Source organism: Cellulophaga algicola DSM 14237 (assembly GCF_000186265.1).
Lineage (GTDB): Bacteria > Bacteroidota > Bacteroidia > Flavobacteriales > Flavobacteriaceae > Cellulophaga > Cellulophaga algicola.
In genome coordinates, this window is the sequence record NC_014934.1 from 2,018,500 (window position 1) to 2,076,170 (window position 57,671).

Here is a 57,671-nt window from a genome sequence, read left to right on the forward strand (position 1 = left end):
CATTAGCAATACTAATTTTTAAATCTTTAGGGAATTCATTTTCAATAGCATCCTCAACAATTACTCTAATTTGCTCAACAGCAATAACCATGTTTTTACCAGCTCGTTTTTTAACGTCTAGCATAACAACAGGTTCGCCGTATTCACGAGCAAAAGTTGTTTTATCTTCTTCTTTAAATTTTACGGTTGCTACATCTTTTAAGTAAATTGCTTCCCCATCTTCAGATTTTACGACAAAGTTTTCTAGTTCAGATGGTTTGTCAATTTCACCAATGATGCGAATTGTACGTCTTTGACCGCTAGCAATTAAGTTACCAGCAGACATGGTAACATTACCATTGTTTATCGCACCAATGATATCATTAAAAGTAATTTGAGCGGCCATCATTTTGTAAATGTCTACAGCAACCTCAATTTCTTTTTCTTGGGCTCCTCGAATATCTACTTTTTTAATTTCAAGTAAATTCTCTATTTCGTCTTGAAGGTATTCGCCATATTCTTTTAATTTATCAATTGGATAATCTCCAGAAATATTAATATTTAAAATAGGCATTTCCTCAGATATACTGAGCTCAAAAACATCGGGTTTAACTTTAGCCCCATTAAAGTTAGGCCAATCTTCTCCCGCAGTTTCTGTATCAATTTCGTCTTTAACTTTTTGCTTAGCTTGATCTACTGTGATATTTTCATCAAACTCAATAACCAGCATTCCGTAATCTTCTTGAGAAGTAGAGGTGATTTCTACGACATTACTAACTGTTTTAAGCTGATCTTCTAATGGATCAATTATCAGTTTTTCTATGTCTTCAGCCGTATTCCCTGGAAAGATGGTACTTACATATATTTTAGTTTCATTTACCTCAGGAAAATTCTCTCGGGGCATACTAAAGAATGCAGCAATACCTAAATAGAAAATTACAGCAATAAGGACATACATGGTCGTCTTATTGGTTATGGCCCATGATGACCAAGCAAACTCCTTATCGACTTGCTTTTTATTTTTTTTATCAGTCATTAGTTGTTCGTTTTAAATTAAAGATTGATTACTTTAACTGTTTGTCCATCTTCTACAGTACGTGCACCTTCACTAATTATTTCCGCACCATTTTCTAAACCTTCTAATACCTCAATAACATCACCTTGAGTCTTACCTGTTTTAATGATGATTTTTTTAGCAATACCTTCTTCATTTGCCTTTTTATCACTAACCAAATAAACGTATTGTTCCCCATCTGCATTTTCAGAAATTATACTCTGAGGGATTAATACAGCACTTTCATTCGTATAATCATTGATCTTTAAACGAGCCGTTAAGTTTGGTTTTACACCTGATTCTTTTGACGGAATACCAACCTCTACTTTAAAAGTCCTATTTGTTGGGTTGATAAAATCTCCAGCCTGGCGAATTTTAGTGCTAATTGTTTTTCCGAGAATAGGAAACTCTACTTCTACGTTTTTACCTTTTGAAATATTGGTGATGTAATTTTCAGGAACATCAGTTTCAATGTACATATTGTCTAAGTTTACAATACGCATTATTTGAGATTGTCCTGCAGCTACAACACTACCTTGCTCTGTAATAACATCATCAATAGTACCAGAAAAAGGTGCTCTAATTACTGTTTTTGCAATCTGTTGTTGTAATTGTGCTACTGCTCTAGATTGTGCCTCGTAAGTAGATTTTGCTTGTAAAAATTGAATTTCACTCCCTATTTGCTGATCCCATAAACGTTTCTGACGCTCAAAAGTGGTTTTAGCTAATTCTGCTTGAATTTCTAATTGTGCAACTTGCTGACTTAATCCGCCATCATCAATCTTTCCTAAGATTTGACCTTTACTTACCTTCTGTCCTTCCTTAACATAGATATTGGTTAGAATACCGTTGTATTCAGGAGTAATTACCAAAAGACTCTTAGTAGTTACATTTCCTTGTAACTCTAAATAATGATTAAATAGTTCTTCTTTAGCTGTAATTGTAGTAATCAATGGAACTTTTTTAACCGTATCATATTGCGCTAAAGCTTCATCTAACTGTTTAATTTTATCATGAATTATTTCTTGGTCTCCAACCAATTCAGCACGTTTAGTTCTAATTTCTTCAGGGTTAGTAGATGCTATAACATCTTCTACTGATTTTTTTTTATCTCCACCACATGCTACAAGTAGGAAGGTGGCTGCGCTTGCAATTAATAATTTTTTCATTGTATATTTTTTCTAGTTGATTGTTAAGTATAATTGGCTTAGTTATTAAGAACTACCTCTAGTTCTGTCTTAGTATTTATAACATCTACCATAGATTGTAAATAGGTGTTTTGCGCATCATATAATTGTAGTTGTGCTTGTCTTAGCTCAAAACTACTAGCAATACCTTCAGAATATTTAATCTGATTTTTGTTTTCGATGCGTTCTGCTAGCGCTAAGTTTTCTTTGTAGGTAGCATATTGCTCAACAGCCAAAATATAATCACTTTGTGCTTTTTTAAGCTGAAGTTTTATTTGCTGTTCCGCCTCTGTTAACTGTGTTTTTGCTTTTTCTAGAGCAATTTTTGCACGTTGTGTACTTGCGCTTCTTTTTAGGGAGCTAAAAATAGGAATGTTTAGATCTACACCGAAAATGGAATAATCAAACCACTCTGTCTCGCTTTTAAAAAAATTAAATTGATCACTATAGGCAGAACTACCGAAGTTTATAAAGGCATTAAGCGTTGGTAATGCTTTGCTGCGTTGTAATTTTAATTCTAAAGCACGTTGCTCGTTTAGATTCAGTGCCATTTTATAATCCACATTGTTATTAAGATTAAATGCGGTATCTACAAAAGCTAAATCTGTTTCCTGTTGCGCCAAATCATCTAGATTGTCAGACAACAGCGTTGGGTTGTCTGTTGCAATACCTAAAGTCAAATTCAACATTTGAAGTGTAATTATTTTTAAACGCGCTGCATTCTTTAATTGATTTTCAACGGTAGATAGGGTGATCTGCAACTGCTCTACACTTTCCTCATCTCCTAATCCATTTTCATAAATCTTTTTTGTTTCAAAAAGATTCTTCTCCAAGGTGGCAATGTTGTTTTCTAAAATTTTAACACTCTCTTCTGCTAGTAATACATTGCCATAGGCTTGTACTACCGCTTTTTTAACATCTAAGGCCGTCTTTTCTTGATTGTTCTTGCTGTAATTTATAAACGTTTTAGTGGCTTGTACTCCCACAATGTAAGAGCCATCAAATATCTTTTGAGTTAAAGTTGCTGTGGCTGTCATAGACTGTGGCTCACTAAAAATTACGGGGGCAAAAGTACCTTCTTCTCCACCGAAAAATTCAGCTGGGATTAAGGATATGGGTTGCTTTAATTGATTTTGATAGCCTACCGTACCATTAATTTGTGGTAATCCATCCGCAATTGTTTCCCATTTTTGCTTTTGGGCATCTTCAATATCGCGACTAGCATTAATGGCACTATAATTGTTTTCTAGCGCAAAGCTTATGGCCTCATCTAGCGTAAAGCTATTTTTAGTTTCCTGAGCCACACCTATAGAAAAATATAGTAGCGCTAAGAAGGTTAAGAAATGATTTTTCATATTTTGATTGTTATATTAAGTTTTCTGCTGTTGTTTGTTTTATTCTTGATTTGAATTAATAAGTTCATTTAAAATTTTTCTGCCATCCGGGGTAATAATTCCTCTAAGGTGATACTCTAAATATTCATCTTGTAATTTGTTAATTGGAAACAAATCTGTAGGGAATAAACTAAAATCTTTTATACTAGTTACTCCTGTAAAATAGATTCTTGAAACAAATTCGATGTTTAGATTTGGCCTATAGATACCCAAAGCAATACCTTTTTTGATATTGTTAATAACACATCGCTGCATAGCGTCATATTGTTTTGATCTTAAGGAAGAATATATTTTCGGATAATATTTTTGTAATTGATATTGAGGAGAAGATTTTTCATCCTTTAAATGCAGCATCACAAACTTTTTAATTTCTAAAAGTTCTTCAATAGGGTTCTTTTGTAAGGTGCAAATTGCGTCAATACCCGTGGTTATGGAGCAAAATAATTGAAGCGTACATGCTTCTATAAGCTTTGTTTTATTTTCGTAATTGGCATAAATGGTTTTTTTAGAAATGCCCATTTCATGGGCTAAATCATCCATAGTAACACTTTTAAACCCTAAGGTTAAAAACATTTCAGTTGCTTTTTCTAAAACTTTCTCCTTCATATTGGCTGCAAATGTACTTCGGAAACTTTAAAAACCAAAAAAGTTTCCAAAGTATTTACGTTAATTTAACATTTGATTCTTAGCAAACTTGTTCTACAAACACTTTCATACTATTTGATAGGTTTAATGTATTTTTGAAAAAAAATTGCCACATGCAACGCATTGAAGATTACCGAGAAGAGTTTATAGCCTACTTAGAAGAAAAATCAAAACTTAAAGAGCCTATTAATTTATACGAACCTATTACATATATTTTGTCCTTAGGGGGTAAGCGTTTACGGCCTATTTTGACCTTAATGACCGCAGATATTTTCGGCGCAGATTATAAAAAAGCTTTAGATGCTGCTTTAGCTGTTGAAGTTTTTCATAATTTTTCATTGGTTCATGATGATATTATGGATGATGCGCCTTTACGTAGAGGAAAGGCAACAGTTCATGAAAAATGGGATATTAATACTGGAATTCTTTCAGGAGATGCCATGTTGATTACTGCCTATCAACTTTTTGAAAATTATGAAGGAGAGGTTTTTAGAAGTTTGGCTAAATTGTTTAGTAAAACGGCTATTGAGGTTTGTGAAGGCCAACAGTACGATGTAGATTTTGAAACTAGAGATGATGTTACTATTCCTGAGTATTTAAAAATGATTGAATACAAAACTGCAGTTTTAGTAGGAGCAGCTATGAAAATGGGTGCAATTATTGCGAATGCTTCTACAGAAGGTCAAGATAGTATCTATGAATTTGGTAGAAACTTGGGTATTGCTTTTCAATTGCAAGATGATTATTTAGATGCTTTTGGGGATCCTAAAACATTTGGTAAACAGGTAGGAGGAGACATTATAGAAAATAAAAAAACGTTTTTGTATTTGAAAGCATTAGCGCAATCTGCTCCTGAACAAGTAAGTGAGTTAGAACATTTGTTTTCTATTCAACCAGTAGATGCTACAGAAAAAATTGATACTGTAAAAAGTATTTTCTTGGAAAGTGGTGCTGCAGAACGTACACAAAAAGAAATAGTAATTTATACAGAAAAAGCTTTTGATGTATTGGCTAAATTAGAAATCTCCGAAGAGAAAAAATTAGTACTTAAGAATTTTGGAGAAAGCCTAATGCAACGAAAAGTTTAATTAAAATAAACGTCTAAATAAAGCCTTGATAAATGGCATAGGGGACAATGCACTGATAAATTTTATGTCTTCAAAAATACTTGTTTCCTCATCTAGAAACTTAAAAATTAATTGCGGATTTCTATTTTTAAATAAGGCTTCAAATATGGACTGTCCTAAATAATTTTTATGGTATAAGATGTCTAAAAGTAAAAGATCATAAAACCAAAATTTATCTCTTTTTCCAAAGTTCTGAAGTGATTTTTGGCTTTTTAGATGCTGAATTAACTTTATAGTTTTTTTTTCTGTGTTTTTAAATGTGTAGCCTGTACTTGCTTTTGTCCAGCCCCCGGCTGTACCAATATAAAGTAGGTTAGCCCTATTTTTTAGTGTAAAATTATAAGAAGTCATAGGAATGCTACCTCTTTCTTTCTCTATAATCTCATAACTATAAATACCTAGTTTTTGGGTCATGTACTCTTGAATAGCATCTTCATATTCGTGTTCTTTAAGTAGATGTTCCGAAAACAAGGTATATTCTAATAAAGCTTCGTTTTTTGCAGTAGGTAATACATACATAAAGCGTGTATTTCCTTTTTGAGGAATAGAAAAATCCATAAATGTTGCTGTTTCTGCATTAAAAACGGGATCTTTTGTTTTAATATACCAACCGATAAAGTGTTGCTGCAAAACAGGGTATTTTTTTTGTTGTAAGAGCGCTGTAGCATCAAGAATACTATTAAATACGGTCTTACCTATAAACGAATTGTTGGAAGTCTTAACACAATTTTCTGCTGGAGAATTTGTAACGGATACAACCTCTTCGTTTACAAATGTTATGTTTGGGTAATCTGCTAACTTTTTTAAAATAGAAGTATAAAAATCTATTCCTTTAATCATTTTATACTGATAAGGAGCTATAGCATACTTTTTATTGATCTCTTTACCCTCAAAATGGATGCTACTCCATTTTTTATAAAGTATAGTATCAAAATTACCTTGCCCTTTTTCCCAAAAGCACCAGGTTCTATCGTTATGTTGTTTTGCAGCTTTATCAATAAGTAAAATAGACTTCTTAGCAAAAAAAGAGTCCTTACCCATAGCTTCTGCTAATAATAAACCAGCAGCTCCGGCACCAATAATTATATAGTCAAAGGAAGCCATTACTCTTTCAGATAAGGAATTTGATAAGTTTTAATTATCGGAATATTAACGGTCTTTTTTATCTTTTCAGTTTTTTCCACTACAGCGATAATTTCAATGGCAATATGAATACCATATATGTTGTCAGGATTTCTTATTCCTAAATAACTTTTATCTGAAGATGACATTTTTACGATGCCAGACTTAAAGTTTTCACGTGTACCTTCTAGATTAGATTTAAAATCTTCTTTTTCTTTGAATAACTCTGCGTCTTGATCAGAATTTAGTACGTAAATATCGCAAATGTTTGCTCCCGGAGGGGGATTTAAATTACTCACCGCACCTTGTATCTCATCATCTTCTTTAATAAATTTGGTAAGTTGTGAAGCAAAATTAAAAGAGGATAGGGTGTTTTTTATATCATTTTCTTCTCTTGATGCTGTAAATACATAGTACCATTCTCTGGTGTTTTTCGGTAGATTTACGGGGACAATAATTCTATTTTTACCTCCTTTTAAAAAAGCATTTGAGGTACTGTTTAAATAAAATTTTTCATTTTGAATAGAAATAGATTCTAAGATTTTTTTGTCTACCAACTGCGCTGTCGGAAATCCGTACGTAGTGTCTTTTTTTACTTTATATCCTATTTGTGGTTTCTTTTTTCGAGTAGAAGTGGTTTCGTAGTTTAGTTGATAATCACTAGCTTTAGAATTAGTGTTCTTAATAACTAGTTTATAAATACCATCTTTAGAAATAGTGATAACTCTAGAAAATACTTTTTCATCTTCTATTTTAACGAGTAGCTTATTAGGGTATTGATAGAGCAGAAAACTATTCTTTTTTGCTTTTTTATTTTTAGGCGTTATGGTTATGGAAATAACATCATTTTCATAGGCAGGTATCAAAACCTCTTTTTCTTCATTGGATGCAATACTTAAGATTTCACTGTTAGACGTTTGGGCTTGGGTTGTAAAAACAATCAAAAAGATAATCAGGTAAAATGTAGGTTTCATTATCAGCTATTTTTTTCAAAGATACCAATTTTAAGCATCTGTAATAATTTCTATGAAACCCACATTGTTTTTAATCTAAACTATATCGTAGTCCTAAAAAACCTCTAATGCCTTGGTTTGGACCATAAACATAAGTTGGGTCAAAAGTTAAAGCATTTGGGTTGTTTGCGGTAGCTACCGCATTTCCGCTATTATCAAAAGTTACATTCTTGTCAAAAGGATCATTTGCTCTAGCTATAATAAATGGGTTTCCTTTATTTGGGGTCCAGTTTAATAAGTTTTTTACCCCACCATAAAATTCAAACTTATCAATTCCTTTATAGGTGAGTTGTATGTTTTGAATACTCCATGTTGGCGAGTATTCACTTCTAGGATCTAACGCTCCTAAAAGAGGCAAACGCATTGGACCATAAATGTTACCGGTATAATCAATGCTTACATCAATATTTTTAATATCGTACGAAATGTTCCAGGTTCCAGAGAATTTTTCAGTAAGTATCTGTTCTGTTTTAATTCCTTTTTCAGTAGTAGTAACTTCTTGTAATGTGGCTCCTATCAAAACTTTTAATCCATTAGGGAATACCATGTCTATATTTCCGCTGATCCCTTGTGCAACAGATTTTCCATCTAAATTATCATAAATAATTAGATTTGGATTCGTATCATAATCAGGAATGATGGCATTGCTAAAGTTCGTATAAAATACAGAGAGATCTAAACCAACAAACAAGCCGTTACTGCTATATATTTTTTTTAAATAGTTAAGGTTCACATTAAAAGATTGTTCGGGGTCTAGTTCTTCTGCAATGACAACATCTCTAGAACCTGTTAGTGCAGCATGTTCTTCTGTAAATATATTTACAACACGAAATCCTGTTCCTGCATTTAAGCGTAGAATATCATTATCGGTTATTTTCCAGCGATACGCTGCTCTTGGGGTTAATATAGAGCCATGGCGTTTGTCATAATCATAGCGTAAACCTAATAAAAGCGATTGTTTCTTAGAAAAAGCAATTTCATCCTGAGCAAAAACACTTGGTATCACAACTTCATCAGGTTTGTTTTTATCTAGTTCGGCCGTGGCTGTGGTATTATCATCATAATAATTATAGCGAACGGAAGTGCCTAGAAGTATATCATGTTTGTTTTTAGTAAGATCCCATGTTAATTGAGAAAAACCAATACGCTGTTTAGCTAAATACTTCACATCACCATAGACAGAATTTTGATCGTGATCTGTATATGAGAATGAAAGCATCATCTTTTCTTTTATAGGTAGTTGGTATTTACCTAATAACTCATACCTGCGGGTATAGATACTTTCGCCGTAAATTTCATCGCCACCACGGTACTCTGGAGTCCATTGTAGTTCTCCACCCCATCTGTCTTCATAAAAAAAACGTCCAGCTAAAGATAAAACGCGGTCTTCTTTACGCTGAAAATTCCATTTTTGAAATACAGAAATACGATGCTGTAAGGTTAAATCTGTAAAATTATCATCGTTATTGTCTATAGGGTTGCTATAATTAAAGTAATTAACACCTAATAAAGCAGTTGCTTTTTTACCTACATTTATTTTACCCCCAGCATCTAAATTATATTCTCCCCAACCTGTACCAAAAGCATCGATAGATAATTTAGGTGCCTGTAAGGTGTTTTTAGTAATAATATTTATGAGCCCTCCTACGGCCTCACTGCCATATAAACTAGAAGCAGGACCTTTTACTATTTCTATCTGTTCTATAAGAGAATTTGGAATTCCAGATAAACCGTAAACGGTGCTTAAGCCACTAACAATAGGCATTCCATCTATTAAAACTAAAGTATAAGGCCCTTCAAGACCATTAATATGGATATCTCCCGTATTGCATACATTACAATTTATTTGTGGTCTAACTCCGTTTACATTTTGTAACGCTTCAAAGATACTTGCGGTAGGGTTTTGTTTTAAAAAAGTAGGACTGTAGACTTCAACAGGGACAGGGCTGTCAGATCTGCTCACTGCTTTTAGGGTTCCCGTAACGACCATTTCTTCTAACTGTTCGGACTGTGCGATAAGATTAATTTCTACATTGCTAGTAGTATTTTCTGTTACCGTAATTGTTTTAATTCTTGGTTGATACCCAATCGCAGAAACCTTTAGCGTGTAGGAACCTGGTTTTAAATTAAAGGAGAATTTTCCATTTTCGTCGGATGAGGTGCCTTGAGTGGAACTAGCTATTAAAATGTTAGCAAATGGAACTCTTGTATTTTTATCTAGCACAGTACCAGATATTTTTGATTCCTGACTTATTGCTGCAAGCGTAGATGCAAAACAAAGAGTGATTAAGATGTTTTTTAGTATTGTCATTATTTATATTTATTAAAGGCTAATTTTAAATTTAGGCAAAGCTAAAAATATATTTAAGATTACAAAATTTTATTTTAGAGTCTTAAATAAAATGTACTTTTGTATAAATTTATTTGATGACACATTCTGAAGAGAATTATTTAAAAGCGATTTATCATTTAGGGGGTATTGAAAACGAAACAGTAGCTACTAATGCCATAGCAGAGCAGATGGATACGAAACCTTCATCGGTGACTGATATGATTCGTAAACTTTCAGAAAAAAAATATGTTTCGTATAAAAAATACCAAGGGGTAAGTTTAACCGATGATGGTAAAGAAAAAGCATTATCGATAATTAGGAAACACCGTTTGTGGGAAGTTTTTTTAGTGGATACGTTAGATTTTGCTTGGGATGAAGTTCATGATATTGCAGAGCAGCTAGAACATATTAAGAGTGAAAAGTTAATTGATAGCTTAGATAAGCATCTGAATTTCCCAAAGTTTGACCCACATGGAGATCCAATACCGTCTAAATATGGCGAATTAACAAAAACGACTAAAAGACTGTTGAATGAAGTAGAATTAAAACAAACAGGAATTTGTGTAGGCGTAAAAGATTCATCAGCACCATTCTTAAAATTTTTAGATAAGCATGGTATTGCTTTAGGGGATAATATTACCGTACTTGATAAAGAAGATTTTGATGGTTCATTACAAATTAGCATAAACGATAAATCTATTTTGATATCTCATCAAATAGCTTCAAATCTATATGTAAAATGCGAATAATTCCAGACGCTTTTGCGTCAACGATATACAATGGAAGAAGAGATTAAGCATAATAAGCGATCACTAGAGGAAGTAAATGAGTCAGTTTCCATAGCTCAAAATACTACTGTTTGGAAAAAAATTGCTGCTTTTTTTGGTCCAGCATACCTGATAAGTGTTGGTTATATGGACCCAGGAAATTGGGCAACCGATTTGGCGGGGGGTAGTCAATTTGGATATCAATTACTATGGGTTTTATTAATGTCTAACATTATGGCATTATTATTACAAAGTTTAAGTGCTAGGTTGGGTATCGTTCAAGGAAAAGATTTAGCACAAGCCTCAAGAGAAACATATTCTAAACCTATAAATTTTATCCTGTATATTTTAGCAGAAATTGCTATTGCTGCTTGCGATTTGGCGGAGGTTATAGGAATGGCTATAGGTTTGCAGTTACTTTTTGATATTCCTTTAACTTGGGGTGTTTGCATAACTGTTTTAGATACTTTTTTACTTTTGTTTTTGATTAATAAGGGCATTCGAAAAATGGAAGCTTTTATTATTTCATTGATTGCAATTATTGGTATTTCTTTCTTCGTTGAAATGCTTTTTGCAAAACCAGATGTAGGAGAAATGATTATTGGCCTCGTGCCTACCTTACCAAATAGTGCCGCTTTATATATTGCCATAGGTATTATTGGGGCAACAGTGATGCCTCATAATTTATATTTACATTCTTCTTTAGTTCAAACGAGGAAGTTTGATAAAACCAAAAAAGGGATTAAACAGGCTATAAAATATAATTTTATAGATGCTACAATTGCCTTAAATCTTGCCTTTTTCGTAAATGCAGGGATTTTAATTTTAGCGGCAGCCACATTCTATAAAAATGGTATGTTTGAGGTTGCCGAAATACAGGATGCGCACAAACTTTTAGAGCCACTATTGGGCTCAAAATGGGCTGGTATATTATTTGCCTTGGCTTTAATTGCAGCAGGGCAAAGTAGTACTATAACGGGTACTTTGGCCGGGCAAATTGTAATGGAAGGCTATTTAAACTTAAGAATACAACCTTGGGTGCGCCGGATAGTAACTCGGATTATAGCGATAGTCCCTGCTTTGTTTACAGTTATTTATTATGGCGAAAGGGCTACAGGAGAACTGTTAATTCTAAGTCAGGTTGTGCTAAGCTTGCAGTTAGGGTTTGCAATTATTCCCTTAATACACTTTGTAAGCGATAAGGAGAAAATGGGGGATTTTGCTATTGGCACCCTAACCAAAATTGCTTCTTGGGTAGTAGCTTTGGTGATCGTTATTTTGAATGCAAAATTGGTTTATGATGAAATTGCGGGATGGTTGGTCAGTAGTTCAAATCCTATTTATATTTGGGTATTTGTGGTGCCAATAGCAGTGGGAGCAGTGGTGTTATTAATTTATATTATTATAAAACCTATTTTGAATAGGGTTCCTAGGCACGTGCAACATGTTCCTCATATCGAAGAGATTTTTATAAATGAAAATATTAAGAAAATCAACTATGATAAAATTGCTATTGCTATTGATTTTTCAAGTATGGATGAAAAATCTATCCGAACGGCCTTACATCTAGGAGGTAAGGAGGCAACCTATACCTTAATTCATGTAGTAGAAACTGCGGGGTCACTAGTACATGGCAGTAATGCCTATGATTATGAAACCTTGAGTGATCGTAGTTATTTGGAAAAGTATCAAGAGAAATTAGTCAAAATGGGGTATACCATTCAGATTTCATTAGCCTTTGGTAATCCTAAAAAAGGAATAGCTAAAATAGTAAACCAAGAAAATTTTGATCTTTTAATCATGGGTGCTCATGGTCATAAATTATGGAAAGATATTTTGTTGGGTACTACGGTAGATGCTGTGCGGCATAAGGTTGCTATTCCGGTATTGATTGTAAAAGAATAAGAGTTGTCTAGATAATTTCCTTAATTTCAAATTTGGCAAGACTATTGTTTGTCGGTATCATATTTAATTAGAAATTAGCCTTATGAATAAAATCTTATATGCACTTCTATTCTTACCAGTGATGATGTGGTCACAACATACCTTGAAGGTGCATGTTGAAAATGTAACAAATTCTAACGGGCATATTAGAATAGCGATGTATAATTCGTCTGATGGTTTTTTAGCTTTTGATCAAGTATATACTTCAAAAACTGGCGTTGCAGTGCACGGTACTACTGTAATTGTAATTGATGATATTTTAGAAGGCACTTATGCCTTGGCTGTTTTTCATGATGAAAACTCTAATGAGAAATTAGACACTAACTTTTTAGGAATTCCTAAAGAACATGTTGGTTTTTCTAATTCTAAAATGAAAACCTTTGGTCCGCCTAGTTTTAAGGAGTGTTCTTTTGTATTGCAAGGAGATAAAGAAATAATAGTGGCTATAAAATAGTAGTGGCTCTAGTAAAAAAAAAAAGGGATGCTTAGTAGCACCCCTTTTTTAATATAAATTTGAAGGAATTATTCTCCTTTAAAGATTCTTACTTCTTTACCTTTACTGTAATAAATATCATCAGAAACATAATCTACATCATAGATTGGCTTATTGTTTTCTAAAATAATTTTATCTATTTCTTCCCCTGTTTCTTTATTTACTTTAATTAATAATTTTTCACCAGTTTCTCCTTTAGCAAATATTAAACTATAATTATCTGTTTCTTGCATTGCTAAATAGCGATCTTGTACAAAAGTTTGGCCAATAGATCCAGCTAAGAAACCAGCTTCTCCTATTGCTCTGGTCTTATCTCCAAATACTGAATAAGAACCTTCAGCAGTTGCTGGATTACCGTCGCTGTCTTTATATTGTGATCCCACAGTTATTTCTGCCGCAGCAACACTCCCTGCAATTTGACCTACTATAGCGGTAGTTTTTAAAAGTCTTCTGCCAAATTCGCCTGGTTGTGTATACTTGTTGTGAAAAATTACAGCACCAGTATTATCAACACCAACTACTTCGCTTTCGCCAGAAATTGAAACATTGTTAGGGAATAGCTCCATACTAGAAATCATTTTTTCATTCTTTAATTTCAGTTTAGCATAAGGCTTCGGTTTTTCTTCACTCGTTTGATTGAAACGATATAATTCTTCATCATTGAACACAATAAAATCACCTGATTTTTCATCATATTTTGCAATTGTAGGCCTTTTTTCGTTTAGCTTAAGATTGCCTTTCCAGATTTTTTTACCTGTTGTATAATCAACCATATTAGCATACGTAGCTGTTACATAAAGTACTCTATTGTTATTTGTTTTTTCTAAGAAGAAAATTGGATCTTCTTCGTCATCACAAATTTTAACATCCTTCTTCCATTTCTTTTCTCCATTTTTATCAATTAACATCATTTCGTCATCATAGACATAAAGAAAATCCTTATCGATAGAAATTACAGATTTAATCCCTTTTCCTTTAGGATCTTTTTCCCACTTCTTCTCACCTGTAGTGTAATCATAAAAATTGAAACCTTTGTAATGCGCTAAAAGCATTTTGTCTTGCCAGTCTTCAAATAAAACTAAGTATTTAGTGGTAATTGGATCTTTCCAGATTTTGTCTCCAGTTTCTGCGTTGTACAAATCAATTTCACTTTTAGTTCCAAACAATCCTTTAGTAATTACTGAGATTAATTTTTCACCATCTAAAGAAGTTCTAAAGTCAGAAATCTTATTCTCTTCATCTTTCCAAAGTAATAATCCATTTTGTTTGTTTAAAACATAAAATTTAGATTTTACTAAGACAAATATTTTATCTTCAGAATATTCCATTACATCTCTAAAACCTTGGGCATCGTTGCCTGTAAGTTTTGCTAAAGATTGCATGAAAGCTCCGTAAGTAGTGGATACTGTTGTCTTCCAAAGCATTTCTTTTTTTGATAAAGAATATTTAGCAATAATTAAGTTTTTGTCATCTAATCCCCTTAATAAAAGTGCATTTTCATCAAACAAATATTCTGCTTGAAAATATCGTTCTTTATCCTGAGATTCGAAAAGAAGATCTCCTGTGATACTATTATAAATATACAATTGATCATCAAAAAATTTTTGTACAAATGGCGTATCCTCAATGGTTACAAAATCTATAGGAATACTATTTATACCTCCTGTAGTTAAGAATTCTGAGCTAATGTTTAAAGCAGATCTTTTTGGAGCATCAATAGACCAAAGAATTTTATCATCAACAGGGCTGTAGCCATGTAGTTTTTCTCCTTCAGACACTACGGCTATTCCATTAAATGGAACAATAATTAAATCATCAACTCTGTTGTCAAAAGTTATTGTCTTGCTTGGTTCTCGCTGCCCGAATGCTAATCCTGCGTAAAGGAACAATGATAAGGGTACTAATTTAAATTTCATAAAATGGTTTTAGGTTATTTTAAGGTAATTTCTTCAATATAGTAACTATATTCTAAACTCAAAGTTTTTTGTTTTATTTCATAGAATATAAGCTAATTATTTTAGAAACTCTTACACTAGTAATAGGTGTGAAGAAGATATAACAATCATTATCTTCGTTTAAAACTTAATATGATGATTGTATTTACACAAGTGATTGGTGCTCTTTATGGGATGCTTGCAGTGCTATTTGGTGCTTTTGGTGCGCATGCCTTAAAAAAAATATTTTCTGAAGAACAATTGAAGAGTTTTGAAACGGGCGTTAAATACCAAATGTACCACGCCATTGTTTTGCTTGTAGTAGGGTTTAATTTTGATTTTTCTAGTGGTATAGAACGGTATGTTGTGTATTGTTTTAGTATTGGTACGTTGCTATTTTCTTTTAGTATCTACGGCCTTTGCTTAAGTGCTGCTAAGAACAAAAAGATAAAAATACTAGGGCCTATTACGCCTCTTGGGGGCTTATTTTTGGTAATAGGCTGGGGGTTACTTCTTTTCTCCTTCCTGGATTAAAACATTCAATTTAAAAGACAAAGCGATACGTGGCTTTTAATAAAAAATATTATTCCTCTTCTTGGTACCCTTTCGGTCGTTTCCAACGAATAGGAGCTTTTGGTTCAGGCTTCATTTTAAACTCTTGCGTTTCTAATAATCTGAGGGCTTCTTCAATACCTTTTTCTAGCTGCGGATCTTTTCCTTGTAGTACAAGTTTTGGTTCTTGAATAACTTCAATATCTGGAGCAATTCCATCTCCTTCTACGGCCCATTCTCCATCAATATCATAAAAGCCACCTCTTGGCGCAACCATTCTACCTCCATCTATAAATGGTGGTGTATCCCATGTACCTACTAAACCACCCCAAGTTCTAGTCCCTACTAAAGGCCCTACTTTTTTCATATGAAACATATAGGGCAATAAATCACCTCCAGAACCAGAACGCTCATTGATCAGCATTACCTTTGGTCCCCAGATGCCGGCGGCTGGCGATGTCCATGGTCTATTACCTTCTGTTTTACTATTAAAATAACCATAAGGTTCTCTCGTCATAATATCAATCATATAATCGGCAGCAGAACCACCACCATTATTGCGTTCATCAATAATGACTCCTTTTTTATCTTGTTGAGAAAAATAGTACCGGTTAAAAGCTTCATAGCCTCCATTTCCGGTATTAGGAACATAAACATAAGCGAGTTTACCACTAGAAAGTTCATCAACTTTGCGTCTGTTACCTTCAATCCAATCGTAGGTTCTTAAACCTCGTTCACTGCTGATAGGTTTTACTAAAATTTCTTTTCCACCAGAACTAGCAGAATTGTTAATTGTTAGTCTTGTCTCTCTTCCGGCAGTTTGTTCTAATAATACAAATGGATTTACAGTTGCTTTGAGAGGTTTACCATTAATTGCAGTAATATAGTCTCCTACTTTTACTTCCAGACCCGGTTGTGCCAATGGTGCATATAAATCAGGATTCCAATTTTCTCCATTATAAATTTTTGAAATTTTATAATATCCATTTTCAATTGTAAAATCGCAGCCTAAAAGTCCAACGGGCACAAGCTCAACATTAGGCATGTCTCCTCCTGAAACATACGAGTGACCGATCGAGATTTCACCACTCATGATGTCTACAACATAATTTAAATCTGCCCTGTGACGTACATGTTTAATCCATGGGGAATACCACTCATAAATAGTTTCCCAGGGTGCACCATGTGTATTATTAACATAAAGAAAATCTCTCATATAGCGCCAACCTTCTTTAAATATTTGCTCATACTCAGCTGTTGGATCTATTTTGATTTTAAAGTTTATAGGCACATTATCTTTACTTACATCTGGTTTAGAACCAGTTTCCGAAAGCAACCAAGAATTAGAAGTGTTAATTAACATATGCTTACGATCATTAGAAACAATTAGTTCATTGACATTTAAAGCATATTCTTCGGCCTCCATTTTTTCAATATTATATTTGTGAAGTGTAAGACCATCTTGATTGGAAACATATTCCGTAATAAATAAAACATTTTTTGGACCTTTTGCCAAGCTCGTATAATTTCTATCTTCTAATTTTAACGCTACAATTCTATTATAAATACCGTCAGCATCAATTTTTACAATAACTTTTGGCGTTTTAGTTTCTTCCTTTTTCTTGTTTTTAGAGGTTGAGTTAACTGAGGTAGAATCTTTATCTGCACCCTCTTCATCAGTTTTTGGTAAATTAGGAGCTTTTATGTCTTTTGATAGGACGATAGTATATAGGCTTCTAGTAACGTTAGTATCATAAGAACTCATATCTAACCACCCAGACTGTAAGCCATAGTTTGTACTTGCTAAAAAGTATAAATAGGAACCGGACTCATCCCAAATGGGACTTATAGCATCCGCTAGTCCATCTGTTAATTGAATTGTTTCTTTCGTTGTGTTATTATAAGCGAAAATTGCTTTGTAATTATTGACTAATTGTTTTGGGAAAGCAATCCATTGACTATCTGGAGACCAAGTAGGATTCATGGTTCTGGTAGGATGCGCATAAGAATCAGTAGCTACCTTTTCTGCTTTTCCGGTCATCAAATTAATGATCCAAATGTTGTAATCAGTATCAGAATATGCGATGTTTTTACCATCTGGAGACCAATCTGGCTTAAAATAAAAAGTATTATTAGGTAATTTATAGCTCTTTTTCTGTTCACCATCTTGATTGGCGATTACTAACTGATATTCTCCAGTGGCATCAGAGAACCATGCAATCTTATCTCCTTGGGGAGACCAAACTGGTGCACGATCTGCTATTCCTGAAGTCTTCGTTATATTTTTCCAAGTACCATTTTCTTTAGGAACAGTAAAAATGTCTCCTCGGTGTTCAAATACAGCTCTCTTACCCGTTGGTGAAATATTTGGATTCGTTAATTGCTTAGCGGTAACATTTTCCCACCGCGGTCTTGCAAAATTCATATCACCTTTTACAGTTATAGCAAGCTGGTTTGTTGCCCCCGTTTCTGGGTTTACAAGGTGTAAATACCCTCCTTGTTCATAAACAATAGAATTATGATTTGCGTCTAAGCTTTTTACGTCAAATTTTTTGTGAAAAGTAATTTGTTTTTCTTCTTTGGTGATAGGGTCAAAAGACCAAATGTTACTAGCGTAATCACGTTCAGATAAGTAAAAAACTTTTGAATCTTGCCACACAGGGTATAAATGACGCTCTTGGGTAGGTTGTGGTGTTGTAATTAATTCTTTGGTATCCATATTTACAATCCAAATGGGCATTGCCTGCCCTCCTCGATAATTTCTCCATTCAGGATCCCAAGAGGTGATAGGGGTATACGCAATATATTTTCCGTTTTTAGAAAATTCTCCATAAGCAGCTCTAGGGATATCAATAGCTGTAGGGAAACTACCAGCGGCAGAAACTTTGTATAATTTATTCGTAACTGTAGGCTTACTTTCTCTTCCGGAGCGAAATAAAACTTCACCATCAGGGGTCCAGCCTTCTACAAAATCAGCAGATGGATGATATGTTAGTCTTTTAGGTTCTCCCCCTGTCGCTGGAATAATATATACGTCAACATTTCCATCATACTCTCCGGTAAAAGCAATTGTCTTACCGTCTTTAGAAAAATGTGGATTGGATTCATACCCTTCATTGCTAGTCAGCCGTATAGCTTCCCCTCCACTTAAGGGGGTTTTCCACAAGTCATTTGCGTATACAAAGACTATTTCTGTATCAGAAATTGTGGGTTGTCTTAATAGTTGAGTTCCTTGGGCGTTTACAAACAAAGTGGCTAGTAAAAAGCTAATCGAAAAGAAGAATTTCATAGAGAGTTAGTTTAATATCATTTTAAACGAAGCAAAGAATAGGGTGTCAATATTCCTATCTAATTCTTTTTAGGAATTCCCCGTTAACCTCTTTTAATTTGAGTCCTGAAAGTATTAAATTTTTATTGCATCTACAATTCTAAAATTTTATTTAACTCTCACTTGTTTGTGGGTTTTAAATGGGATACTTATTTAAAAACCTACGGTTTAAAAGACAAAGCGGTATGTGGCTTTCAATAGAAAAATATTTTTTGGCTGTAAATTGCCAAATAAGTTTTCATCTAAAGTTGCAAATAACCCATCATTAGGGTTGCCACTGCTGGAGAGGTCTTGTGACCATACTAAAAATATTTCTGAACCAGGCTTATACTCCCAACGTACCACGAGGTTAGATCTAAATTGGGTAAAAGAAAAGTCTGGATTGTCAAAGCTGTAATCCGGTGAGCCATCCATATCTTCATCAATACTATAGCTACTGTCGGTAAAAGAAACTTGATTTGGAGTGTATGATGTTATTCTATCTTCAAAATTTTTAGCTAATGGGTCTGCTATTTGTTTAAAATTAGAATACACTCCATTAGAGATAAATGGTTGCCCCCAATATTGTATAGATAAATTAGGATTTATAGTGTAATTTAAACGTAAAGACATACTTAGCGTTTCTTGTCTTACTGTTCCGTTAATGTATTTAGTACTGCCTTCATGAACAATATTGTCTACAAACTGTAATTGGTCTTTATTGGTGCCGTAACTAGGATAAGCAGAAATGCTTAGGGCGTTAATTGGTTGGTATTTTAAGCCAAATTCAATATCATAATTCTTATAGGAATTATCCGTCCCTTTTGTTCCAGATTGAAAAATACTGAATTGTAATTTTTTTCTGCCATCAGATTCTATCCCATTAGAAAAACTTATTTCTGATGATTTTCTTAGTCTTGGTCCACCTCTTAAAGCAAAATTATCATATTGCGTAGGTGTATAATTGAAGCTTGCATTGGAGAACCAGTTATTTTTCCAGTTTTGCCAACTATTGGTATTAAACCGTAAGTTATTGTGGTTGCCGCCAAAATCCCATACACTCCAGTGGTTGTAATTTATACCTACTTTTCTAAAAGTATTGTCTGGTTTTAGTGTTTGGTACCCTACCCAGGTATACAGTCTTATATCGTCTGCTTGTCTTTGAAACCCTAGGTCGTTAAGTTCCAACTCAGGAGAACGCCATGTAGCCCCCGTTTCAAACTTCCAATGGCCATTGCCCACTTTTCCTAGTTGCATATTACCACCCGTTCCTGTTAATGCAGTTGCATCTTCATCTACAGTTAAATAACTCGTAGCTGCACGTTGAAATAGATGTGTTATAGACTCTTGTGTGCGTGTTATAGCTTCTTTGCTCCCAGTAACGTGACTAAAAAGTATATTGCCAGCAACATACCAATCACGATCATTCCATTGGTGTTTAAAATCAAAACCTCCAGTGTAGGCTGCCTCATGAAGAAAATTTAAATTATCGGGTAAGTTGTTTCTATTTGTTGCCGTAAACATACCGCCAACAAAGGTATTTCTCTTGTTAAAATCTTTCTGTAATCTACCTACAAAATAGTTGGTTAATGGTTCTACAAGTTCTTTTCTACGATCTCCCGCATTATCAATAATGGCATATTTTTTAGCGGTTACACTTTCTAAAACGCCAATAGACCATCCGTCTTTTGTTTTTCCGCTAAACTTAGCGGCACCTATAATTTCAGTGTTTTCTGGGTGATTTACGAACTCCCCATCCAATGTATTAGGATATCCTTGCGGACTTCTTCCTATGCGTCTGGAATAAAATACGTTATCAGAGCCAAAGGTATTTCCTGCTTCTGATCGCGATACACGGTAATCGAAAATATTTTTGTTTTCTACAAAAAACGGACGCTGTTCTTCAAAGAATATCTGAAAACCATCTAAGGCAATTGCAGAAGGATCTGCTTCTACCTGTCCAAAATCAGGATTAATGGTTAAGTCTAACGTAAGATCATTCGTAATACCAATTTTCGCATCTAACCCACCTGTAAATTTGGTGTCCTTACCTTTTTTAAATGGGTTGTCAGGCTCTGCTTCATAGGTTTCAAATTTGGCTATTGTATACGGTTGAATTTCTAACTGTTTTTGAGGTTCAATATTTAATAACCCTTTTAAGATACCAAACTCACTGGTCCATCCAGGAGTGTCTTGTGGTACTCTTTGCCATATAGAACGCTCTTCTTCTCTAAAGAGCTTTCTCATTAATTGTAAACCCCATTCTTGCTCCTCCGATTTGCCAAACTTTAATTGACTCAGTGGAATTTTCATCTCTGCAGACCATCCTTCTAAATCAATACTCGTTTTTGTATACCAAATAGGGTTCCAGCTTTCATCGGAATCATTGCCATTATTAGAAGAAAATTCATCGCCTTTAACACCTGCAGCAGTTACTATAAAATTAAACGATGTTCGTTTGTCATTATAGCTATCAAAAAAAATACCCACCCAATCTCCTTCAAATCCGTCTCTGCGAGAAAGTCTTTTTACAATTTTATCAGATTCATTATCCAAACACCGAATGGCAACATAGATGTAATTTTTGTCGTAAACTATTTTAAATTTAGTTTGATGATTAGGCGCTGTGTTTTCATCGGGTTGTTGTTCAATAAACTCACTATCCCAAGTAACCGTATTCCATGCTACTTCATCTATGACGCCATCAATTGTAAGCGTATGATCATCAGCTAAAGCTTTGGTTGTATATACGCGTTTAGGTACTACTGAAGTAGAATCTTGTGCTTTGGTTTGTAGGTGCGCAAAAACGATTAGAATAATACTTAAAATAGTGGCTCTCATAATTGGTGGATATATATGAAAGACTTACCGCGTTTTTAAACGTTACAGCGCACTAATTAATTTAAGATATGTTTAACGTTTTATTGTTACACTATTCTGCCTACTCCTCTTTTGCCGTATACGTTTTTATGGCTTGGTTGGGTTCAATAATGTTGTATCCTTTCCAAAACTCAGCATCATAACGTGTCAAAAAAGTTGGTGTAATTTTGTTGTCAAAACTTTTGTCCTCAAAGGTACTGTTGCTTATTTCTTCCGTATCATAAATTACAATTTCATAGGTATTGATGTTTGTCGCTGCAAAATCAAAATCTAATGATAACTCGTTTTGTCTATTTTTACCTTTAACTACTTTATTGTATTCAATTATTTTTAAAGGCCTTTTTGCACCACCCATAGCGCCATGCTCTTTTTCTATATATCTAAGGTTGTACTTATCATCTGCACCTTTATAAAATATCATTTTACCTTTATCTAGGTAGTCATTCATGAATACTCCTAGTAGTTTAAATGATTTTATCGTTTTTACATTTTCATAATCTACTCGTACTATCGCGAAATCATCGGCATTTACATAAAGAGTTCCTTTGTAATCAGCACTTCCGCTAGGTACAAAGTCTAAAACATAGACTACATCTGGACCTAAATAGGTAAGTTCGCGAATTGAAAAATCATATTTTCGAGATTTAGTTAGAAAATTAAGATTAGAGTCTTCTAAGAAAAATAAATCTTGATAAAGGGCTGCTATTTTAGACTTTCTCTCTTTTACGAAGTTTAGTTTTTGGTCTGCTTTTTGCTTTTTGTCCTCCTCTAGTTTTTTATTTAGTGCAGCCACATCGCTTGAGTCTACTTGTGTTCTAAAAAGTTCATCATTGTCAATTTTGGTACCAAATAAACCAGACTTAATTTTTAAATAGGAGTCGGGCTTTACATTGTCTTTTAAAAGCTTTTCCATGCGTTCTTCCAGCAACTCTAGATTTAGTTCACTATTCTTATCATACATTTTAGATGCCTTAATAACATCTATCTTCTGTTTTTCAGTATCGTAATTACCATAAAGATCACAGAGTACTTCCATATAATAATCATTGCTTCGGGGTGCAGAACTTATAATTTCATCAACAAATTTCTTATTGAAAGCGGCAATGGTAGATTCAAAATTTGAATAATTAGTTCTGTTTAAATATTGGTGGTAGTGCTCTCTGAAAAAGAGTCTTTTTTTGGTAAACGATTTGGTATAATTTTTAGCTACGTTATCTTTAATAAAATCAACAATTTCGTCTGCAGAATAGTTTTTGTTAGAGACTATCACGTTTTTTAATTCAATATTTTGAGGACTTAGTACTAGTATAGAGTCTTTAAATTCTCCTAAGGTAGTTTTGTATGTTTTGTAACCCATACTAGAAACAAATAAAGAATCTGTTTCTGTGTTTTTGGCATCTAGGAGAATAGTAAAACTGCCTTCCCCATTGGTGATTACGCCCATATCATCTGCAAATTGTATGGTAGCAAATGGGATTGGTTCTTGAGTGACAGAATCTATAACTCTAGCGCTTATATTTTGTGCGGAAGTATAGGATAATGAGAATAGAAAAATAAATAATAAAACAGGAGTAGTTATTTTAATCATAGTCTAGTTTTTAAGTGAGCCAAAACAAAACAAGGAATAGAAAGGCATTAAATAAGCAACTTTTTGATTTTCTTAGGAGCTATTTAATACTTATTTAACTGTTTTATGGGCTAATGATCTTAGTATGTATTAGATCATCTTCTCTAAAACAATAGACGCAACTATCTTAGGAATAGTTGCCTCAAGGAATATTTATTTTTTAACTGAAGTGTTAATGACAACCACAGTCACTTGAACCACAGCTTTTTGAGGATTGTTTTTTTGAGGTAAAAAGTCTCTTAGGTAAGAAATATTTTTTGATAACGTACCCAGCAGCTATGGCTAGAGTGGCATACATTAATACGTTTTGCAGTACGTCCATATTATTTTAATATTTGATATGCGATTAGTGATACAATATAAGCAAATGCACTCATGAAAACTAATTGAGCCATTGGCCATTTCCAGGTATTTGTTTCTTTTTTTACGACAGCAAGAGTACTTGCGCATTGCATAGCAAAAGCATAGAAAAGTAAGAGTGATATTCCAGAAGCAAGATTAAATAAAGGCTTTTGAGTTTGAGGATTAATTTCTGCTGCCATCCGGTTAGTTATCGTCTCCTCCTCATCACTACCTACACTATAAATGGTAGCTAAGGTGCCAACAAATACTTCACGGGCAGCAAAAGAGGTAAGAATAGCAATACCAATTTTCCAGTCATAGCCCAAAGGCTCTACAATAGGAGTAATGGCTTTACCCATATATCCCATATAAGAATTCTCTAACTTATAACTAGAGATTTCTTGATTCTTTGCATGCTCAAATAAATCAACTGTTTTAATAGAAATAGAATCTACTACGGCTTGTTGATTAATACGATACTTTTTCTGATGTATGCTATCATTTAACGCCTGTTCATAGCTAGCCAAATTTGTAGCAATTGCATGTTGGTTATAGTCTGATAAACCTGTAGTTTCTATTCTTTTGGTAACAATTTCTTCTGCATTAGTAAAAGCTTCAGAAGAACCATTAGATCCTAGAAACCATAAAATGATAGAGATTGCTAAGATTATTTTACCGGCACCAAATATAAAACTCTTAGTTTTTTCTATGACCGTATAGGCAACATTTTTAAATAAGGGTAGCTTATAGTTCGGCATTTCGATAACGAAAAACGATTTGCTTTTAATTTTTAATATTTTATTCAAAATCATTGCCGAAAAAATGGCAGTAAAGAACCCTAATAAGTACAATAACATTAAAGTTAATGCCTGATAGCTTAATCCAAAAAAGCTACCATCTGGAATAACAAGTGTAATGATGATTAAATACACGGGTAGTCTTGCAGAGCATGTTGTAAACGGAGTAACAAGAATGGTAATTAAGCGTTCTTTCCAATTCTCAATGGTTCTGGTTGCCATAATTGCAGGAATAGCGCATGCAGTACCAGAAATAAGAGGAACAATACTTTTACCACTTAAGCCAAAAGGGCGCATTAACTTGTCCATTAAAAATACAACCCGACTCATGTAGCCAGTTTCTTCTAAAAGTGCTATAAATAAAAACAGAAAGGCAATTTGTGGAATAAAAATAACGATACCACCAATACCTGCCAAAATACCCTCTGCTATTAAATCTGTAAATACTCCAGGCGGTAATGAATTTTTAACCCATTCACTAGCACTAGCAAAAGAGCTTTCTATAAACTCCATAGGATAGGCACTCCAAACATAAATTGCTTGAAAAATAGTAAGTAATATTAAAAAGAATATTACATACCCTAATATTTTATGTGTAAGTATTTTGTCTAAGCCAGCTCTAAGTCCTTTCGCAGCATTTAAGTCTATGCTGTGTGCTTGTTTTAGGATGCCATTTATAAATTGATACCTTAAAATAGTCTCTTTTTGTTGTAATCGCTTTAGTTCAGGTTTAGATTTGGTAACAAAAGAAGCTGCATTTTGAAAAAGTGTTTTTTCAATAGGCATAAAATTTACGTCTTGCGTAATCACAAGCCATAACTTATAAATATCTTCTTTAGGAAACGCACTGCGTAAGCGATCAAAATATTCTGGAGCTATTACAGTTGCATCAATATTAGGTGCAATAGAAAGACTTTTATAATCGGTAATAAGATCTTTTAAGTGATCAATACCAATATTTTTTCGTGTACTAACTAAAGCTATCTTAGTATTTAATTTTTCTTCGAGTAAGGGAATGTTTAACGTAATTCCTTTTCTAGACATTCTATCGGCCATGTTGATAACCAGAATAGCCGGAATTTTTAAATCTTTTATCTGTGTGAATAATAATAGATTCCGCTTCAAATTTTCAACGTCTGCTATAACAACTGCAACATCTGGAAAATCTTTATCGTTCTTATTCAGTAGTAATTCTACCGCAACACTTTCATCAAGGGAAGTTGTGTTTAAACTATAGGTGCCGGGTAAATCTATAATATGTGCTTTTACCCCACGAGGTAGTTTACAAACACCTTCTTTTTTTTCAACAGTAATTCCAGGGTAGTTACCTACTTTTTGGTTTAATCCTGTTAGCTGATTAAATACTGATGTTTTTCCTGTATTAGGATTTCCTATTAGTGCTACCTTAATCTGTTTGCTCATTATAAAAAGGTAGTATTATCAATTATTTCTATTTCTATAAGCTGAGCCATTGCTCTACGGATAGCAATATGAGATCCATTTACATTAATATATATAGGATCTTTTAAAGGGGCAACCTGTACTAATTCCACTACGTTTCCTGGCAAACAGCCTAGTTCTAATAGTTTAATTGGTAAGATATCTTCGGCAAATTCTTTAATGATGCCTTGTTCTCCTCGTTTTAATTGTGCTACCGTTTTGATCAATTTTTATTTAGATTGATTTTAATTAAGAGCAAAAGTAAGGGAAAATCAATAAAATAGAGTGGTTTAAAATCATAAAATAGTCCTTTTTTAAAATTTCAAGTCTATTTGTCCTTATAGGAATCTTTTAAAATTTTTAAATCTTCTAAAAGCTTTACTATTTCCTCGGGATTAGTGCCATCGTATGTACCCCTAATTCTACGTTCTTTATCAACTAACATAAAGTTTTCCGTATGTATCATATCATATGGTCCGCCATCTCCAACAGTTTTTACAGCCATGTAGGATTTTCTGGCCAATTCATAAATCTGTTTTTTATCACCTGTAACTAAATTCCATTTTCTATCTAGTACACCTTTTTTAATTGCGTAAGCCTTTAATTGAGCAACAGAATCAATCTCTGGAGTTACGGAGTGAGAAAGTAACATTACGTCAGCATCATTTAAAATTTCTTTTTGGATGAGACCCATATTGTCAGTCATAACTGGGCAAATATTTGGGCACGTAGTAAAAATAAAATCAGCTATATAAATTTTGTCTTTGTACGTATCATTGGTAACTAGTTCTCCGTTTTGATTGGTTAGAGAAAAATCGGCAATCGTATGGTACTTTTTTACATGTAGTAATGAGGGGTCTACCAGTTCTGGATTAAAATCTGCGGGTTGGTATATAGGAAGTGTTTTTTGTGGTTGTAATGCATTATAAAACAAATACATTATAACCGCAGATAAAGAGAGAAAAACAATTCCGAATAATTTATATTTTGCAAAAAAAGACCGCATTTTTTTTATGTAAAGGTACTAAGGCTTTAGAAGCCTTTCTAATCCATATTAAAAGTTTGCTGCTAAATATTTCTTAAAAAAAATTGTCGGAATATAGTTTACTTTTTTTACACCTTGTAAAAGCTTACTTTTGCCGCTCAAAAAGTTAAATTTAGCACTAGATGGGCGTAGTTACACAGATACTTACCTTTATTTTAATAATATCAATTCTTGTTATTTTACACGAATTAGGGCATTTTCTTACCGCGAAATATTTTAAAGTTAAAGTAGAGAAATTCTATTTATTCTTTGATGTCAAATTTTCATTATTTAAAAAGAAAATAGGGGATACAGAATACGGTATTGGGTGGTTGCCATTAGGTGGTTACGTAAAAATGGCTGGCATGATAGATGAAAGCATGGATACGGAACAAATGGCAAAAGAACCGCAGCCGTGGGAGTTTCGTTCTAAACCAGCTTGGCAACGTTTAATTATTATGTTAGGCGGTGTAACCGTTAACTTCTTTCTTGCTTGGATCATTTATACTGCCCTTATTGTAACGAATGGGGATAGTTATATTCCTGCGGATAGTTTAAAATATGGAATTTTGGTAGATTCTATTGGAGAAGGTATTGGATTAAAAACTGGAGATAAAATTTTAGCTATTGATGGCGAGAAATCCAAAAAATTCACAGATGCCACGCTAGATATTTTATTAGGAGACGAGATTACAGTAGAAAGAAATGGGGAGAAAGTTACTTTCCCAGTTCCAGACGAAGGGATTAAGCAAATTTTATCTACTCAAGGGAGAGGGTTTTTGTCCTATAGACAAAAAGCACTTATAGATAGCGTTGTACCTAACTCCATTGCTGCAAAGGCAGGAATTGTATCAGGAGATCAAATTATATCGGTTAACAATAGCCCTAGTGAGTATTGGAATGATTTTACTAACGCAATTAAAGATTCTAAAGGCAAACCACTAACATTGTTGGTAAAAAGAGGTAGTCAAACCGAAAGCTTAAACTTAGTGGTACCAGAAGAAGGAATTATTGGTGTTTACTTAAATTCAGATGATTTAATAGTCACAGATGAATATAGTGTGTTTGCGGCAATACCTGCAGGTTTTAATGAAACCATTAATGTGTTGACCAAGCAAATTAAACAGTTTAAAATTCTTTTTAAGCCTAAGACAGAGGCTTATAAATCTGTTAAAGGTCCTATAGGTATTGTAGAAATGATGCCTCCAAAATGGAACTGGATGTTCTTTTGGAATTTTACGGCAATGTTCTCAGTTTGGTTGGCTTTTGTTAATTTAGTGCCAATACCAGCTTTAGACGGCGGACACGTAATGTTTTTACTTTATGAGATGATTTCAGGGAGAGCACCGAGTGAAAAAACTTTAGAGCGAGGCCAAATAATTGGTTTTGTGATAATTATGGGCTTAATGGCTATTATTTTTGGCAACGATATTTGGAATATTATCAAACGATTTTTATAATATTTTAGGGCAATTAAAAAAAAAATTAAAAATTATTTTTTTTTTGCTTGGCTAGTTTGAAAAAACATTTATATTTGCAGCCGCTAACGCGTAGAGTACACTCCTCCTTAGCTCAGCTGGTTAGAGCATCTGACTGTTAATCAGAGGGTCCTTGGTTCGAGCCCAAGAGGGGGAGCAGAGCGACAGAAAGCCTTTACAGAAATGTAAAGGCTTTTTTAGTTTTAAGATGTTGACTTTATAATATTGAATTTGTTTAGCATTCAGATGTCATTTCCATCATTAAAATTTACTATTTAACCTTTCTGTGAATATTATCTTTGATCATTTGCTCCCAATTTGTTTTATTTTAAGTTAATTAAATGAATAACTTTGAATACTATATCACCAGTAAATTTTGATTTGCTAAAATTAATCGAATGAAAATCTTAATAGCAGAAGACGAGATTGAGCTTCAGAAATCTATGGCAACATACCTCTCTCAAGATGGTAATGTTTGCGAAACAGCCTCTGATCATGAAGAAGCGTTGTATAAATTAGATGTATATGAATATGATATTGTAATACTAGATATAAACCTAGTTACAGGTAGTGGGCTAGAAGTGTTAAAGGTGCTTAAACAACAAGATAGAAATACGGCAACAATTATTATTTCTGCAAATAGTTCTTTGGATGATAAATTAGAAGGACTAGATTTAGGAGCAGATGATTATTTAATCAAACCTTTTCATTTAGCAGAATTAAATTCTCGAATAAAAGCAATCTTACGTAGAGGCAAATTTGGAGGCACAGAAACTATTGAATTTAATGAAATTTCTGTAGACACTAGAGCTAAGACGGTATTTGTTGAAGGTAGAGCACTAATATTAACTCGAAAAGAGTATGATTTAATCTTATTCTTTATTACTAATAAAAACAGAGTACTTTCCAAAGAAATTATTGCAGAACACCTATGGGGAGATCATAGTGATTTGATAGATAATTATGATTTTATATATGTTCATATTAATAACCTGCGTAAGAAATTAACAGAAGTAGGTGCAAAGTATATTAAAACAGCATATGGTAGTGGTTATAAATTTATGGAGGAATAACTTATGAAGGAAAGTAGTAAAGGTGTAAGTCTGCTTCAAAAAACTTCTAAGACTTTTCTATTGATAAGTCTTAGTTTAATGATGCTTAGTACCATTGTGCTTTATTTTTATGTGCATAAACTTTTAACAGATGAGGTAGAAGAAGAATTACGCTCAACGGAAGCGCGGATAGAAAGTGTTATTAAAAGTAATAACCCAATCTACCAATTGCCTCCTGTTGTAGAAGTTAAAAAGGGTATAGAAAAAAGAGTTGAACGGTTGAAGGACACTTTAATTTTTGACCCTTCTCAAAATGAAATTGAAGAATTTCGAGAATTAACAATTTACTCTATTATAAATGGAGAAAATTACCAGATTACCGTAAGAACATTAGTCGTAGAATCTCGTGATATTTTAATCGCTGTGATATTATCTTATTTGGTGATTATTTTATTTGTTTTTGTTTTTCTATTTTATCTAAACAAAGCAGGAAATAGAAAACTATGGGCCCCTTTTTTTATGAATTTGGCGCAAATGAAAAATTTCTCCGTGACATCAGAAACTCCCATAGCATTAATTAAAAGTGATATTTTGGAGTTCACAGATTTAAATTATGAAATAACGACACTAACGCAAAAAGTAAGGACTGATTATAAAAACTTAAAGCAGTATACGGAAGATGTTTCTCATGAAATACAAACGCCATTAGCAATAATTAAAGCGAAAATTGAAAACATCATTAACAGTGATAATCTTAATAACCTTCAATTTGAGCATCTAAATTCCATTCAGAAAGATATTCAAAGGCTTACGCAATTAAACAAAGGGTTAACCTTATTAACAAAGATTGAGAATCGGCAATTTTTAAACGCTGAGGAGTTAAGTTTTAATGATATTGTCAAGCAACGAATAGAAAATTTTTCAGAATTATTTCCTTTAGAAATTAATATCGAAGATGATGCTGCGGTATTTGTTCAAATGGACCCTTATTTAGCAGATGTGTTGTGTGATAATCTTTTATCGAATGCATTAAAATACAGCACTACAAATGAAGCTGTTCATGTCGTGTTTATCCATAAAACGTTTATCGTCTCTAATTATGGTGAAAACGCAGTTTTACATCCAGAAAAACTATTTGATCGGTTTTATAAAGAGTCAGAACATAAAAAATCTACAGGACTTGGCCTTGCCATAGTAAAAAAGATTTGTGACCTGTATGGTTTAAAAGTACAGTATCACTTTGAGAAAAATAGGCATCATTTTGTAGTGTCCTTTCCGTAGTCTATTTTATTTAGTTTTTTTGATAGGTTAGGTGTGCGTTTTAAGAAAGATGAAGAATTAGTCCTAGCTTTAAATTCTCTTAAGGATTGGATTGTATTTTCGTGATTATACATTACGAAGCTATTTTTATGATACATCTAAAGATTCTATTTCTTATTACTTTTTTTACACTTTTAAATGCTCAAGCTCAAAATAAAATAACTGTATCTGGGCAATTAATTGATGCGGAAACCATAGCTACTTTAGCATTTGCGAATGTAACTCTTCGTCATCTTGAAGATAATAACATAGTTACGGGAGCTATTACAAATGAAGAAGGCCGCTTTCTATTCGTAGATTTGCCACTCGGAAAATATAAACTCTCCTTTTCATTTATAGGATATACTACAAAAGAGCAAAACCTTATCGCGGGAGGTTTAAATACCGTGTTCAATTTGGGTAAGATTGCACTTGAACCTTCTGCAGAAGCTTTAAATGAAATAGAGGTAATTGGTAAGCAAGCAACAATTAATTCAGATTTAAATAAGAAATCATTTCGTATAGAAGACAATATTGCTCAATCTGGAGGTTCAGTTTTAGATGCTATGAAATCATTGCCAGGGGTAACCTTTGATCAAGAAGGTAAAGTGGTTTTGCGGGGTAGTGACAAAGCTATTATATTAATAGATGGCAAACAAAGCAGTTTAACGGGTTTTGGGAACCAGAAGGGCTTGGCTAATATTCCAGCCTCTAATATTGAAAGAATTGAGATTGTCAATAACCCATCGGCAAAATATGATGCTAACGGTTTTGCAGGAATTGTAAATATTATTTATAAAAAAGAAAAACAAACGGGCTTAAATGGAGATGTTGGGCTCTCTTTTGGATTAGGTGCTTTGGGTAAAAGACAAGAAGATACCAATACAGCTTTGGGGAGTTTTTCGGCCAATCCTAAATTAATCCCTAGTATCAATTTAAATTATAAAAAAGATAAGATTAATTACTTTTTTCAATCAGAATTTATTCTTCAGGAAGCCTTGCCTAATAATGAATTTACAACACGATATTACGATGATGGAAGTACCATTGTTTCACAAGTTCCCGAAAATAGAAAGCAATTTCGATCTATAATAAATGGCGGAATTGACTATGATTTGGATGCTAATAATAGTTTTACTTTTTCTGGATTATATGATCGTGAAAAGCATATAGATACAGCGCAGGTGGCTTACATAAACTTGGAAAATAATATCAGGAATCGTTTTTATACGTGGCGAGAAGAAGAAGTTACAAGATATATTAATGCAGCGGTAAGTTACCGTCATAAGTTTAAGGAAATAGGACATACACTATCGGCCAATGCACAATATACTCAAGGGCTAGAAGATGAAACTTATTCTTTGAACGATAGTTCTGAAGTACGTGTTGGTCAAGATAAAACAAATATTAAGGCTATTGAAAATACTACGAGCATCGCCGCAGATTATGTAAAACCACTAGCTTCTGGTCGCGTGGAATTCGGTGCAAAAATGCGTATCCGTAAGTTGCCAGTAGACTATACAATTACACCAGGAAATGAATCTATTATTTATCCAGGCTTAGGTACTTTTTCTGATTGGGGAGAGAACCTCTATGCGGGTTATGCAAATTATCTTCTAGAGCAAGATAGTTATGATGTTGAAGCTGGACTAAGGGCGGAGCAAACTAATGTTTTTTATGATTTAGATCCCATAAATCAATATTATCCGAATAATGACTCCTACGATTATTTTGAATTATTCCCTAGTGTGCGTTTTACCTATAAAGTTAATAGTGCTAATAAAATTTCAGCTTTTTATAACCGCAGAATAGATCGTCCTGGCGAGCCAGAACTTCGTATTTTTCCTAAATATGATGACCCAGAATTGCTGAAAGTTGGTAATCCATATTTGCGACCGCAGTTTACAGATGCCATAGAAATTGCTCATAAATATTCATGGCATACTGGTTCTTTATTTACGGCTCTTTATCATAAAATGATAAAAGACCAATATATGCGCATTTATAGTATAGACGACTCAAATCCTTCGTATGCTATTGTCAATAAAATCTATCAAAATACAGGAAGTGCTACAAATACGGGGGTAGAATTGTTGGCGAGCCAAGACCTTACGAGTAATTGGAAGGTGTCTTCAACATTTAATTGGTATGCTAATGCTGTTGATGCTTATCAGGGTCAATTGTATTTTCCTTATGAGCGTACTTTTCAAATTAAAAAATCAACAGCAAATGCTTGGGACCTTAAAATCAATACAGATATTAGTCTTCCTAAAGATTATGCCATCCAATTAATAGGTGTTTATTATTCTAAGAGAAATATTCCGCAAGGAGAAGAATTAGCACGCTCGTCTGTAGATTTAGGAATCAAAAAGAGTCTTTGGAATAAAAAAGGCACTTTAACTTTTTCAGCAAGCGATATTTTTAATCGATTTGGTATTCAACAACGTATTATAGAGAATGATTTTTCGGCAGTATATCAAAACTATTTCGAGACTCAAATATTTAGATTAGGACTTAAATATAAAATTTAATAGTAGATAAGATATGAAAGAATTGAATAAAGTAGCAAAAGTTACCTTGCTTTTCTGGTTGATGAAAATTTGTGCCACAACCCTAGGCGAAACTTTAGGAGATTTTTTGGCGCAAACCTTAGGTTTAGGATATTCTGTTGGAATTTTAATTACACTTGCTTTTTTTATTTTAGTATTGGTGGTCCAGCTCCTGCAAAAAAAATATAATCCTATTTATTTTTGGTTGGTAATCATAGCAACGACTACATTAGGTACTGAAATATCTGATTTCTTAGATCGTAGTTTGCATTTAGGGTATACGTGGGGAAGTTTATTGCTGTTTTCAGGGTTAGTACTAACGCTTTATGCTTGGTATAGAAAATTTGGAAACTTAGCGGTATTCCCAATTGTAGCGCGTACTAAAGAATTGTATTACTGGGTGGCTATATTGTTTTCTAATAGTTTAGGCACTGCCTTTGGTGATTATTTAAGTGATGTAATTGGTTTTAGCTATTTAATTGGAGCAATGGTAACAGCGAGCATTATTATTCTAGTGGTTCTAGTGCATTATTTTACAAAAATTAATCAAATTCTGCTCTTCTGGATTGCTTTTGTATTTACCAGACCCTTTGGGGCAACCTTCGGAGATTTTTTAACCAAACCAGTATTAAAAGGTGGGCTAGATTTAGGAACACTATCGGCTTCAGTGGTAGCTATGGTTGTTATGGTTTTTTTAATTTTTATTGCACACCGAAAAAATGCACATTTAGAATTTTAAACTTTAAAATTTCTTTAGATTCTGATTTTACATTTGATCAAAATTATTTCAAATGGTATCAAAATTGTTTCCGGAACGGTTTACGCTTCTAAAAGTATTTATTATTTTTTTTCTTACATGTTCCTTTGTGGTTAGAGTTAGTTTTCTAATTTGGAGTTTCACAGAAGTAGATCAAGATGTATTGAGTCTGCTAAGAACTTTTGCAGTCGGGTTTCTTTTTGATTTGGTTACGGTTTCTTTTTTGGCAATACCTTACCTTATTTATTTAGTGCTTTTTCCTGTAAAATGGAATGGATCTTTAGTGGATAAAATCATAACCTATTTTGGTTTTTTCTTAGGTATTCTTGTTAGTTACTTTTCTTTTTTTGGGGAGTTTACTTTTTGGGAAGAATTTCAACGTAGATACAATTTCATAGCTGTAGATTATCTTATTTATACCTATGAGGTTTTTAAAAATATCAACGAGTCATACCCATTACCAATCTTAATTGGTTCTATGTTAATTTTGGTAGCAGGGACCATTTACTTAGTCATTAAACTAGGTGCGTTTAAGCGGGTGTTTACAAGTGAAACTAGTATTAAATTTAAATTAACAGCAATGCTTCCTTGGGCTGTCATTGTGGTAATTGCTACTTTTTTTATGCGTAGTGATCAAGCAGATTGGTCTAAAAATAGGTATAACAATGAACTGTCTAAAGCGGGGATTTATTCTTTTTTCTCTGCCTTTCAAAATAATGAATTAGCCTATTCAGAATTTTATGATACTATTCCTATTCAAAAAGCATTTTCCGAAGTAAATGAAAATTTTACGAAACACGAAGAAATGGCATTTTTTCCATCAAAAAAAGGAATCTTTAGAACAGTAAAAAACGCTGATAGTACACAAAGCCAGATAAAACCCAATGTTATTTTCATTTGTATTGAAAGTTTAAGCGGTAAGTTTTTAAGTACATTAGGGAATGATGAAAATATTACTCCCACCTTAGATGCTTTGGCTAATCAGAGTCTGTTTTTTAGTAATTTATTCGCTACAGGTACCAGAACAGTTCGTGGTATGGAAGCAATTACTTTATCTATTCCGCCTACTCCAGGACGAAGCATTGTAAAACGAAAAAATAACACCGAGCTTTTCACTATCGGCGAAGTATTTAAATCACAAGGGTATGAACGTTTCTTTTTCTACGGAGGAGATGGGTATTTTGATAATATGAATACTTACTTCGGAGGTAATGGTTTTAATATTGTAGATAGAGGGAGAGGTTTTCTCTTAGATAAAAGTATCAGAACGACCAGAACAAATATAGAAGATGATGAAGTGACTTTTGAAAACGCTTGGGGTGTTTGTGATGAAGATATTTATAATAAGGTATTAAAAGAAGCAGATAAGGCCTTTACAACAGGAAAACCTTTTTTCGATTTTGTAATGACCACTTCTAATCATAAACCATTTACATACCCAGAAGGAAAAATTGATATTCCATCTGGAACAGGACGAAATGGTGCCGTAAAATATACTGATTATGCTATAGGAGAATTTTTAAAAACAGCAAGAACTAAACCTTGGTTTAAACATACTGTATTTGTAATTATGAGTGATCATTGTGCAAGTAGTGCCGGACGTTGGGAGTTAGATGTGAGAAATTATCATATTCCGGCATTAATCTATAACCTGCCGAATATGCCAAATGCTAAAATTGATAAGTTGTGTTCTCAGATTGATGTTTTTCCTACGCTATTTGCTACCCTTAATTGGGATTATAAAACGAATCTCTTTGGGCAAAATATTCTTAAAATGAAACCTGAAGACGAGCGAGCGCTTATAGGTAACTATAGAAAATTAGGGTATTTAAAAGATAACAAAGTTCTTATTTTAGGGGATGGTCATACCGCAAATCTCTATGACTGGAATTCCGCTGATAATAGTTTAAAGGAATTACCGATGGATGATCAAGTTTTGCAAACATCAATTTCTAATTATCAAGTGGCAGATTATCTGTATCATAATGGAGGACTTAAACTTTCAAATTTAGCAAAGTGATACAAATACATTTCATAGTAAATCCTATTGCAGGTCATGGATCATCGTCCTTGAGTAAAGCCTTTTTAGAAAGCTATTTTATTGGTAGTGTACATCAAATAACGGTAAAGTATTCAGAATATAAGAAGCATGCCATTCAATTAACAAAAGAGTCTATTGAGGAGAAAGCAGCTATTATTGTAGCTTGTGGCGGAGATGGTACTATAAACGAGGTAGCATCTTGTTTGGTAGGTATAGCTATTCCTTTAGGAATAATTCCCATAGGTTCAGGAAACGGATTGGCTTCTAACCTTAAAATCCCTAAAAACTTGCGGAAGGCATTGGCTGTTATTAGGAGTAATCGGACTATTAAAATGGACGTTGGTAAGATTAATAATCGTTTCTTTTTTAGTAATACAGGTGTTGGTTTTGATGCTGAGGTTATAAAACATTATGAATCTAAAAAAAAGAGGTCCTTTCTAGGTTATGTGTATGCTTGCCTTACTTCAATTAAGAAAATTGAGCATCAAGAAACTATAGAGATAAGTTTTAATAATGAAATCCGGATCATTAATCCTTTTATTATTCTAATCTCAAATTCTAATGAAATGGGTTATCACCTGAGTCTTACGCCTAAAGCATCTTTACAAGATGGTTTATTAGATGTGTTAATTATTTCTAAGATTAATAGATTAAAAATATTTTGGCTTGGTATTCTTGTTTTAATAGGTAAGATTAATTGGCTTAATGAGGCTAAAAACTATCAAGTTAAAGCGTTGGAATTGTCAAGAAATGATCAATCTTTTTTAGAATCTCAGATAGATGGGGAATTTCATAAGCTAGAAAAGGACAGTATCAAGATTACGGTTATAGAAAAAGCTCTTTCAGTTTTAGTGCCTTCATAAAATAGTATCAGATAATGAAATGTTGTAATCTTTAAATTCTCTTTAGAATTGAAAATTACTTTTGATGAAAAAGTAAATCAGGTGTGTTTTAAAAATCAATGCTTACCTGTTTTTTATGTCAAATTTATATGAAAAATTTTATTTTGATACTAAAGCTAAAACTTTCAAGTAATTTACTAGTATTTGGTTTACTACTATTAGGCTGCCAGCCTTTAATTGCACAGGATAAAGCCATTGAAACTTCTGGCGATATTTTATTATTTTCTTTACCAGTAATGGCTTTAACGGGTTCATTAATTGCTAAAGATTATGAAGGTACTTGGCAATTTACTAAAGGAGCATTATTAAATCAGGGGGTTACTATTGGGCTTAAATATGCTTTAAATAAGGATAGACCTTATGGTAATGGAGAAAGAGCTTTTCCTTCTGGTCATACATCAACCACTTTTCAAAGCGCTGCATTTATTCAAAAGCGTTATGGTTGGAAATATGGTATTCCGGCGTATGCATTAGCAGGTTTTACAGGGTACAGTCGTATTAATGCGCAAGCACATGATGGTTGGGATGTGTTGGCTGGGGCGGTAGTTGGCGTTAGTAGTGCCTATTTGTTCACAACTCCCTATGCTCAAGAGCATTTTGATATTAGTCTTAAAACTGGAGCAGGGTCTTATCAATTAGGATTAATCTACAATTTTTAAACAGCATTCTCTTTAAAAGTAGATATACTCTTAATCAATCGTTGTAGTAGATTTAAATCAGGATTATTAGAAACATTCAACCGTATTCTCTTGATAATAAATTATCTTAGTTTATTGACTCAAAAATAAACTCAAAATTTAAATCATGAAAAAAATAACATGCTACACGGTTTTCTTAGCCTTAGCTTTGTTTTGCGCTTCTTGTAAGGAAGAAAAAAAAGCAGAAACTCCTGAAAGTGCCCCAGAAATTATTGAAGAAACTAATTTTGGGGGTTTAGCCTTATATACCGTCAGAGATGATATGGGTACGGATGCAAAAGCGACATTAGAAGCAGTATCAGATGCCGGGTATAAGAATATTGAAGCTGCCGGATACGAGGAGGGTAAATTTTATAACATGACTCCTGTAGCTTTTAAAACTTTATTAGATAGTTTGGAGCTTACCCCTATAAGTTCTCATCATAGTTCAGTGACATTAGAAAATGCAGCTGAAATGATGGCTGATGTAAAAGCGGCAGGATTTGAATATTTTGTTGTGCCAATTCCGCCAATGGGATTGTTTCATTATGATGATGCTACTAGTACTATGAGTATGTCTGGTGGTATTAAAAACCTTACCGAAATTATAAATGCATTGGGAGAAAAAGCGCACAATGCCGGGTTGAAGTTATTATATCATAACCACGATTTTGAATTTAAGAAAGATGCGGATGGGATTGTACCTATTGATTATTTGTTGGAACATACAGATCCTAAATTTGTAAACTTTCAAATGGATCTTTTTTGGGTTACCAAGGCAGGAGCAGATCCTATTGCTTATTTTGAAAAATACCCAGGTCGGTTCAAAATCTGGCATGTAAAAGATATGGATGAGCAAGGTAGGTTTGCACCGGTAGGAACAGGAACGATAGATTTCGCTAAAATTTTAGCGCAAAAGGACCTTTCTGGTATGGAATATTACATGGTAGAACAAGATATGACCTTTGATGGGATGAAGCCCTTAGAGGCTATTAAAATAAGTCATGAAGGTATTAAAGAATTTGGATTTGAATAACCTATAAAAACTGATTGAACTAAAGGCGCTAATTAATTTTTAGCGCCTTTTTTATTTTATATATTTAGTATTTTCGTGCTAACCTTAGGGTGTATAAAAGAAATAGCTCCATTTTTTTTGCTACCAATAAATAATTTAAGTGCACAATGAAGTTTTATTACGGCATTATATTATTCCTTTTTTTTCTTTCAAATTCAGTTTTTGGACAGAAAGTATTGCCCCCAATTTATAATTATAAAATATTTGATTATAAAGCCGCTAGTCAAAACTGGGACGTAGCTGTAGATAGTTCAGGTGCTTTATACGCTGCAAATAATAAAGGGTTGTTAAGTTATAATGGAGAAGAGTGGGTCTTAAATAAATTACCTAACAATACTATTATAAGAGCAGTAAGAGTTATTGGAGATAAAATATTCACAGGTTCGTATGAAGAGTTTGGTTATTGGCAGAAAAATGAATACGGTCTCTTGGACTATACTTCTCTAACGCATTTAATTAAAAATTATACATTTACTAATGAAGAATTCTGGCAGATAATCGCATTTAAAGATGCCATTGTTTTTCGGTCATTCTCTACCGTTTATGTCTACGAAGATGATAAAATTAAGGTCATTGATGTAGCTGGTGTAGTATCAGACTTGGTCGCCTATAACAATGAATTATATATCGCGGGTGGCGATACGGGAATGTATAAGTTCCAAGGAGATAAATTTAGTGCGCTCGATCATTTCGAGGCACTTTTAGGAAAAACGATAATAGCCACGGCTATAGTAGATAACAAACTATTTATTGGTACAAAACTAAATGGATGTTATGTCTTTGAGAATGGTGAGTTAGAGGAGTGGGATAATGACATAAATAAAGAATTAAAGAAACATCAACTTAATGAGATAGTCCCTTATCCTAACAATAAAATTGCATTCGGGACTATAAAAAAGGGAGTTTATCTCTATGATAATACTCAAAATACTTTTATTAATCTTGATAGAGAAACAGGACTACAAAACAATACAGTATTATCTATCTTTCATTATGACAACCAGCTTTGGCTTGGTTTAGATAATGGGATAGATCGGATACAGACCAATGCACCGATTACCTATTATACCGATTTTTCTGGAGCCGTAGGCACTACCTATGATATTGCTTTTGCTAATGGTATCCTTTATTTAGGGAGCAATACGGGTATTTATTATTTCGAGAACGATGTTTTACAATTTGTAGAAAATTCTCAAGGTCATGTGTGGGATTTAAAAGTTATTGATGGTGAGCTGTTTGCAGGTCATAATACAGGTACTTTCAAAGTAACTAAAAATACGTTAGAGAAAGTTTCTTCAGTTTCTGGTGGGTACCAAATTGTAAAAGTACCTGAGCAAGAAAATAGTTATTTTCAAGGGACTTATATTGGGGTATCTAAATTCTTAAAAAATCCTGAAGGTTCTTGGAGTGTTCAGCCGATTTCTGGAATACAATTTCCAGTAAAACAACTCTGCTTTGAATCTGAAGATATAATTTGGGTAGCGCATCCTTACAAAGGCTTTTTTAGATTGCGATTAAATAGCACTTTAGATCAGGTAGCGGAAATTCAGGAATTTAACCATGATGCCATACCTAATAATTATAATGTTAAGGTCTTCAATGTAAAAAATAGGATAGTTTTATATGCTGACGGAGTTTGGTATACCTACAATGCAATTTTAAATAAAATTGAAATTTTTGAAGATTTTGCTAAATACAAGGATAACGTGCTTATTTATAATGATGGGGACTACTTTTGGTTTATAGACAATGAAAATAGCAAAGAGATTGTCTACACGAATCTAAGAGACAAAAGTCTTTCTATTGCAGAGAATGTCTTAAAAAAGCGTTTGGTTCCTGATGCAGAGAATGTGGTAAAGTTTAATGATTCTATCTTTATGCTAACGCTTAATGATGGTTTTGCTAAGATTAACTTAACCAAGCTTCACAAATACTTGGATGATTTTGTAGTACCCAAACCACAGCTTAGTTATTTTAAAGATGAAGAAAAGCGTTTCTCTTTGTTAAATGAAACGTTTCAGATAGATTATAAAGATTCTCAAAGTATCAGCTTTCAAGTGGCTTCTCCTAATTTAACGAAACCAAGGTATTTCTACGAATTATCTGGGGCAAAAGAGCAATCTAGTTATGTAGCAAACGGAACAGTTAATTTTCAGAATTTACCGCATGGAGCTTATACGGTAAGTATTGCTACTGTAAGTATAGATGGTAAATTTTCGGAACCTAGAATGTTTTCTTTTGCGATTGCATCACCTTGGTATCTATCCGTAGTCAGTAAGGTAGTTTATGGTTTAATTTTTATATTATTCATCTTTTTAGTACGCCTCTATAATCGAAAAAAATTAGCTAGAAAACAGCAGGTTTTTGAAGCACAAATGGATCGTAAACAAGAGGAACACTTGGCAAATCTAGAGAAAGAAAAACTCGCTAAAGAAATAAAACTGAAGCAGCAAGAATTAACGAGTACGACCTTAAATATTGCAAAGAAGAATGAGGTTATTTTAGAATTAAAGAATATGGTCGTAATGAATAGGGATAAATTTCCGAGTTCATCTCGCTATGGTTCGTTTATAAAAAAGTTAGATAAATCTGTAAACGACTCCGAAGATTGGAAGCGTTTTGAAGTTAACTTTAAAGAGCTGCATGAAGACTTCTTTGAGCGCCTCTTAAAAGAGTTTCCAAAACTTACGCCTAAAGATTTAAAACTCTGCGCCTATTTAAAAATGAACCTGTCTTCTAAAGAGATTGCTCCTTTAATGGGGATATCACTCCGTGGTGTAGAAATACACAGGTATCGATTAAGAAAAAAGCTACAAATAGATACATCAGAATACCTCTCTAGCTTTTTAATAACATTTTAAGTTTTCATTAATAAATTACAAATTCAACGAGCAAAAATTGTCAATACTTCAATTTTACAGGTATTTTAATTTGCAAATACTAGAATAAGCTCTTAAATATGGCTTATTTATATTTTTTAGGATACATCATTACTACATCACAATGTTAAAATTTTAACTTGAGCATCTCTTTACACTACTGCAAATAGCCTGTAAACACTGCGTCTAACGCTATATTATAGTTTGATGTAGTTATTATGTATCTGCAAACAAACACTACAACAAGGCTGGTTGCCTAATTTAGCTACTCTAACTCAATTAATTAAGAACTATGAAAATAAGCAATGTACTATTGACGATTTCGTTTTTGCTGTTTCAATCGCTCTTATACAGTCAGGCTTCTGCTGTATCAGGAACAGTAACAGATAGTGATAATATACCCTTGCCAGGAGCATCGGTAGTTTTAAAGGGTACCTCTACTGGAACTCAAACAGATTTTGATGGTAATTTTACTTTAGATAATGTTTCTGCTGATGGTGTTTTGGTCATAAGTTTTATCGGATACATGGCAAAAGAAGTTGCTGTAAACAACCAAATTACCCTTGCTATTTCATTGCAAGAAGATGCGCAAGCACTAGATGAAATTGTTGTAGTAGGGTATGGAACTCAAAAAAAATCTGATTTAACAGGATCTATTACTACGGTAAGCTCTGAAGATATTGCTAGGACTCCTTCAGGAGCTCCAATGCAATCGTTACAAGGTAAAGTGGCGGGGCTACAAGTAGTAAGTAATGGAGCGCCTGGAAGTGCGCCAACCATTAGAGTTCGTGGTTTGGGTTCCTATACTGGTGATGGGGCTTCTAATCCGCTATATGTAGTAGATGGTACTTTTTATGATGATATTGGTTTTTTAAATAACGAGGACATTGAAACAATTTCAGTTCTTAAAGATGCATCCGCTTCGGCAATATACGGAGTAAGGGCTGCTAATGGGGTTGTTTTAATCGAAACAAAATCAGGTAAAGTAAATCAGAAAGCACAAATCACGTATAGTGGTTACCAAGGAGTTCAAATTGCTCAAAATTTGGTAAAACTTTCAAATGCTGAGCAGTTTTCTACATTGGCTAGAGAATCTGGTTCTGCTGCAGAAGCGAGCTATATTGATAATGCAATGCAACGTTATGGCCGTAGCAGAATAAATCCTAATGTACCAGATGTCAATACAGATTGGTATGATTTAATATTGAGACATGCATTGATACAAAATCATAGTCTTGGAGTTACTGGAGGTACAGAAAGTGTTACATATTCTTTAGGAATTAGCCAGTTTGAGCAAGAGGGCATATTAAAAATGAAAAACGATTATGAGCGTTTTAATATTCGCGCAAAGGTTGGTGTCGATATAAGTGACCGATTGAAGGCTGGTGTTTCTACTATTTTCAGCAATTCTACAACATATCGTCCTGAAAATGCAGCATTTAGTTCAGCATATTTTGCTGTGCCAATAATGCCAGTTTTAGATGAATCAAAAACAGAGGCGTATCCAAAGCCCTATGCAAATGCTCAGGATTTAGGATATAGACAACCACAGAATCCTTTTCCACTACTAGAAAATTCAGAATACAGAGATAAAATTAGAAATAACTTAGTAAATTTTAATTTAGAATATCAATTAATTCCAGATAAGCTGAGCTTAAGAACAGCCTATTCACACAATTTTGAGGCTTTAGAAACTAGAGAGGTTAGACTTCCGTACTTCTATGGTATTGGCACTGCCTTTAGGGAAAATGCAGAGCTAGTGAAGAAAAACCAAACTTTTTCGGAACAAACATGGGATAATACATTGACCTATAATGATGATTTCGGAAAGCATAATTTGACCGTACTAGCAGGTACTTCTTTTAGAAATAGATCTTTAGAGCAATTAGAAGTGAAAGGATTAAATTTTCCGAATGGTACAGGAATTGGTGATGAATCATATTATTTAGATTTAGCGAAGAGTATTGACTTAGATAATGTAGGTGATAATGGAGTAAGTCAATACTTCTTCTCTTATTTTAGCCGTGTAGCGTATAATTTTGATAATAAATACCTTTTGTATGGTACTTTCCGTGCAGATGGTACGAGCAAGTATCAAGAGAAATGGGGTTATTTTCCAACTATAGGTGCAGGTTGGGTAATCTCAGAGGAGTCTTTTATGAAATCTAACGGTGTTTTTGATTTCTTAAAATTAAGAGCTAGCTGGGGTGAATTAGGAAATGCCAATGTAAACGCTAGTACAGGTGGTATAACTTCTACCGAGGTAAATGGAGTTTTTGGAGACACAAGGTATCCTGGTTTAGTAACTAGTAGTGATTTTGAAGCCTTAAAGTGGGAGGTTACTGCAGAAACAAACGTGGGTTTAACAGCAAGATTATTTGATAATAATTTATCAATTGAAACAGATTATTTTACTAGAGAAACTAGAGATGCTATTATTCCAGTATCAAGACTTTTAGTACCTGGAGAAACTAGGCAAAATGTTGGAGTTATAAAAAACTCGGGTATAGAAGTAGCTATCAATTGGAGAAAACAAGTTTCAGAAGATTTTAGCTATTCTATTGGAGGTAATTTTTCTACTTTAAATAATGAAATTTTAGATTTAGCTGGGCAGGAGAATTTAACTTCTGGCGGTGATATCGAGCAACGATCTGTTGTTGGAGGTGCTATAAACTCGTTTTTTGGGTTAGATGTTGCAGGGGTTTATCAAACAGCTGAAGAAATAGCGGCAGATCCAGCGGCACAAGCGGCAATTGCAAGTTCTGGTATTCCTGACTACATACAACCAGGAGATTTCAAATTTGTAGATCATAATGGTGATATGGTGATAGATGCACAAGATAGAGTAGATCTTGGTTCTTATTTGCCAACCTATAATTTTGGGTTCAATCTAGGTCTAAACTATAAAGCTTGGGACTTTTCATTAAATGTTATAGGTCAGGGGGGTAATGTTATTGCCAATTCAAAACGATTTGCAATACGCCAAACACCGGATGCTAATATTGATAGCGATTTTGCAATAAATAGATGGCATGGTGAGGGTACCAGCAATAGCTATCCATCTGCAAGAGGTATACGTAATCCATGGAGTAATCAGTTTCTGAATAGCTTTTTTGTTGAAGACGGAGATTTTATCCGATTACAGAATGTAACTATAGGATACACATTGCCAAGTTTAAAAGGAAAATTTAATCCTAATATTAGGTTTTACATGACAGCAGAAAGGCCATTGACATTCTTTAAATATAATGGCTTTACCCCAGAAGTGTCAAACGGTGTAGATGCCCAAACCTATCCTATTCCTGGAGTATATACATTAGGAGTTAATATTAAAATTTAAAAAAAATCAGCTATGATGCATATAAAAACAAACAAAATACTTGGACTTTTTGCCCTATTAGCTATGGTGATTTCAAGTTGTTCAGATGAATTAGATCAACCACAACTTAATAATAATTTTGCTGGTGGAACAGATTTTTCTAAAACGGACGATATGATATTTTCCCTTATTGGAGTTTATCAATCCGTTGGAGACAGAGGTTGGGAACAACCGCTAGTAGTTGCTACAAGAGGCGATGATGTAAATGCTGCCGGAGATCAACAAGGCCTAAAAAACCAAGATCGTTACTCTTATGATAATTCATTTTTTGGTTCTAGAACTTTATGGGAAACCTATTATGGTGATATCATTAAAGCGCATACAGGAATGGAGCAAATAGCTAGATATCAAGAATTTGCAGATGAAGATGGCGTAGCATTGGCGAATCAGTATATTGCTGAAGCTAAAGTTTTGCGTGCCATTCTGCTTTTTCAATTATCGCAGGTGTACGGATCTGTTTTTATTCCTGAGTCTTCTAATTTAAATGATTTTGCAGGAGTCACCTCTGTACCTTCTAAAGACGAAGTGATGCAACATTTATCGGATCAGATGGATGAGGCTATTCCGTTCCTATTAAATCTTAGACCTAATGAAAGAACAGATTTGCCAGGTGGTGTAACTAAATATACAGCGTTACAAATCAAAGCATTGGCGAATCAAGAATTGAAGAATTATCAAGCAGTAGCAGAGGCTACAGGTGAAATTATTAGTTCAGGAAAGTTTAATCTTATGGATGACTATTATGAGCTTTTTAAAACTCCAGGTAAACTAAGTAATGAAACCTTATATGAATTTCAATATTCAGATTTCAATACCGGGACTGGCGAAAGAGTAGGGCATTTGTATGCTCCTTATGGTCCAAACGGGTGGACACCTAGCGTAGCTGGTGCGAGTGCTGGATGGGGCTTTTTTGAACCTAGCATGAAATATGTAAAATTTATGCTAGACAGAGGGGAAACAAACCGTTTAGAAACTACAGTTTTGTTTACTCAAAAAGGGATTGATAGTATTATTTCAACATCTACCTATACAGAAGCTACATTGCCTTCATTTGTTTCATCTACTACTAGAGATGGTGATAATTTGACAGATAACGCAAGAGCTATTTTTGCGAGTGGAAAGCACTATTTGCCAACAAGCCAATTAATTCCTGGTCGTGTTGAGTACGGTAGCAATAAAAACTATATCGTTTATCGCTATGCGGAAACACTACTTATGTATGCAGAAGCTATAACACAGGGAGCAAGTCAAACTTCAATTTCTGCAGATGAAGCGATTAATTTAGTACGCGCTCGTGCTAGTATGCCTCCATTGTCTGGTGTTACTCTTGATCAAATTGTAGATGAAAAGTATGCAGAATTGGCTATGGAATGGGGAAAACGATTTTTTGACATGGTAAGGTTAGGTAGAAATGATGAATTGAGTTATGAAGGAAGAACTTTTACACCAGATAAGGCATTTGTCACATACCATCAAAATCAGATCGATGAATTTCCAATACTAGGTAACATATCCAACTAAAAACAAAAACCATGAAAAAATTAAACTATAGTGTATTGGCTTTGGTGGCAGTATTTTTTATGTATTCCTGTGATCAGGGTATAGACGGAATAACGCAAGTAGATCCAGGAGCAGATGCAACAGCTCCAGCAATAAAAATAAATTATCCTAAAGAGGGTATTGAGGTTAACGTATTAGCAACGTTGGCAGATATTACTATTGATTTTGAAGTTACAGATGATATTGAAGTAAAAGATATTACGGTTCTTTTAGACGATGTAGTAGTGGGGACGTATACTTCCTTTAAAGATTATCGTCGTGTACTGATCAATGATTTGCTGTATAGTGGCTTAGAAGACGGGACTCACGTATTGACAATTTCTGCTACAGATGTAGAAGGAAAAATTACGACAAGTTCTGTGAACTTCGAAAAAGTACCTGCTTACGTTAAAAAGTATGATGGAGAAGTACTTTATATGCCTTTTGATGGCGATTTTGTAGATTTAATTAGCTTTCAATCTGCTACAATTGTTGGTACACCAAGTTTCACTGATGATGCATTAAATGGAGCCAGTGCCTATGCAGGAGCAACAGATTCCTATTTAACTTTTCCTGCTGCTGATTTAAAAACACAAGAGTTTAGTGCTGTCTTCTGGACGAAGGTAAATGCTGTTCCGGACAGAGCAGGTTTGTTGGCTATGAGTCCACCTTTAGATGCCTCAGGAGGTAATGTGTTAACTTCAGGATATCGTTTTTTTAGAGAGAATGCGAATGGTTTACAGCGTTTTAAATTAAATGCTGGAACAGGAGCAGATAATACTTGGGTAGATGGTGGTGAGGCAGCAGACGTAGATCCTGCCGCTGGCAAATGGGTGAATATGGCTTTTACCGTATCAGGCACTGAAGCTAGCGTATATATTGATGGACAATTGGTGAAGCAGGTACCTTTTAACGGTATAGATTGGACGGATGTAGAGGTGCTATCTATTATGTCTGGTGCTCCTAATTTTAGTGGTTGGGATCATAAATCTGATTTAGGTTTTATGGATGAGCTTAGAATCTTTAATAAATCGCTTTCTCAAGCAGAAATAGAAACTATTATTCAAGATGATTCTGGCTTAGGTCCAAATACATACACCGGTACTTTTGATGGAGAAATGTTTTACATGCCATTTGATGGTGATCATATAGAATTGTTTAGTACCAATGAAGCTACAGTTGTAGGAAATGCAGGTTTTGCTGGTGAAGCTAAGGTTGGTACTAATGCCTATGCAGGAGCAACAGATTCGTATGTAACAGTGCCTGCAACAGGTTTAACTACTCCACAATTCAGTGCCGCAATGTGGTATAAAGTAAATGATACACCCGATAGAGCAGGAATTCTAACCGTAGGACCTCCAGATACAGAAAATGCGGGTTATCCAGATATTCAAAACTTGCGCACAAGTGGGTTTAGATTGTTAAGAGAGAATGCAGACGGCCTACAACGTATTAAACTTAATGTTGGAAATGGTGATGGAGAGGAATGGGCAGATGGTAATACGGCAGCAGATATAGATCCAGCTGCAGGAGAATGGGTGCATTTAGCATTTACAATCTCGGAGACTACTACGGTATTATATATTAATGGTGTAGCCGTTGCTAATAAAGAAACAGGAATTAGTTGGGCAAATTGTGATTTGGTAGCTATAGGTTCTGGTGCACCAAGATTTACAGAATGGGGTCATGGTGCAGATCTAAGCTATATTGACGAATTACGATTTTTTGATAAAGCCTTGACACCAGAACAAGTAACTGCAGTCATGAATGCAAATTAAAACTAATAAGTAGGTTAGTAACGTTTTTTAAATGCCGCTTAGATAAGAGCAGATAACAGTAGGTTAGAATATATATGAAGAGTTTAGTTAAGTTGATAGTGTGTTTAGTTTTAGTGGCTGTTGTGTCTATGGTTGAGGGATGCAATGGCCGCAAAACTAAGAATGAAAAAAGTATTGAGAAGTCAGAAATAGTTCAAGATGAAATTTCTGATGATGAACTAATGGATGACATACAACGGCAAACATTTAATTATTTTTGGGAAGGGGCAGAGCCAACTTCTGGTATGGCAAGAGAACGGATACATTTAGATAACATTTATCCATCAAATGATAAGGATGTTATTACAATAGGAGGTTCAGGCTTTGGTTTAATGGCTATTTTAGTAGGTGTAGAAAGAGGCTTTATTACACGAGAGCAAGCCGTACAACGTTATGGAAAAATCCTTACGTTCTTAGAAAAAGCAGATCGTTTTCATGGGGCTTGGCCACATTGGTTGCAACCTTCAGGAAAAACAGCTCCTTTTAGTCAGAAAGATAATGGTGGAGATTTAGTTGAAACTGCATTTTTGATTCAAGGATTACTAACTGCCAAAGAATATTTTAACAAACCAAACGGTGCAGAACTAGACATAAGAGATCGTGTTCAAGAACTTTGGGAAGGTGTAGAGTTTGATTGGTACACGAAAGGTGAAAACGTGTTGTATTGGCATTGGTCTCCAAAATATGGTTGGGACATGAATTTCCCGGTTGGTGGGTATAATGAGGCGCTAATTATGTACATTTTAGGAGCTGCATCACCAACGCATCCTATCAAAAAAGAGGTGTATGATCAAGGTTGGGCTCATCATGGTGAAATTGCCAAAGACACCACATATTACGGTCTTAAAACAATTTTAAACCATTACGAACATGATAAAGCTCCTGTAGGTCCCTTATTTTGGGCACATTATTCTTATTTAGGTTTAAACCCAAAGGGCTTATCAGATCAATATGGAGATTATTGGAAACTGAATCAAAACCATGCTTTAATCAATTATAGACATGCCGTTGCGAATCCAAATAATTTTAAGGGATACGGAGAAAAAGCATGGGGTTTTACATCCAGTTATTCTATGAAAGGCTATGATGGTCATAGGCCAGATCATGATTTAGGGGTAATATCGCCAACAGCAGCTTTGTCTTCTATGCCATATACGCCTAAAGAGAGTTTAGCATTTTTAAGATATTTATATACGGAACAAGATAGTTTGGTGGGCAAATATGGTCCTTATGATGCGTATAGCTTAACAGATAACTGGAGCTTACCTAGGTATTTGGCAATAGATCAAGGACCAATTCCTGTAATGATAGAAAATTATAGAAGTGGCATGTTATGGTATTATTTCATGAAAAATGATGATGTACACAAAGGCTTAAATGCTTTGGAATTTACCTATGTAAAACCTACAGAGTAAGTGTTTGGTTAGTGGCATCATCAAGCAGTAAATGTTAATAAGGTTAGAACTATTATTTGATCAGAATGAATTACATAAAAAACATAATTTTATTTTCCCTTTTAGTCGTAATTGCCTCGTGTTCTAAAAGCGATTCTCAAGGTCCTACGGGGGTATCAGAATTACCAGAAGCGCCAGTAGCTCCAGAAGAACCTGTGGTTTCAATTACAGATAACGAGTTATTAGATATAACACAGGAGACTACATTTAAATATTTCTGGGATTATGCACACCCAAGTTCTGGAGCTGCAAAAGAAAGATACCATCCTAGCTATCCGGATAACGATGCCAATACCGTAACTATTGGGGGCACAGGTTTTGGCTTAATGGCAATTTTGGTTGGGATTGAGCGGAATTATGTTTCCAGAGCAGAAGCTGTAAATCGTCTAGAAACCATAGTATCATTTTTAGAGTCTGCAGATCGTTTTCATGGTGCTTGGTCGCATTGGGTTGATGGAAATACAGGGAAAGTAATACCTTTTAGTGCGTTAGATGACGGAGGAGATTTAGTCGAAACTGCATTTCTAGTACAAGGCCTTATCTGCGTAAAAGAATATTTTAAAAATGGCTCTACAGCAGAACAAGCACTAGCGAATAAAGCAGACGAACTTTGGAAGGGGGTAGAATGGAACTGGTATACACAAGAAGAAGATGTCTTGTATTGGCATTGGAGTCCTGCAAACGGATTTGCTATTAATCTGGCATTAAAAGGATATAACGAAACATTAATTACCTATGTATTAGCTGCAGCCTCTCCTGATTATAGCATTTCAAAATCTGTATATGATGGCGGATGGGCTTCCAACGGTACGTTTATATCTTCGAATAATGCATACGGATTTCCTTTATTGGTGAAGCATTCAGGTTCGGAACAGTTGGGTGGTCCGCTTTTTTTCTCACACTATTCTTTTTTAGGTTTAAACCCAAACGGACTCTCAGATGAATACGTAAATTATGGAGAGGCAAGTATAAATCATAGTAAAATTAACTATAATTATGCCATTGCCAATCCTAAGAATTATAAAGACTACGGAGAAGATTGTTGGGGTTTAACGGCCAGTTATTCTAGAAATACAGACGGTAGTTTAGGCTATGCCGCTCATGCCCCTAATAATGATTTAGGCGTAATTTCTCCTACGGCTGCAATTAGTTCTATCGTATATACCCCTGAGGAATCCTTACAGGCATTACAGTACTTCTACGGAAAAAAAGAGGAACTTTTGGGAACCGCTGGTTTTTATGATGCCTTTAGTCCACAATACAATTGGGTAGCAGATAGCTATTTGGCCATAGACCAAGGCCCACAAATTATCATGATAGAGAATTATAGGACGGGTTTATTATGGAATTTATTTATGCAGAATGATGCCGTAACAGTAGGATTGACAAAATTGGGATTTACATATGAAAATTAAGAAAATAGGGGGGTTTATTGTATTGTTATTGGTGTCTTTTCAAGCGTTGGCACAAAATGAAAATTATCAAAAAGAAATGTTTATTAAAGGGGCAGATACGTTAAAATATCGAGTGATGTACCCTAAAAATTTTTCAGATACAGATCAATATCCAGTCGTATTTTTTTTACATGGAGCAGGAGAAAGAGGTAATGACAATGAAAGTCAGTTAGCGCATGGAAGCTCTTTATTTGCCAATGCAGAAAGTTTAGAAAACTTCCCTGCAATTGTTGTTTTTCCACAATGTCCAACAGAAGATTATTGGTCCAACGCAAAAATAAAGCGCCAAACGAGGCCTATTTCTTTAAAATTTAAATACAACAGAGCACCTACTAAAGCAATGAATATGGTAATGCAGTTGGTAGATGAGATGGTTGGAAAACCTTTCGCTAAAGAAAACCAAGTGTATGTTATGGGTTTGTCTATGGGCGGAATGGGTACCTATGAATTATTGTATAGAAAACCAGAAACGTTTGCTGCAGCAATCGCCATTTGTGGTGGTGGTGATGAAAAAAAATCAAAGGATTTTGCTCGTAAAGTACCTTTATGGATTTTTCATGGGGCTAAAGATGATGTGGTAGATCCTCAATTATCACTTAAAATGGCTTCCGCAATTATGGAATATGGTGGGCAGCCCAATGTAACCCTTTTCAGTGATGCCAATCATAATAGTTGGGATCCGGCATTCGCAGAACCAGCATTACTTCCGTGGTTATTCACACAGAAAAAATAAGTCAATTACAATTTTAAATAGCATCGTAAAATGAAATTAAAAGTCTCACATATTTTAGCGCTAACCCTATTGTTAGCTGCTCCATCAATACAGGCACAGCATACCATTCCGGAGGTAGAAGCATTATTAAAAAAAATGACCATTGAAGAGAAAATTGGTCAGTTAAATCTAGTAACTCCGGGAGGAGGCATAGCAACCGGTTCTGTGGTAAGTTCCAATGTTGAAGACAAAATAAAAGCGGGTCAAGTAGGAGGGTTATTCGGAATTTCTGGACCTGAAAAAATTAAAACAGCACAAGATTTTGCCGTAAAAAAAACACGTTTAGGTATCCCTCTTTTCTTTGGGTCTGATATTATTCACGGCTATAAAACTACGTTTCCTATTCCTTTAGGGTTATCGTCTTCATGGGATATGGAATTACTGAAAAGAACAGCTCAAGTTGCAGCTTTAGAAGCCACAGCAGATGGAATTAACTGGAATTTTTCGCCAATGGTAGATATTTCTCGTGATCCTCGATGGGGAAGAATTTCTGAAGGTGCTGGCGAAGATCCCTACTTGGGTTCTCAGATTGCCAAAGCAATGGTAACCGGGTATCAAGGTGAAGATCTTATGGCTAAGAATACAATGCTGGCTACTGTAAAACATTTTGCCCTTTATGGCGCTGCAGAGGCTGGTAGAGATTACAATTCTGTAGATATGAGCAGACTTAAAATGTATAATGAATACCTACCGCCATACAAAGCAGCTATAGATGCAGGAGTGGGTAGCGTTATGAGTTCTTTCAATGATATTGACGGTATTCCTGCCTCTGGAAATAAATGGTTGTTGACAGATTTACTGAGAGATGATTGGAAATTTAACGGCTTCGTTGTTTCAGATTATACTTCGGTAAATGAAATGATTGCACATGGTTTAGGAGATTTACAAGCGGTATCTGCTTTATCGCTTAAAGCAGGTTTAGACATGGATATGGTGGGCGAAGGTTTTTTAACTACCTTAAAAAAATCGCTAGATGAAGGAAAAGTTACAGCGGAAGAAATTACCACTGCTTGCCGAAGAATTTTAGAAGCTAAATTTAAACTAGGTCTTTTTGATGATCCTTATAAATACATTGATAAAAAAAGACCGGCTAAAGATATTCTGAAAGATGAAAACAGAGCTCTAGCAAGAGAAGCGGCAAAAAAATCGTTTGTCTTATTAAAGAATGATACTAAAAACCTACCTATTAATAAAAGTTCAAAAATTGCTTTAATAGGAGATTTGGCAAATAGTAAAGACAATATGTTAGGTACTTGGGCGCCTACTGGAGATCCTCAACTATCCGTATCTATACTTCAAGGCTTTAAGAATGTAGCACCTAATGCTCAAATTACACATGCAAAAGGAGCAAATATTACAGATGATGCTGCACTTGCCAAGAAAATTAATGTATTTGGAGAACGCGTAACTATAGATAAACGCAGTGCAGAAGAAATGTTAAACGAAGCGGTTGAGCTTGCAAAAAAATCTGATATTATAGTAGCGGTTGTAGGTGAAGCTACTGAGTTTACGGGAGAATCCTCTAGTAGAACAGATATTTCTATTCCGCAAAGTCAGAAAAAATTAATACGTGCTTTGGCTGCTACAGGAAAACCTTTAGTGCTTGTTCTAATGAGCGGTAGGCCTTTGGTTTTAGAGGAAGAGCTTGCATTATCGGCGAGTATTCTTCAAGTGTGGTTTCCTGGAGTAGAAGCAGGGAATGCTATTGCAGATGTGGTGTTCGGAGATTACAATCCGTCTGGAAAATTAACGGCTACATGGCCTCGAAATGTGGGGCAAATTCCCATCTACCACAGTATAAAAAATACGGGTAGACCACAATTAACTTCTGAATTTGAAAAGTTTACATCTAATTATTTAGATGCTCCAAATACACCCTTACTTCCTTTTGGTTACGGATTAAGTTATACCGAATTTGAGTACAGTAATTTAAACGTAAATGCTTCTCAAATTAATCAAAATGAGCCTCTAATAGTTACGGTAAGCGTTACAAATACGGGTAATTTTGATGGGGAAGAAGTAGTGCAACTATACCTTAGAGATGTGGTAAGAAGTATCACGCAACCGGTAAAACAACTAAAGGGTTTCAAAAAAGTAATGCTTAAGAAAGGAGAAACCAAACAGGTAACACTAACACTAACTCCTGATGATTTAAAATTCTACAACTCAAATTTAGATTTTGTTGCAGAGCCTGGAGATTTTGAAATCTATGTAGGAACTAATTCTGATGCAACCTTGAAATCGTCGTTCACCCTTAAATAGCTTTAAAGAACGCTTTTTAGTATACCATAAAGACTCTAAGAAAAACGTCCGAACATTTTTAAAATGTTCGGACGTTTTTCTGTTTTAGAACCTATTTAAAGATAGGCCATTTCTTATGGTTCACCATTTTAAAGGCTATAGCTATATTCTACGAAAGCTAAGTCTTTGCTTATGCGTTCATTATACATTTATTAGAGCACATTTTTTATTCACATTGGCTGTAATTTTACATGGTATATCCGAAAGGATATCAAAAAAAAATTTAACGAATTAAAAAATAGATCTATGAAACTACAAAATAAAAAAGTAGCCATTTTAGCTACAGACGGATTTGAAAAATCTGAATTATTTGAACCCTTAAAGGCTTTAAAGAATGAAGGAGCAGTTGTAGACATAATTTCAATTAAAGAAGGAGAAATAAAGAGTTGGGAAGATAAAAATTGGGGAGAAGCAATAGCCGTAACTAAGCTTGTTAAAGATGCTAAAGAATCTGATTATAATGCTTTAGTATTACCTGGTGGCGTAGCAAATCCAGATACTTTAAGAACGGACGAAGATTCTATACAGTTTATCCAAAGCTTTTTTAAGAGTCATAAGCCGGTAGCTGCAATCTGCCATGCGCCTTGGTTACTTATTAGCGCAGGTGTTATTGAAAATAGAGAAGTAACCTCTTTCCCAAGTATTAAAGATGATGTATTGAATGCTGGAGCAACTTGGTTAGATCAAGAAGTTGTGGTAGATAATGGCCTGGTAACGAGTAGGAACCCTGATGATTTGCCTGCATTTATTCGTAAAGTAATTGAAGAAATAGGTGAAGGGAAGCACGAAAAGCAAGTAGCGAGCGCTTAACTTTTAAATACGTAAACTAGTATTAAGTAATACAATATCGGTCGGATTTTTTCTTGGCCGATTTTTTTCTAACCAATAGTATATAAAAGACATCATGGCAATTTTAGGAGCAGTAATAAAGGGTATCATAGATTTAAAAGATATGTTAACTCCCGAATCTAACCCAGTAGAAGAACAAGAAAAGGTGCTAAAGGAATTGCTCGAAAAAGCAAAAGACACTGAATTTGGCGTGCATTATAAATTTAATCAGCTCCTAGAAGCTACAACTCCTTCCAAGCTTTTTTCTGCGTCAATTCCTTTTTTTGATTATGATAAGATGCATGCGGAATGGTGGTACAAGCTCCATAAAGGAATTGAAAATGTTACTTGGCCAGGGAAGCCAGATTATTATGCATTAAGTTCTGGAACCACGGGGAATACAAGTAAAAGAATTCCGGTAACGGATGATATGATTTCAGCGATTAAGAGTACGGGTATTGATCAAGTATCTGCACTTGCAAATTTTGATCTACCTGCAGAATTTTTTGAAAAGGGTATTTTAATGTTGGGGAGTTCAACAGATTTAACAGAAAAAGAAACCCACCTAGAGGGAGAAATTAGTGGGATTAGTGCGAGTAATATTCCATTTTGGTTTAGAGATTATTACAAACCAGGAGAAGAGATTGCGCAGATTGAAGATTGGGATGAACGGGTTCAGAAAATATCAGACAATGCTAAAAATTGGGATATAGGCGCTATAAGTGGTATCCCTTCGTGGATAGAGTTAATGCTTGAAAAAGTAATTGCAGACCATAACTTAACTACGATTCATGAAATATGGCCCAACTTACAAGTATATACTTCAGGCGGAGTTGCTTTTGGTCCTTATGAAAAAAGCTTTATGGCTTTAATGGGGAAACCTATTACGGTTATAGATACCTACTTAGCCTCAGAGGGTTTTGTAGCTTTCCAAGCTAGGCCAGAAACGGATGCTATGAAATTAGCAACCAATAACGGAATCTATTTTGAGTTTGTGCCTTTCAGACCCGAGTATATCAACCAAGATGGTTCACTTACAGATGATGCGCCTACAGTAACACTTGCTGAGGTAGAAAAAGACCAAGACTATGCCTTAATTATAAGTACCGTTTCAGGAACATGGCGCTATCTTATTGGGGATACTATTGAGTTTACAGACATTGAGCGTGCAGAAATTAAAATTACAGGAAGAACTAAATTCTTTTTAAATACGGTGGGTTCTCAGTTATCCGTAAACAAATTAGATGCTGCTGTGAAGCACATAGAAGAAGTATTTAATGTAAAAGTTCCAGAATATACCCTATGTGCAAAACGTTTTGAGGACGATTTTTATCATAGTTGGTATTTAGGAACAGAAAGTAATTTAGCTGCAGAAGAGGTTGCTTTAGAACTTGATAAACATTTAAAAGAAGCGAATAAGAATTACAAGGTAGCTAGATCTAAAGCTTTAAAAGGTGTAAAGGTTACTTTAGTAGCCCCATCAGTTTTCTATGAGTGGAATGGTGCGAATAAAAAGAAAGGTGGCCAAGTAAAAATGGAACGGGTAATGAATGAAGAGAAGTTTAAAACTTGGGAAGAATTTGTAGCAAAGCAGTAGTTGTCAAAGACTATTGCTTTACTTTATCTCGATCTCGCTCTTCTACAAGAATCATAATCTCATCTGGAGATAAGTAATATTTCCTAATTCGGGCTTTATAGATTTCTGACAAATCGGTATTATTCAATATAAAGTTTTTTGTGTCTAAAATATAACCATCCATATTTTTAGAGATAGCATAAGAATCTGCGGCTCTTTCAGCTTCTTTTAGGGAAGAGTCTGAGAAGTAATATTTTAATCCGAACCAGATTAGGTTTAAACTACTTCGGTCTCGGTAATCCATCACATGCCCTAACTCGTGTCCTAACCAGCCTATCATTACATTTTTAGGAATGTCTTTGGTAGAAAATTTTTCTCCTTCAATCTCAAAATTCTCACTGATGAAAATATAGTAGCTTCTTTTCTTCTTCGGCCTAAGTAGGCTTAAAAAAGAAGGCTGCGCCTGCATGATCGATTTTTTTATATCCTTTTTAAATTTGAATTCAATTCGCGTATTTTCTAGTTCAGGATAATGTGATAATGCAATTTTTGCTTCTGTGGTTATGGCTTCCGGAATAATATGTTCTGGGTTTTTCTCAATCATATTCTCATAGCTTATAAGTGCGACTAATGCTAAAAGCAAAAAAGTGGCAACATGCCACTTTTTATTTTTTATTCTCTTTTTCATATTAAAATTGATATCTGATCCCTAAGGCGATATCTAAATCTAAATCATCAGAATAATTGTCATTGAAACCAAGTTCAGGACGCATATCCAAAGAAAGTATCAAAGGAAAATCAAAATTATACTCAATACCTATATCACCTGCAATTAAAGCAAAAGTACCATCGTTTTCTCCTGCATCAAAAGATCCAATTCCT

General features: G+C 34.2%; 40 protein-coding genes and 1 tRNA gene (2 of these 41 only partly in view). 25 read left to right on the forward strand and 16 right to left on the reverse strand.

All coding sequences use genetic code 11. From position 1 onward, the window contains the following. The 4 genes in view from CELAL_RS08750 to CELAL_RS08765 are tightly spaced (at most 39 nt apart) and all read right to left on the reverse strand, a layout consistent with a single transcriptional unit that may run on beyond the window. Positions 1-1,015: the beginning of an efflux RND transporter permease subunit gene (locus tag CELAL_RS08750; RefSeq protein WP_013550545.1), read on the reverse strand. It extends 2,495 nt beyond the left edge of the window; only the first 1,015 of its 3,510 coding nucleotides appear in the window; it begins with the start codon at positions 1,013-1,015; the stop codon falls past the left edge of the window. 17 nt (positions 1,016-1,032) lie between these two features. Further along, positions 1,033-2,202 carry an efflux RND transporter periplasmic adaptor subunit gene (locus tag CELAL_RS08755; protein WP_013550546.1) on the reverse strand — a complete coding sequence of 390 codons (1,170 nt, stop codon included), beginning with the start codon at positions 2,200-2,202 and terminating at the stop codon, positions 1,033-1,035. Between the two features lie 38 nt (positions 2,203-2,240). Beyond that, positions 2,241-3,575 (reverse strand): TolC family protein, encoded by a 1,335-nt coding sequence (locus tag CELAL_RS08760; protein WP_013550547.1) that lies wholly within the window; start codon positions 3,573-3,575, stop codon positions 2,241-2,243. A gap of 39 nt (positions 3,576-3,614) precedes the next feature. Next, complete coding sequence (locus CELAL_RS08765; protein WP_013550548.1) at positions 3,615-4,220, reverse strand: TetR/AcrR family transcriptional regulator; 606 nt, start codon at positions 4,218-4,220, stop codon at positions 3,615-3,617. 152 nt (positions 4,221-4,372) lie between these two features. Between CELAL_RS08765 and CELAL_RS08770 the strand changes: the two genes are divergently transcribed. Then, complete coding sequence (locus tag CELAL_RS08770) at positions 4,373-5,347, forward strand: polyprenyl synthetase family protein (RefSeq protein WP_013550549.1); 975 nt, start codon at positions 4,373-4,375, stop codon at positions 5,345-5,347. On the opposite strand, the gene CELAL_RS08775 is transcribed toward CELAL_RS08770, so the two are convergent. The 3 genes from CELAL_RS08775 to CELAL_RS08785 all read right to left on the reverse strand — a co-directional run bounded on the left by CELAL_RS08775 (position 5,348) and on the right by CELAL_RS08785 (position 9,832). Next, positions 5,348-6,490: a lycopene cyclase family protein gene (locus CELAL_RS08775; RefSeq protein ID WP_013550550.1), complete on the reverse strand. Its 1,143-nt coding sequence runs from the start codon at positions 6,488-6,490 to the stop codon at positions 5,348-5,350. Then, complete coding sequence (locus CELAL_RS08780; RefSeq protein ID WP_013550551.1) at positions 6,490-7,482, reverse strand: hypothetical protein; 993 nt, start codon at positions 7,480-7,482, stop codon at positions 6,490-6,492. The genes CELAL_RS08775 and CELAL_RS08780 overlap by 1 nt, the downstream gene beginning before the upstream one ends. Positions 7,483-7,552: 70 nt before the next feature. Continuing rightward, the gene (locus CELAL_RS08785) at positions 7,553-9,832 is read right to left on the reverse strand and encodes a TonB-dependent receptor (RefSeq protein ID WP_013550552.1); all 2,280 of its coding nucleotides are present in this window, start codon (positions 9,830-9,832) and stop codon (positions 7,553-7,555) included. Positions 9,833-9,948: 116 nt separating this feature from the next. Here CELAL_RS08785 and CELAL_RS08790 point away from each other — a divergent pair, with 116 nt between their 5' ends. The 3 genes from CELAL_RS08790 to CELAL_RS08800 all read left to right on the forward strand — a co-directional run bounded on the left by CELAL_RS08790 (position 9,949) and on the right by CELAL_RS08800 (position 13,018). Further along, positions 9,949-10,602, forward strand: coding sequence for a metal-dependent transcriptional regulator (locus CELAL_RS08790; protein WP_013550553.1), 654 nt, complete (start codon positions 9,949-9,951; stop codon positions 10,600-10,602). 30 nt (positions 10,603-10,632) lie between these two features. Then, positions 10,633-12,525 carry an Nramp family divalent metal transporter gene (locus CELAL_RS08795; RefSeq protein ID WP_041557666.1) on the forward strand — a complete coding sequence of 631 codons (1,893 nt, stop codon included), beginning with the start codon at positions 10,633-10,635 and terminating at the stop codon, positions 12,523-12,525. An 82-nt stretch (positions 12,526-12,607) separates the two neighbouring features. Continuing rightward, positions 12,608-13,018, forward strand: a complete 411-nt coding sequence (locus tag CELAL_RS08800; protein ID WP_013550555.1) for a DUF2141 domain-containing protein — start codon at positions 12,608-12,610, stop codon at positions 13,016-13,018. Between the two features lie 68 nt (positions 13,019-13,086). Here the strand turns inward: CELAL_RS08800 and CELAL_RS08805 are convergent, their stop codons facing one another. Then, a complete protein-coding gene (locus CELAL_RS08805) occupies positions 13,087-14,973 on the reverse strand; it encodes an outer membrane protein assembly factor BamB family protein (RefSeq protein ID WP_013550556.1) in 1,887 nt (628 codons plus the stop codon). Positions 14,974-15,144: 171 nt separating this feature from the next. Between CELAL_RS08805 and CELAL_RS08810 the strand changes: the two genes are divergently transcribed. Continuing rightward, positions 15,145-15,525, forward strand: coding sequence for a DUF423 domain-containing protein (locus CELAL_RS08810; RefSeq protein WP_013550557.1), 381 nt, complete (start codon positions 15,145-15,147; stop codon positions 15,523-15,525). 49 nt (positions 15,526-15,574) lie between these two features. Here CELAL_RS08810 and CELAL_RS08815 read toward each other — a convergent pair whose 3' ends face one another. The 6 genes from CELAL_RS08815 to CELAL_RS08840 form a co-directional block, all read right to left on the reverse strand. Beyond that, positions 15,575-18,832, reverse strand: a complete 3,258-nt coding sequence (locus tag CELAL_RS08815; protein ID WP_013550558.1) for a S41 family peptidase — start codon at positions 18,830-18,832, stop codon at positions 15,575-15,577. Between the two features lie 207 nt (positions 18,833-19,039). Then, positions 19,040-21,691 (reverse strand): DUF5916 domain-containing protein, encoded by a 2,652-nt coding sequence (locus CELAL_RS08820; RefSeq protein WP_013550559.1) that lies wholly within the window; start codon positions 21,689-21,691, stop codon positions 19,040-19,042. Between the two features lie 100 nt (positions 21,692-21,791). Continuing rightward, positions 21,792-23,318 (reverse strand): carboxypeptidase-like regulatory domain-containing protein, encoded by a 1,527-nt coding sequence (locus CELAL_RS08825; RefSeq protein ID WP_013550560.1) that lies wholly within the window; start codon positions 23,316-23,318, stop codon positions 21,792-21,794. A 362-nt stretch (positions 23,319-23,680) separates the two neighbouring features. Next, positions 23,681-25,918, reverse strand: coding sequence for a ferrous iron transport protein B (gene feoB, locus CELAL_RS08830; protein ID WP_013550561.1), 2,238 nt, complete (start codon positions 25,916-25,918; stop codon positions 23,681-23,683). Continuing rightward, complete coding sequence (locus CELAL_RS08835; RefSeq protein ID WP_013550562.1) at positions 25,918-26,163, reverse strand: FeoA family protein; 246 nt, start codon at positions 26,161-26,163, stop codon at positions 25,918-25,920. Before CELAL_RS08835 ends, feoB begins: the two co-directional genes overlap by 1 nt. A gap of 101 nt (positions 26,164-26,264) precedes the next feature. Next, on the reverse strand, positions 26,265-26,942 hold the full coding sequence (locus CELAL_RS08840; RefSeq protein ID WP_013550563.1) for an SCO family protein: 678 nt from the start codon (positions 26,940-26,942) through the stop codon (positions 26,265-26,267). A gap of 161 nt (positions 26,943-27,103) precedes the next feature. On the opposite strand from CELAL_RS08840, the gene rseP reads away from it, so the two are divergent. The 20 genes from rseP (at position 27,104) to CELAL_RS08940 (ending at position 56,810) form a co-directional block, all read left to right on the forward strand. Then, on the forward strand, positions 27,104-28,420 hold the full coding sequence (gene rseP, locus CELAL_RS08845) for an RIP metalloprotease RseP (RefSeq protein WP_013550564.1): 1,317 nt from the start codon (positions 27,104-27,106) through the stop codon (positions 28,418-28,420). A 101-nt stretch (positions 28,421-28,521) separates the two neighbouring features. Further along, positions 28,522-28,595, forward strand: a tRNA-Asn gene (locus tag CELAL_RS08850). Positions 28,596-28,836: 241 nt separating this feature from the next. Further along, positions 28,837-29,511 carry a response regulator transcription factor gene (locus tag CELAL_RS08855; RefSeq protein WP_013550565.1) on the forward strand — a complete coding sequence of 225 codons (675 nt, stop codon included), beginning with the start codon at positions 28,837-28,839 and terminating at the stop codon, positions 29,509-29,511. A gap of 3 nt (positions 29,512-29,514) precedes the next feature. Then, positions 29,515-30,771 (forward strand): sensor histidine kinase, encoded by a 1,257-nt coding sequence (locus CELAL_RS08860; protein WP_013550566.1) that lies wholly within the window; start codon positions 29,515-29,517, stop codon positions 30,769-30,771. A 128-nt stretch (positions 30,772-30,899) separates the two neighbouring features. Continuing rightward, positions 30,900-33,320, forward strand: a complete 2,421-nt coding sequence (locus CELAL_RS08865) for an outer membrane beta-barrel family protein (RefSeq protein WP_013550568.1) — start codon at positions 30,900-30,902, stop codon at positions 33,318-33,320. A gap of 13 nt (positions 33,321-33,333) precedes the next feature. Further along, positions 33,334-34,077, forward strand: a complete 744-nt coding sequence (locus CELAL_RS08870; protein ID WP_013550569.1) for a COG4705 family protein — start codon at positions 33,334-33,336, stop codon at positions 34,075-34,077. Between the two features lie 52 nt (positions 34,078-34,129). Beyond that, positions 34,130-36,115: an LTA synthase family protein gene (locus CELAL_RS08875; RefSeq protein ID WP_013550570.1), complete on the forward strand. Its 1,986-nt coding sequence runs from the start codon at positions 34,130-34,132 to the stop codon at positions 36,113-36,115. Further along, positions 36,112-36,999: a diacylglycerol/lipid kinase family protein gene (locus tag CELAL_RS08880; protein ID WP_013550571.1), complete on the forward strand. Its 888-nt coding sequence runs from the start codon at positions 36,112-36,114 to the stop codon at positions 36,997-36,999. The genes CELAL_RS08875 and CELAL_RS08880 overlap by 4 nt, the downstream gene beginning before the upstream one ends. Positions 37,000-37,127: 128 nt before the next feature. Beyond that, positions 37,128-37,697, forward strand: a complete 570-nt coding sequence (locus CELAL_RS08885; protein ID WP_041557668.1) for a phosphatase PAP2 family protein — start codon at positions 37,128-37,130, stop codon at positions 37,695-37,697. A 145-nt stretch (positions 37,698-37,842) separates the two neighbouring features. Then, entirely contained in the window at positions 37,843-38,751 is a 909-nt protein-coding gene (locus CELAL_RS08890) for a sugar phosphate isomerase/epimerase family protein (RefSeq protein ID WP_013550573.1), read from the forward strand. A gap of 146 nt (positions 38,752-38,897) precedes the next feature. Beyond that, positions 38,898-41,651 (forward strand): helix-turn-helix and ligand-binding sensor domain-containing protein, encoded by a 2,754-nt coding sequence (locus tag CELAL_RS08895; RefSeq protein ID WP_013550574.1) that lies wholly within the window; start codon positions 38,898-38,900, stop codon positions 41,649-41,651. Between the two features lie 310 nt (positions 41,652-41,961). After that, positions 41,962-45,009 carry a SusC/RagA family TonB-linked outer membrane protein gene (locus tag CELAL_RS08900; RefSeq protein ID WP_013550575.1) on the forward strand — a complete coding sequence of 1,016 codons (3,048 nt, stop codon included), beginning with the start codon at positions 41,962-41,964 and terminating at the stop codon, positions 45,007-45,009. Between the two features lie 12 nt (positions 45,010-45,021). Next, the gene (locus tag CELAL_RS08905; RefSeq protein WP_013550576.1) at positions 45,022-46,569 is read left to right on the forward strand and encodes a RagB/SusD family nutrient uptake outer membrane protein; all 1,548 of its coding nucleotides are present in this window, start codon (positions 45,022-45,024) and stop codon (positions 46,567-46,569) included. An 11-nt stretch (positions 46,570-46,580) separates the two neighbouring features. Continuing rightward, positions 46,581-48,365 carry a LamG-like jellyroll fold domain-containing protein gene (locus CELAL_RS08910; protein ID WP_013550577.1) on the forward strand — a complete coding sequence of 595 codons (1,785 nt, stop codon included), beginning with the start codon at positions 46,581-46,583 and terminating at the stop codon, positions 48,363-48,365. A 74-nt stretch (positions 48,366-48,439) separates the two neighbouring features. Beyond that, positions 48,440-49,819, forward strand: coding sequence for a glucoamylase family protein (locus tag CELAL_RS08915; protein WP_013550578.1), 1,380 nt, complete (start codon positions 48,440-48,442; stop codon positions 49,817-49,819). Positions 49,820-49,884: 65 nt separating this feature from the next. Further along, on the forward strand, positions 49,885-51,273 hold the full coding sequence (locus CELAL_RS08920; RefSeq protein ID WP_013550579.1) for a glucoamylase family protein: 1,389 nt from the start codon (positions 49,885-49,887) through the stop codon (positions 51,271-51,273). Continuing rightward, on the forward strand, positions 51,263-52,045 hold the full coding sequence (locus tag CELAL_RS08925) for a carboxylesterase family protein (RefSeq protein ID WP_013550580.1): 783 nt from the start codon (positions 51,263-51,265) through the stop codon (positions 52,043-52,045). The genes CELAL_RS08920 and CELAL_RS08925 overlap by 11 nt, the downstream gene beginning before the upstream one ends. A 30-nt stretch (positions 52,046-52,075) precedes the next feature. Beyond that, positions 52,076-54,346, forward strand: coding sequence for a beta-glucosidase BglX (bglX, locus tag CELAL_RS08930; protein WP_013550581.1), 2,271 nt, complete (start codon positions 52,076-52,078; stop codon positions 54,344-54,346). Positions 54,347-54,631: 285 nt separating this feature from the next. After that, the gene (locus CELAL_RS08935) at positions 54,632-55,195 is read left to right on the forward strand and encodes a type 1 glutamine amidotransferase domain-containing protein (protein ID WP_013550582.1); all 564 of its coding nucleotides are present in this window, start codon (positions 54,632-54,634) and stop codon (positions 55,193-55,195) included. 94 nt (positions 55,196-55,289) lie between these two features. Further along, positions 55,290-56,810: a GH3 family domain-containing protein gene (locus CELAL_RS08940; protein WP_013550583.1), complete on the forward strand. Its 1,521-nt coding sequence runs from the start codon at positions 55,290-55,292 to the stop codon at positions 56,808-56,810. Between the two features lie 10 nt (positions 56,811-56,820). On the opposite strand, the gene CELAL_RS08945 is transcribed toward CELAL_RS08940, so the two are convergent. Together CELAL_RS08945 and CELAL_RS08950 are read right to left on the reverse strand one after the other, a co-directional pair. Then, entirely contained in the window at positions 56,821-57,477 is a 657-nt protein-coding gene (locus CELAL_RS08945) for a hypothetical protein (RefSeq protein WP_013550584.1), read from the reverse strand. Between the two features lies 1 nt (position 57,478). Continuing rightward, on the reverse strand, positions 57,479-57,671 hold the final stretch of the coding sequence (locus tag CELAL_RS08950) for a hypothetical protein (protein WP_013550585.1). 278 nt of this gene lie beyond the right edge of the window; only the last 193 of its 471 coding nucleotides appear in the window; its start codon lies off the right edge, out of view — the gene reads right to left on this strand; it ends in the stop codon at positions 57,479-57,481.

What these genes read in the sequence shown, in the direction of transcription:
- CELAL_RS08775 (WP_013550550.1), bottom strand. Translation starts at nt 6,490, where the DNA reads ATGGCTTCCTTTGACTATATAATTATTGGTGCCGGAGCTGCTGGTTTA.
- CELAL_RS08855 (WP_013550565.1), top strand. Translation starts at nt 28,837, where the DNA reads ATGAAAATCTTAATAGCAGAAGACGAGATTGAGCTTCAGAAATCTATG.
- CELAL_RS08805 (WP_013550556.1), bottom strand. Translation starts at nt 14,973, where the DNA reads ATGAAATTTAAATTAGTACCCTTATCATTGTTCCTTTACGCAGGATTA.
- CELAL_RS08760 (WP_013550547.1), bottom strand. Translation starts at nt 3,575, where the DNA reads ATGAAAAATCATTTCTTAACCTTCTTAGCGCTACTATATTTTTCTATA.
- CELAL_RS08755 (WP_013550546.1), bottom strand. Translation starts at nt 2,202, where the DNA reads ATGAAAAAATTATTAATTGCAAGCGCAGCCACCTTCCTACTTGTAGCA.
- CELAL_RS08770 (WP_013550549.1), top strand. Translation starts at nt 4,373, where the DNA reads ATGCAACGCATTGAAGATTACCGAGAAGAGTTTATAGCCTACTTAGAA.
- CELAL_RS08945 (WP_013550584.1), bottom strand. Translation starts at nt 57,477, where the DNA reads ATGAAAAAGAGAATAAAAAATAAAAAGTGGCATGTTGCCACTTTTTTG.
- CELAL_RS08920 (WP_013550579.1), top strand. Translation starts at nt 49,885, where the DNA reads ATGAATTACATAAAAAACATAATTTTATTTTCCCTTTTAGTCGTAATT.
- CELAL_RS08875 (WP_013550570.1), top strand. Translation starts at nt 34,130, where the DNA reads ATGGTATCAAAATTGTTTCCGGAACGGTTTACGCTTCTAAAAGTATTT.
- CELAL_RS08915 (WP_013550578.1), top strand. Translation starts at nt 48,440, where the DNA reads ATGAAGAGTTTAGTTAAGTTGATAGTGTGTTTAGTTTTAGTGGCTGTT.
- CELAL_RS08820 (WP_013550559.1), bottom strand. Translation starts at nt 21,691, where the DNA reads ATGAGAGCCACTATTTTAAGTATTATTCTAATCGTTTTTGCGCACCTA.
- CELAL_RS08890 (WP_013550573.1), top strand. Translation starts at nt 37,843, where the DNA reads ATGAAAAAAATAACATGCTACACGGTTTTCTTAGCCTTAGCTTTGTTT.
- CELAL_RS08825 (WP_013550560.1), bottom strand. Translation starts at nt 23,318, where the DNA reads ATGATTAAAATAACTACTCCTGTTTTATTATTTATTTTTCTATTCTCA.
- CELAL_RS08925 (WP_013550580.1), top strand. Translation starts at nt 51,263, where the DNA reads ATGAAAATTAAGAAAATAGGGGGGTTTATTGTATTGTTATTGGTGTCT.
- CELAL_RS08780 (WP_013550551.1), bottom strand. Translation starts at nt 7,482, where the DNA reads ATGAAACCTACATTTTACCTGATTATCTTTTTGATTGTTTTTACAACC.
- CELAL_RS08865 (WP_013550568.1), top strand. Translation starts at nt 30,900, where the DNA reads ATGATACATCTAAAGATTCTATTTCTTATTACTTTTTTTACACTTTTA.
- rseP (WP_013550564.1), top strand. Translation starts at nt 27,104, where the DNA reads ATGGGCGTAGTTACACAGATACTTACCTTTATTTTAATAATATCAATT.
- CELAL_RS08910 (WP_013550577.1), top strand. Translation starts at nt 46,581, where the DNA reads ATGAAAAAATTAAACTATAGTGTATTGGCTTTGGTGGCAGTATTTTTT.
- CELAL_RS08785 (WP_013550552.1), bottom strand. Translation starts at nt 9,832, where the DNA reads ATGACAATACTAAAAAACATCTTAATCACTCTTTGTTTTGCATCTACG.
- CELAL_RS08815 (WP_013550558.1), bottom strand. Translation starts at nt 18,832, where the DNA reads ATGAAATTCTTCTTTTCGATTAGCTTTTTACTAGCCACTTTGTTTGTA.
- CELAL_RS08870 (WP_013550569.1), top strand. Translation starts at nt 33,334, where the DNA reads ATGAAAGAATTGAATAAAGTAGCAAAAGTTACCTTGCTTTTCTGGTTG.
- CELAL_RS08860 (WP_013550566.1), top strand. Translation starts at nt 29,515, where the DNA reads ATGAAGGAAAGTAGTAAAGGTGTAAGTCTGCTTCAAAAAACTTCTAAG.
- CELAL_RS08840 (WP_013550563.1), bottom strand. Translation starts at nt 26,942, where the DNA reads ATGCGGTCTTTTTTTGCAAAATATAAATTATTCGGAATTGTTTTTCTC.
- CELAL_RS08790 (WP_013550553.1), top strand. Translation starts at nt 9,949, where the DNA reads ATGACACATTCTGAAGAGAATTATTTAAAAGCGATTTATCATTTAGGG.
- CELAL_RS08935 (WP_013550582.1), top strand. Translation starts at nt 54,632, where the DNA reads ATGAAACTACAAAATAAAAAAGTAGCCATTTTAGCTACAGACGGATTT.
- CELAL_RS08800 (WP_013550555.1), top strand. Translation starts at nt 12,608, where the DNA reads ATGAATAAAATCTTATATGCACTTCTATTCTTACCAGTGATGATGTGG.
- CELAL_RS08900 (WP_013550575.1), top strand. Translation starts at nt 41,962, where the DNA reads ATGAAAATAAGCAATGTACTATTGACGATTTCGTTTTTGCTGTTTCAA.
- CELAL_RS08895 (WP_013550574.1), top strand. Translation starts at nt 38,898, where the DNA reads ATGAAGTTTTATTACGGCATTATATTATTCCTTTTTTTTCTTTCAAAT.
- bglX (WP_013550581.1), top strand. Translation starts at nt 52,076, where the DNA reads ATGAAATTAAAAGTCTCACATATTTTAGCGCTAACCCTATTGTTAGCT.
- CELAL_RS08905 (WP_013550576.1), top strand. Translation starts at nt 45,022, where the DNA reads ATGATGCATATAAAAACAAACAAAATACTTGGACTTTTTGCCCTATTA.
- CELAL_RS08885 (WP_041557668.1), top strand. Translation starts at nt 37,128, where the DNA reads ATGAAAAATTTTATTTTGATACTAAAGCTAAAACTTTCAAGTAATTTA.
- CELAL_RS08810 (WP_013550557.1), top strand. Translation starts at nt 15,145, where the DNA reads ATGATGATTGTATTTACACAAGTGATTGGTGCTCTTTATGGGATGCTT.
- CELAL_RS08765 (WP_013550548.1), bottom strand. Translation starts at nt 4,220, where the DNA reads ATGAAGGAGAAAGTTTTAGAAAAAGCAACTGAAATGTTTTTAACCTTA.
- feoB (WP_013550561.1), bottom strand. Translation starts at nt 25,918, where the DNA reads ATGAGCAAACAGATTAAGGTAGCACTAATAGGAAATCCTAATACAGGA.
- CELAL_RS08940 (WP_013550583.1), top strand. Translation starts at nt 55,290, where the DNA reads ATGGCAATTTTAGGAGCAGTAATAAAGGGTATCATAGATTTAAAAGAT.
- CELAL_RS08795 (WP_041557666.1), top strand. Translation starts at nt 10,633, where the DNA reads ATGGAAGAAGAGATTAAGCATAATAAGCGATCACTAGAGGAAGTAAAT.